This window comes from Arthrobacter sp. NamB2, from assembly GCF_005281365.1.
Lineage (GTDB): Bacteria > Actinomycetota > Actinomycetes > Actinomycetales > Micrococcaceae > Arthrobacter_D.
The window spans coordinates 1-54,886 of the sequence record NZ_SZWI01000009.1 but is presented as its reverse complement, the minus strand read 5'-3'; the positions used below and the strand labels follow the sequence as shown (position 1 = coordinate 54,886).

The window sequence follows — 54,886 nt, the reverse complement described above, 5'->3', positions numbered from 1 at the left end:
CCGATGCCCTGTGTGGCATCCATCAGGGCCTGCACGGGGTCCTCGCGGTTGAAGTCGATGATGTCCGCGTTCTGGTTCAGGGCCCGCACGAGGCGGGTTTCGACACCGTCGATCGCGAAGACGCGGGACGCGCCCTGGCGGAAGGCGGAGGCGATGGCAAACTGCCCGACGACGCCGACCCCGTACACGGCGACGGTGTCACCGCGCCGGACACCGGCGAGCTGCGCGCCGAACCAGGCGGTGGGGAAGATGTCCGAGAGCAGGATGGCCTGTTCGTCGCTGACAGTGTCGGGCAGGGCTGTGAGAGTGTTGGAGGCGTAGGGGATGCGGGCGTATTCGGCCTGCAGCCCGTTGACCGGGCCGGTGGTCTGCGGGCCGCCGAAAAAGCAAGTCCCGGCCTGGGGGCCGTTGGGGTTCGCGGTGTCGCACTGGGCGGTGTGGCCTGCGCGGCAGTGCCAGCAGACGCCGCAGGACATGGTCGAGGAGACGACGACACGGTCACCGGGGGCGAAGCGCCGCACTGCTGCGCCGACGGCGGTGACCTCTCCGACGGCTTCATGGCCGAGGATGGTGCCTTCCTTCATGCCGGACATGGTGCCGCGGATAAAGTGGAGGTCAGTGCCGCAGATCGCGCTGCGCGTGATGCGCACGATCGCATCGTTCGGGTCCAAGATGGTCGGATCATCAACGGTATCGAGGCGAATATCGCCTTCGCCGTGCCAGACGAGAGCTTTCATGGGGTTACTCCTTCTGCTACGTGTGGCCAGGGAGATTGCACGGGAGAGTGCACGAACGTCACCCACGCTAGAAACCGCCCGGCGGCCCGGACAAGGCGAACCTGCCTGCCACACACCCATTGACAACATTCCGGGGGTATCAGGGTTAACGGTTTGTGCGGATGAGTTCTGGTACCTCAGTGGTACAGGCTTCTGTGCTGTGGTCGGTCGTCAATCTCCTGCAAGGGGTGGGGTTTACCCGGCTCCTGGACCACCGTCGGCCGCCCCATCAGCGCCGGTCCATCAGGGGTTGTCCGTCATCAGCGCCTGTCACGGGTCGTTACTGGTCTTTCCTGGGATAATCGGCGACGCCGTTCATGGCGGACCCGTCACCCAGTTTGTAAAGGACGGTCGACACGAAAAGGAAAAACCTTATGGCGGAGATTGTTGCTCACTACGGTCTGTTCAAGGACACCGACCTACACGTGGACGACTGTCGAGGGAGGCGGTGACGAATCAGGTTCCCGCTCTGCAGGCTGCTGGGTACCGGGTGATCACCTATGACCGGCGCGGGTTCGGTCGCAGTGACAAACCGAGGACCGGGTACACGTACGACACGCTCACCGAGGATCTGCGGGCCCTGCTTGAGGAGCTCGGCCTGCATGATGTGACCTTGGCCGGGTTCTCCATGGGTGGGGAGAGGTTGTCCGCTACTTCTCCAAGTACAGCCCGGGGCGGATCCGCAGCGTCGTCTTCGCTTCCGCCGTCCCGCCGTTCATGATGCAGGGCGAGGACGCCCTGGAAGGCCCGCCCACCAAGGACGCGGAGGCCGGGATGACCGCGGACCTGACCAAGGACCAAGAGTCGTTCTACGACGGGTTCACCACTGACTTCTTCTCCGCGAACGAGGCGCTGAAGGTCGCCGAGGTGCAGCGGCAGGAAGCCCTCGAGCTGTGCCGGTAGGCCGACAAGAAGGCAGCCCTGGCCAGCATGGAAGCTTTCGGGAGCACCGACTTCCGCGATGATCTGATGAAGATCACCGTCCCGGCTCTGGTGCTGCATGGTGATGCAGACGCAACCGTGCCGTTCGAGGGTTCCGGGCAGCGCACCCACGCAACCTTGCCCGGTAGCGACCTGCACGTTATCGCGGAAGGCCCGCATGGCTGCAATGTCAGCTACCCCGAGGAGTGGAACCAGGCCCTCATCACTTCCCTCAACAAATAAGGCTTTCGCACCTGACTAGGGTAGGAGTGACATGGGCCGACCCTCGTGTGCCTGAACAAGCCAAGGCCGGCCCTAGGAGAGGTAACCGAGACCGCCGGTTTCCCACGCGCCGCAGAATAACAAGTCGTCTGTGCTGCTCGGACCTGCCAGCACAGCGCGACGTGCACGCACCTTTACGCACCCTTAGTCCGCCTATGGCATCAAAGGTCTGACGGCATGTGCCGCGCCCACCTCAACCCCACATGACCATGGCCGTTGCGCCCTCGTCTTGGGTAACGGGTCTTCAGCACCACCCTTTGCAGGGTTCCTCGTGATCTCACCGGTGAGGCTTTTGTAGTGTGTTTCGCGTCATGTCGCTCAGCCGCCCGGAGTGCAGGTGATATTTGGTGCTGGCTTAGACTCTGCGAATGGCGACAGAGTGGCGTTCTGAGGGTTTTGTTGGTGAGTTGCAGGACCTTGTGTTGAGGCATGAAGAGGTCCACGATTTTCTGCAGGATCTCGTGGGCTTGTCCGCCGGGGCACTGGCATTGGATGGTGTGATCGGATGCTCGGTGACGCTGCGTCACCTCGATGCCACGTTCACCGTTGCCTTCAGCGCCCCGGACATAGGTGTCATGGATGAGGTCCAGTACGAGGTTCGTGAGGGCCCGGGTCTGGAGGCCATCAACACTGGTTCCACGGTCCTGGTTGATGACATGCGGTCCGAGGACCGGTGGGTGGAGTACGGCCAGAGAGTCCGGAACTTCGATATCGGCGCCATCATGGCTGTCCCCATGGGCGTCGGTCCGGATGGTGGTGCGGTTCTGAACTTCTATGCCCGCGCCCCGCACGTTTTCGCCCGAGTCAGCAACGCGTGGCCGAGGCGTTCGCCGCTCACGCTGCGCGCGCCTTGGAAATGAGCCTGAGAATCACGTCAGGAACCCGGCGAGTCGGAGATCTTCGGGGAGCCTTGGAAAAAGGACGGCCCTGGATTTGGCTGTGGGCATCATGATGGCGAAGAACAGGTGCTTTCAGGAGCAGGCACTATCGATCCTCAAACGCTCCGCTGAAACTCAGGACGTCCCTGTCCGGCTGATCGCCGAACGGATCGTATCCACCGTCAACGGGGACGCTCCCGAAACACACTTCACCACCTGATCTCACCGAAGTACTGCGGTAGCTCGTCGTGCTCCCAGAAGTCTTGTGCGAGGATCGTCAACCCTTGTCACCCTCGACTTTGATCGGACGGACCCAAGGGGTGATCGGTACGCTCGTGAGCATCAAATCAAGGGCCCTACCCGTTCACGTGGCTGGGCCCGCGGAAGCGCGGTGACTGCGATGACACACGGTAGGAATGACGAGCATCTGCTCGTTCTCGTCCCCATAGCCGCCGCCGGGTTATCTCTGGCCGAGGTGTGGGTCCACTACTTCGCGTTGACCGGAGACATCGGAATGATCGAAGTAGATGCCTACCTGCACGGACTCATGGATCTTCCCGACGCAGACCGGTGGCTGCTCGCCTATGCCGTGGATGAACTCGTCCGCTTCCCCTCCCACGACAACGCCTCCTCGCCCTTCGGACAGGACACCTAACAGCCAGCCTTCCCCTCAGCAGCGACCGCTGCCGTGTGTTCCACTGCGCTGCTTAGTACATAGTCCCCTGTACTATTGGGGGCGTGGAGACGTTGACTCATTATTTTGTGCTCGCAAGGTTCGGGTACGCTCTGTCGGATCCGGTGCGCGCCCAGGTTTTGTTGGCATTGCGGGACGCGCCTTCGTATCCGGGCGAACTGGCTGAACTGACGGGCGTGAGCAAGCAACGCCTGTCGAACCATTTGAGTTGTCTGCGGGGCTGCGGGCTGGTCGTGGCAGCCTCTGAGGGACGGCGGGTCCGGTATGAACTTGCGGACCGGAAGCTTGGCGATGCTCTGGGCGCATTGCTCGATGTCGTGGCGGTCAGCGACGCCGAAAGCTGCTGCACGACTAAAGAGAACCATATCGACGGAAAGGTGTGCTGCTGATGAGCGCTCATGCATCACCGGCATCGGTGCAGTCCGCGCCCCCAGCGCCGACGGTTAAGCGGCGTGCGGTCCTGTCTCGGCGCATCCGATTCTTCGTGGCCGCAACTATCACCTACAACATCATCGAGGCGGTCGTCGCGATCAGCGCCGGCACGGTAGCGTCCTCGAGTGCTTTGATCGGGTTCGGCTTGGACTCCATTGTCGAGGTCCTTTCCGCGGCTGCCGTGGCCTGGCAGTTCGCCGCCCGCGATCCCGAAGCGCGTGAGAAGACCGCGTTGCGGCTGATTTCGGTCTCCTTTTTCGGCCTTGCAGCGTTCGTGACCGTCGACGCCGTCCGTGCCCTGCTCGGAGGGGCGGAAGCCGATCACTCTCTGGTCGGGATCATCCTGGCTGCGGTGAGTCTGGCGGTCATGCCGTTCCTGTCCTGGGCGCAGCGCCGGGCGGGACGTGAGCTTGGCTCCCGGTCCGCCGTTGCGGATTCCAAGCAGACCCTGCTTTGCACCTACCTGTCAGGGGTTCTGCTGATCGGGTTGCTGCTCAACAGCACCCTCGGTTGGTCCTGGGCCGATCCGATCGCCGCCCTAGTTATCGCGGCCGTCGCCATCAAAGAAGGCCTCGAGGCGTGGAGAGGTGACTCTTGCTGCGCACCCTCGTTCGGAAACCTGGACGCCGACGGAAGCGTTGATGCTTGCGGGGGCACTCAAAAGAGCATCACAAACTCGTGCTGCACTGACATGCCCAAGATCGCCGCTAGCACGACAGGCATGGCTGCAGCGCCCCTGAATAACGCTGCGCAGCTCGCGCCGCTGACGCTCACGTCCCGACCAAGCGGGGCCATCGCCAGCGCGGGCGTGCCGCAAAGCACCATGGCTGGTGCGGCCTGCGCCTGCTGCACGCACCACAAGGCACCTGCGAACTCATCTGTCCCACCTGCCGCATCACCGGGTTCCCCGTGCCCTGCCGGGCACCCAGTATGACCACGTACTTCTCATAACGAGGAGCACCGCAGTGCTGACCCCCGCCCCCGCCGCCATGCCCAGTGAAGCTCCTGAGGCGAAGAAGGGTCTGAGCTTGCAGAACCGGGTCACGATCGGTCTGCTCGCCGCAGCCGCCCTCGTCATCGGCCTCGTGATCTTGTTCAACACTCTCGGGGAGGACAAGGGGCAGGCCGCCGGCACGACCACTGCTGCCGAGGTCGTCCGCGAGGACATGGCGGATTCGAAGAGGGCATCGGCGTAGGAGGCATGCGTGCCGGTGGCGTACAGCAGTTGGCTCGAGGCGAGGATGACCACCGCGGTGACGGCGGCTAGCAGCCGATGCGGCTCGAGAGCAGCCGGCCGGCGGATTGTGAGCCGCGCACACTCGCAGAGACGATCCCGCCGAAGCGGGCGAAGCGTGCGAAGCGTGCGAGCCGTACGAAGCGCAGGGCCTGTAGTGCCCGGAAGAAGCGCAGGAAGGGCGCCAGGAGGAGGATGATTTGCCACCATTTCTTCTTGCAGAATGTCCAGCTGAAGCCCGTGATGTAGGCGCGAAGCAGGAATTCCGCGACGAACACCGCCCAGAACACCCAGTCCAGCACGGTGAAGGTGAGGATCATTTCGGGGCTGGTGGCTAGGAGTTGCCCGAGGACCACGAACAGGGCAATCACGCCCAGGACGCCCATCGGCTTGTCCAGGCGGGCCGCTACGGCTTCCGCGCGGAGCAGGCCCGTCTCCGGGGTCACCGCCGGGCGTTCCATCAGTGGCTCGCTTATCAGCGCTGGCCCATCAGTACAACTCCATCAGTGCTGGCTTATCAGTGCTGGTCACTGGGGTAGCCGGTAATCCCGTTCATGGCTGATGCGTCACCCAGCTTGCTGTGCGGGATTACGCTGAGTTTCCCGTTGGTTTCCAGGACGACGGCGGCTATGGAGGACAGGTCGCCGGTGCCGGTGTTGCGTACCGCTTGCAGGACTTCGGATTCAGCCAGCCGGTTGCGTCGTAATTCCTTATGCTGCAGCCGTCCGTCGACCACGAGGGCGGTGGGTTCGGCGGTGATGGTGCTGCGCGCACCGGACCAATGTGCTGACATCCAAGCGACGACGAACTGCAAGCCCGCCAGCAGTACCAGCGCCGTGAGTCCTTCGGCGTAGGCGACGTCGGAGCTGAGCAGGATCGTGGCGAGGGTCGAGCCGAGGGCCACGGTGACGGTGAAGTCGAAGGCGTTCAGCTGGCTCAGGGTCCTCTTGCCGGAAACCCGGAGGACTCCCACGAGCGTCGCATAGGACACTGCCCCGACAATGAGGACCCGGAGGATGTCCGCCCACGAGTCAAACCACATCGGCACTCCTAGCCCAGAGTATTGAGCCGCGAGTCGAACGCCTGCCCGCAGCGGCGACACGTCGTAACGCAGGTGGAGTAGGCCTGCGGACAATCAAAGTATCCCTGAACCCACTTAGTGAACGTGTCGGGATCAGAACCACTACGCTTCCGCGGATAGGTGGCAAACATGGTGCCAGCATGCGTCGTTCTCCTTCGTGGTGGTCATGGCATTTTCGGGTTGTTGATCGACAGTACGCATAGCAGTACGGCTCAAGCCACCAGCTCCACCAGCTCCACTGGCAGGTGCACAACAGTAACCTTCAGCAATCCCCTTCGTTGTCTGGCTGTGTCCACCGCTCGATGAAGAGTGACAGGGGAGGGCCGGGTGTTCAGTAGCTCTTGATCATGCCCTTCCGTCGGAGGGGTTACTTCGAAGGATGGTGCCCTTCTACCTCTCCGTCGGCATTTCCTGATCGTGTGCCGGTTTCCTGCGTGCGGTGGCGTCGGAGCCATGCGCTGAGAGGGGCGGTGGACAGGCCATGGATCAGCACTGACAGTGTGATGGCCATTGTCGTGCAGAGGAAGACATCATGGTTCCCGGTGTGCCGTTCAGCCAGGGTCGCGTAGAACAGGGCCGACACTCCAATGGGTCCGAGCCGGCTCAGAAACGCTATTTCTGGTGTGGTGTGCACTTTATGCAGCAGTGGTCGTAGCGCCCAGAGGGTGACCAGCCGGCGGATCAGGATAGCGCCGGCGAGGATGACAGGTGCTGCCTATCCAAGTGCCGCCCATCCAGAAAAGGGCAGGGCCAGACCGAGCAGGATGAAGATCGGGAGCAGGAAGAACCGGTTGACCGCGTCGTCGACCTTGTCTTCTCGCTGCTCGTCGCGTCGGGGGATGATCTGGCCGAAGACAGCGGCGGCGATGAATACCGCCAGTACCGCGTCGGTCCCCAGGAGTTTCGCCGCACCGAGTATCAGCAACCCGAAGGGGACAAGGAAGCCCAGGTACGAGCTTTCCTCCATCAAACCGGTGTTCTTGGCCCAGACGAACAGCTTCGCCAGGAGGTAGCCGGCCAGGGCCCGGAAGGTTGCAGCTCCGATGACCTCCCAGAGCAGGACCTTGGTCAGCAGTTCGTGCCACGCCGTATCGGGTTTAGTAGCAGCAGTATCGGGAGCATGACGAAGAGGTAGCCCAGACCGTCATTGAGGCCGCTCTCGGAGGAAAGGTTGTACCGCACGCGCCCGGGTATCCGTGTTTCGGCCATGGATCCGGTGACCACCGGCGTGGTGACGACCGGGTCGGTGGGAGTGTTGATTGCGCCCAGTAACAGGGCTAGCAGGAACGGCACCCCGAGCAGCGCCCACAACACTCCAGTGGCCACCATCAGCATCAGGGCCATGCCCAAGGCAATAACGACGCTGATCCAGCGCAGGTTCTGCCGCCAATACCCGTGCGGTAGCCGGAGGGCGACCCCCGCCAGGCCAACGGCGAGAGTGACCCGGGAGGCTTGCTCGAGCAGAGTGCCTGTGGGTACCCCGAAGTCCTCGATCCGTAGCAGGCCCGTCGCGTATGGGCCGATCAGCACACCCGACGCCAACGCCAGTACCGGGCCGGGCAGGCTGATGCGCTGCAGCAACGAGGAGAAAATCGACAGGATGACGATCACCCCGGCGAACAGAGTGAGAACGAGGTTCATGTCCATGCGAATTTGCTTCCATACTGAGCGTGGAACGAGCAATCCCGGATGAGATGAATCGTGCCGTCCGCCCATGAACAGGGCTGACCGGAAGGCTACGGGGGCTGACCGGCGCGTCTGGCAACACCGCCGGATCCCGTTGGGTGTTCAGATGCTCCGGTGGGTGCTGACAGCGGTTTCGAGGGCGGCGAGTTTCGGTGCAAGCAGCGCGTCCACGGCCAAGGGATCTGTCTTGTTCAGGTCCTGCATCTTCCGCCGGGTGGTAGCCGCCGTGTTGATCTCATGGTCCCCGGCTGTAAGACTCTCGAGGATTTCGGTGACTACGTCAGCGACGGGGCGGCGGCCGAAACCAAGATCCTCCCCGGCGCTGGAACTGGTCATCATGTCCGTGTCCGTGGCGCCGGGGAACGCGGTGGCCACATGGACTCCCGTGCCGTGGACTTCTCGTCTGAGGGCTTTACCGAAGTGGGCGATACCGGACTTCGTCGCCGCGTACACCGTGTAGAACGGCAGACCCGTGAGGGCTATGCCACTGGAAATGGCAAGGAGGATGCTCCCACGCTCGGCCGAGGCGCCCTTCAAGGACGGCAACAGGGCCCGGGTGAGCAGGATGGGGGCGGTGAGGTTGAGGTTGATCATTGCCAGCACGTCCTGCTCGGGCAGGTCTTCCAAATGATCGGCCCGCACATTGCCGGCGTTATTGACCAGCAGGTCCACAGGGCCGCGTGGTCGGGCAGTTCCGGTGACCCTGTCGATAACACCGGGCTCGGTTATGTCGGCAGCGAAGACTTCTGCCTGGCCGCCCGCGGCGCGCACCATGTCCGCTGTTTCCTCCAGCGGTTCAGTGCGCCGCCCCACCAATAGCAGGTTGCCGTTGTGGCGCCCGAAATCCACGGCGAGGGCACGGCCGATACCTGTGCCGGCACCGGTGATGACACCGGTCCTGTTTCCAACGTCCACTCGTCATCCTTCCCAGAAGACCGGCCTGCGTCCCACCACCGTAGCGACTTGCTGGATGGAGGTGCACGCAGCAGCAAGTCATGGCACAGTGAGCGATAGGCCATGCCTCGGGAGGTAGGAGCACCGGATCACGGCCGCGTTGGCCAGGTTGTTGATGTCATGTCGGTTAATTGATGTGTGAGGTGTTTGCGGATAGTGGCATCAAGCGCTGATGCTTCGATAGCTGTTCGGGCCCGCCTTAGCTGAACATCGAGGGCCCCCCAATGGAGGTGGAGCGCGTTGGTGTGGGCTGCGCTGGTCGCGATTTCTGAGAGCAAGTTCACCGTCCTGCTTGCTGTTCGGGGATCACCGAAGGCGTAGGTGATGAGCTGGTCCATGACGAGCTCGAGGAGTTCCGCGAAGGAGGGGAGGGCTAGAAGTGCCCTGACGGTCCCGTCCTCATCACGGAGTGTCATAGGCCCCGTCTGTCGGCCAGCGAGGGAGCTGAGGATCGCGGAGATGTGGCTGATCGCATGAACTGCCGTCGTGGGGTCGTTGACGCCGGGCGAGAGTGCTTTGTCGGTCACGTCCAGCAATTGCTGCAGGCCGAAGGACGGGTCCTGGGTGGAGGTTCGCTCAAACCCGGTCCTGAGAGCCCCGGACACCTTTTGTTCCAGCCCCGCGGATCGTTCGTCATCGAGCGGTGTCTTATTCACGCTCCACAGCCGGGCTACTGGCATGCCGGCCACGAGCGAGGCTCCAGGGGCCACATCGATGCAGACAAAAGCTTCGAAGCGTACCGCAGCAGTTATCAGAGCAGTCCTGTCGATGCGGGTGAGGAAACCCGAGGACGGTGCTCCAAGCAGCAGGACCGTATGAGGGCCAGGGCTTGAACTCTCCGGGCTTTTCAAGCCGTGCTCGGGGAAGACCCGGTCCAGGGTTTCATCGGTCTCACGGTGAACGTCGCGCAGCATGGTCTCAACGCGGATCTGACGTGCAAGGTGTGCCAGGAACAGAACCAATCCGATAACACTCGCGATGGTCAGCGCGAACGCAGTCGTCACTGCAACCTCCGGAACGAATGCGGCGCCGGCACTGGTTTCGACGCGGATGCTGCGAAGCACCGTCAGTGAGAAGACGAAGGTTGCCAGGAACAATGCGAGGGTGTTGTGCACGAAGCGGTCGCGGGTGAACGTACGCAGGAGGCGGGGAGAGAATTGGCTGCTGGCGAGTTGCAGGGTGACGACCGTCAGGGAGAAGGTCAAGGAGGTCACCGTGATGGTCGAACTGGCGATTGTTTCCAGAAAAGAGCGGGCTGCTTCAGGGCCTCCATCAAACAGAAGACCCGACACTGGCGCCGGCATATAGTCATCGAGCTGCCGATCGAGGGAAGGCAGAGCCTGCCCGAGCACGAGTGCGACAACCACGGCGGCCAGTGGAATAGGCCACAACTGAGAACGCAGGGACTCCCGCACGGACGCTCTATCCATATTCATGCTGCTCATCTCGTCGGGGCGCTTCGGGTACTCAGGTCGGGTCCGAGCTACCCCGAGGTTGCTTTCTGTCAGCCCTAGCTTCTGCCGGGGTGGTCACATATCGGTACTGGTTGATCGGTACTGGTTGATCGGTGCCGGCCGATCATTCGGGCAGGTACGGGCGGTACTGTTCGAGCGTCCCGTCGCGTACGGGAATGACGAGTTCCGTTTCGTCCTCGCTGGTCGCGGCGGTGATGGTGGTATTCGCACCAGGGGCGTCGCCGGTCGTGCTGAAAATTGCTTCGTTAGTGTCGAGGGGATACTGATCGTTCGCTGGAACGGTCACGACGACCTCCTCGTCGGAATCGCTGATGGTCACCTCAAGTGACTGATCGGACTCGTTATCGAGGGTGCCTAGAAGCCTTCCGGGCTCACCTTCACCGGAAGCGACGACCAGAAAGCTCAAGAGCTTGACTGAGCCCACCGACCCGTCTTCACCCACCGCGATGGCATCCTGGTCTTCTTCCGCAGGCGCGGAACAGGACACCAGCGCTGTTGCCAGGACCGCCAACGTCGCCAGGGCCGTTCCAGTCCGGGGCTTGATCGTTGCCTTGAGCGTCCTTCTCTCGGAGGTCATAATAACCTTTCGCTGGGTGAGGAACCAATGGTGACGAGCGTGCTGGTCTATAGACCATAGATAGTGCTTCCACAATGCGACACCCCGAAAGCCATACCTTGATCATGAATCGGCTGCTGGCGGTCACCGCGGTCACCGCGATCACTACCATCAGCGGTGTCACCGACGCCGAGCTGCTGGCCTTGACCGGTGCCGCGGAAGCCGACAGAGAGAAACCCGTCGCCCGAGCCAGAGTGACTGCAGCCCTCCCTACCCTGAAGCCGCAGACCGCGCCTTCCCTTCCCCGGTACCGGGTCCTCGTCGATGACCGGCCGCGGCGCCCGCGCCCCCGTCAACGGACACGAGGTAACCGCAGGTGGCCCAAACATGCTCAAGGAACTCGGGCTGAACACCGTAACCAGCATCCCGGTCGACATCACCGAATTGATTAGGAAGGGGTGGCCCGCGGCTCGTCCGTCCTGCATCTCATCCAGGACGGGGCCGTGACCGGCGCCGTCCGCCTCGAAAACGAGGTGTGAGACGAATTCCGAGCCGCGTAGGGTGGAAGAATGCAGGGCCAGCAAGGGAAGACGCACGATCAGGAAGGAGCGGACAAGCCGATGAATCCTGATAACGCGTCGCGGTATACGCTGATTGACGAAGGTGAATTTCTGCGGGTGCGGTGGGCTCCTGGCATCACAATAAGCGCCGGCGACGTCCGGACAAGGATCGCCGCAACTATGGCGGCTTCGTCACGTGGCAAGCGTCCATTGCTCGTGCACATCGGTTTGGCCAGCCGAATCACATCGGAAGCCAAGCAGCTACTTGTTGACGACACGTGGTCAACCCGGATCGCCATCGTTGGGTTGGACGAGGTAGGTCGGGTGCTCACTGCGTTCAATCACAGATCCGCAACGCCGAGCCGGTACTTCGACGACGAAGCTGACGCCATTGCCTGGCTTACCGAGAGTTTCGACGACGAAGTTGATGTGGGGTTGCCCGGAATCCATACGGCAGAGGTCCGGGGTGATGTGGTGTGGGTCCAATGGCATCCCAATATGAGTGTAATTGACAGCGAAGCGGCAGCACTTACCGAACGAGTGGCTCATGTGAATCCGGCGGGGCGGTTGCCGATGGTCGTCAATCTCAATCCGACGGTGGTCCTGTCCCAGTCCGCTTTGCGGTTGTTTGCCACAGCTCTTAACGTCACCGCTCTTGCCTTTATCGGCGCTGATAGCGACAAAACCATCGTCACCCACTTCAGACAGGTACATCGTCCTTCATACCCCGCCGCGTATTTCGAAGCAGTCGACGAGGCGCTGGACTGGTTGTCCCGTTACCGCCCATAAGAGGCTGTGCGGATCGGCAATCACCTTTCGGCCAACTGATGCTGCGCACCGTCCTAGCTCATCTCTTCGAAGCCTCGACTGGAAGCAAGCGATTTTTCAGGGAAATGTGCACCGCAAATCCGACAGCCACGAATGCACCTCCGATGGACCCGTTTGGCGAAGTTAGATTTAGGATGATGGTCTGCCCAGCCGGTGTGTGCATCTGGGGCGACTACGGCTGAGCCCTATTTGGCCTGTGAAGGTAGGGCATGACCGGACCGTGGAGGAAAGAACCGTGAATGACACTCCAGAAGGAAGCCCGGACGGAGGTCCGGAGAAAGCCTCGACTGGAACGTACAGGGCAGCGGCGGCTTTGCATGCCGCTGCAATCGAGCTCTCCCAATCCAGAACGAGCTTCGCGCAGCCGGCGGACTCCCACGCGACGGTAGGGGAGCTAATTGACGCTCAGCAGCACCTGATGAAGGTCTTGTACGGGTTGGGTCAGTGGTATCAGCACGCGCGTGTCGGGACGGACTATGCGGACGGCAAGCAAAGCGTCGACGGTGTGCTGGAAACCGCGTTTGAACTTCAGGCAGCACTGCAGCATGCCACCGCACTGCATCAGGCCCTCATCCGGGCCCATCACGCGGGAAGTCAGGTCCGCTGGTACAACCCGAGACCTGACACAAAAAGGTGAAGCCCCTCGCCGGCGGAGCGTGTCTAGGGATAGCAACAGTGGCCTGCCGGGAGCTTCTCGGGAAGCGTCGAGGTCAGCGCCACCGTGGCGCGAAGGCGGTGTATTGCGGGTTCTCGAACAGGAATGCGGCCGCTGCTGGGCAGTCGGGAACGATGCTGAGGCGGCGCTTGTGCGCATCGACCATGATACGGCGCAGCAGCACCCGGTCGAAGCCGCGACCTTCGAAACCGATCTTCTCGATGAGCTCGATCAGCCGCAGGCGGTCACCGCTCATGGAGTACTTCACGAAAGCGGCGAGCCACCCGTCGAGGAAGAGTTCGAATCGGGAGGAGAACCGGGAATCAGCGAACACGGGGCGCCCGGCACTTGGTGCGTCCTGCTCGGCGATGGCCGCGGATCTCTTATCGAGTTCCTCAGCGAAGCTGCTGTAGCGTTCCTTGGCGTACACCGGAGGGTGCTCGGTGTCCAGCAGCCGGTACATGTGATTGGTCAGGCCCGCAGATCCTGCAGTGACGCTGTTGCTGGGCTGGTGACAGCCAGTGCTTCGTCCATCCGCTGGGTGTCGCGCTCCCGCTTCATGGAAGGCGCGGCAGTCACGGGGATGACCGCTGTGAACAGGTCAGGCGCATCGTCATGTGCGTCAGGGGCGAACGAGGGATCCTGCTCTATGTTCGGTCGTGACAGGTGTGTCATCGGCGAAGCGTGTCCTGGAAGCCTAAGAGGCAACTGTCGGCCAACAAAGCGAGTACACGCCGGACAGAATCTGGTGGCTGGTCAGGGAACGCCCTAGGGTACGGGGGGCGGCGGTCACTACACTCGGCCTCCATGAACTGATCAGTCTCCATGGATTGACCGAGCGCCGTGGGTGGGGGAGTGGTGGCAGCTGAATGTATTGAGGTCGCAGGAGGCAAGGGGCGTCTGACGAAACTTGGTGGTGCGTTGCTTCGCCTCACTTGGCAGCCGGGGACAACGGTGGAAGTAAAGGACGCGGACGATGTGCTGGAAAGCAGCCTCCTGTTCGTTGGCAGCTTGCCCTACACGGACCTAGTCGATTTGGCCGAAACTTCCAGCATCAGCCCCGCATAGAACAACGGGTCGAAGTAGGAGAACGGTCTGACGTTGAGTCGTTCCTGACCGGGCCTCACGGAGTAATCGCACTGCAACTGCAACGGGAAACCCTGGATAGAACCCTCGACTGGGTTTTCCCCATACAAGACCGCTCCTTCAGGGGGCGGTCCAATCTGGGAGGACATGATGCAGACGTGATCGGGTCCTTGCCGGAGCGCCTGAGCTAGCTGAACAGATGGCGGGAGAAGCGCGATCAATCCCGCCAACAGGAGCACCACCGAAAGGACGGTCATCCAGATACTCGGATCTGGCTGGCCAGCGGCACGGTCCGAAATCGCAGGCCACGGACGAAGCTCTATGCCCATGCCGTGATCTTATGTCGGACATCCCACCCTTGGCTGTCCTACTGAAGGATCCCCTGACGGTTTTGAGCCCTGCAGTCAAGGCATGCCCGATTAAGGAGCGGATGAACTCCATGTCTCGAGGAATTCATCGAGTTGTAGCGTTGCCAGGTCTTGTTCAATGCGAGTGACGAGTACTGCTGTGTCATCGAGAGCCCCGCCGTTGATGCGCATGGCCTCCTCACCGGAAGATTTGTACTTCAAAACAACCTGGTGCAACGAGGCGCCAGCGGGATGCCCCCACAGAGAGGCGGCCACGGTGGCCGCGATCCACATGAGCCCGCGCGGCTGTTTCGTATGACTAACCCGGTGCAGTCTGTCCCGTTGGGTATCCCGCTCGAGGGTCTTTCAGGGGAACGCTCCGCGGGCACTGAGGTCCTTGAACGCGACTACCTCTCCAAAGAGTTCCTCTCCGGTGGGAACAAAACCGAGCTTGAGGTAGAAGCCTTCTGGACCATGATCGCCACGTTCCCACAGCACAGAGATCCTCTTTACGCCGCGAACACGCGCTTCCTCCTCTAACGCGCGGACGGCGAACCGTCCCACGCCGCGCCCCTGCGCGGATGCGGCTACATTGAGTCGCCAGATCCCGGCACGGAATGCTTCGACCTCGTGGCCGGGATCGAAGTTGCCCATGATGAAGGCCAGTACGTCGTCGCCGTCCACCACGAGTCGCGGCCAAGCCGTGGGGTTCACGTAGGCCTCGGCGATCGATTGCACGACTGGTGCAACGAACGCTTCCTGTTCGGGTCGAAGGGTGATGCTGACGGCCTTACCGAGGTTCTCCGGAGTCAGGGGCGCGAGTTCCATGCACCGACGATAAGCGCACTCGCGGTCACCCGCAGTCCTGATCGATAGCGGATCCGCCTCCGGGACGGTGGGTGTGAGTCCTCTAGGATCGAGGGATGATTACTGCATCGTGGACGGCGTACTACCGGGAAGACGACGGGGAGCTGCTCGGATATCTCGTGCCGGACGGCGAATTGTTCGTCCCAGTGACCGTGTTTGGGTACGAGCTCGGGGACGCTGTCGATGAATACTATGCGTCCCAGGTCTTGGAAAGCATCGGCCTGAGCTATTTGGCCGACACATGGGTGTTGTCCATCGCGGACCGTAATGAGCCAATCAACGTGCAGATTGTCGAGGCAAGCCCGGAGGCGTTGAAGGTGAAGAGCGTGGACTACGGGTGGGACCAGAACTACGGCACGATCATCGAGCTACCCGTACCGGAGCCAGGCAAGCTGCGCCGGCACTGAGGCTTGAAACGACACTCGATTTAATCCCGCAAAGGGATCCTTCTGCGGGCGGCAGCGGCTACTGATTGCGTGTTCTGGTCAGCCAGGTCAAGCCGAGGCCCCACAGGGCGGATACGCCGGCGCCGGATGCTTCGAGCGCAAGCCGGTACTCCGGAAGGACCGGCGGACGTCGCACTTGCCGCTCTAACCGGACTATTCGTCTCAGCTGTCATCCTCTGGATCAACCGGTGGAGGAATTCCAGGGATAGAAAGAATCCACCGGGCACCCCCACTGCGACCAACTTCGAAAGAGCAATGTCCACGGGTCGACTCCCACACGACGCAACAGCCGAGCAATGGATCCCAGAACTCCAAAGGGCGATTCGCGCGGATCGAGTCATGGCTTGGATTGGCCCTCTACTATTCGGGGCGTTCGGAAGCTTGGGCATCTACTTGATCATCGACAACGCGGAGCACCCCTGGTTCTGGGTGCTTGCCACCGTCTTCTTTTTCTCCGTTGCCGCTTGGTACCCGATCTGGACGCGCCGTCGCCGGCCGGAGCTACTAGGACTCATCGCTCAGTTTGTGAGTCAGAATGGCCGGATGAGGCATCTCGGGTATACCAGGGTCAGCACCTCGAGCCAGGACGCACAGCTGCAGCTTGACGCGCTAGTTGCTGCCGGCGTGCACAAGCGCGACGTCTTCGCGGATGTCACCTCAGGAACCAGGACTGCAGTCGAACGCCCCGGCATGAAGAAACTACTCGAGTACGCCGACGAAGGAGACACCGTCGTCGTCTGGCGCGTCGACCGACTCGGCCGCTCCCTCATCGACGTCCTCAACACCGTGAACATGCTCCGCGACCGCGGCATCCTCGTCCGGTCCCTATCCGACGGAATCGACCCGGCAACGTCGACAGGCAGGCTCATGCTGAACATGCTCGCCACCCTCGCCGAGTACGAACGCGAACTCATCGTCGAACGCATCAACGCCGGCATCGCCGCCTCAAAACAAAACGGCACTCGCTTCGGCCGACCCGCGGTGATCTCGAAGGTCATCGCGGACAAGCTCGCGATCGTTGCCGATGCACGAGCCAGAGGACGGACCGCGGAGGAAGCTGCCCGTCTAGTTGGGTGGAGTCGAGCCACTCTCTACCGGCACCAGCAGGCTCAGGCGATCAGCGATATTTCGCCCGTCTAACGAGGCACCAACACGCGCCAAGCGGTTGTACAGCAAAACCATAGGTGCACAATCGGTCGCTTAAGCCACACGCGGCTAGTGTCGCAGTGGAGGCCCCTAGGACCACCTAGAGGTGTCCCGGTTAGGGCACCCCGCATCGCCGGGCATTCTCTCGGACGGGTTTTACGGGAATTAGCACACCTAGCACTCGCATAAAAAGCCTCCACTCGGCAGGCTGTTTCTAACCCTCAAGCACCTCAAGTACTGAGAATCCCAGGAGCTCATCACCTTGCACCCTACGATGGGGAGCATGTCGGCCCCCTCGATCGCACCTGTTTCCCCCCTGCCCCGTCTGGGTCCAATTGTCGCCTCAGTCGTGATGCTGGTCGCCAGCGTGGTCCTTGGCGGCGCTACCTCATTCGCTCAGATGTTTCTGCCCGACGCCCTAAATTCCTTTGCGAACTCAGCAAGCGGATGGACTCTCCTGACAGCGCTGCTGGTGTGGCTCCTGCGTGGCAGCACCCTTCCATCAGCCGTACTGGGCGCAATCGGCTTCCTGGGCCTTGTCGCCGGCTACACACTCGTCTCGGAACTCAGGGGCTATTTCTACAGCCCGGTACTCTTTGGCATCATCGGACTGATCGTGGGCCCGTTCGTTGGCATCGCCGCCACCTGGCTCCACCGCCACGACTGGAAGGCAGCAACCGGGACGGCGTTACTCTCAGGGATCGCAGTCGGTGAGGGAATCTACGGGCTGACTTTCCTCTCGGGGACTACCTCGCCCTACTACTGGATCCTGATCGCAGCGCTCGGCGTTGCGCTCTTCGCTGTGATCCTGACCCGCAGGGTGAAGGCCTCACGGATCAGGCTAGGGGCGACAGCAATGACTGCTGTTACTGCCACCGCGTTCATTGCCGCGTACACAGCACTGGGCTCGTTTTACCTATAGCCCAGCTCCGGGTGCGGTACCACTGCCCTACGCCCCTCAGCGGTGAGCCTCAGGTATCGCGCCCGCGGGCGTCAACCGGCCAGGACGTAACGGCGCCATCGCTTGATTGAACCTAATATGTGTCGGTCAGGTTGACCGTGAAGCACACGTAATTCGGTGCAATACTCACCCGGCTTCCCACGGGTAGGCCTACTCCCGTGATCCCGGACTTGTTCGAGACCGGTGGTCTTGAGGGGGTCAGCTTCATCGATGATCAGCAATTCGGTGCGCCCGCTCGAGCGGGATTCGGTATGGGTGTAAGGGTCGATAGCGCCGTGCTCGGCGTAGTCGACCGCGAAGGAAATCTGTTGGCAGGCATTCGGGGTTCCCTGTCGGACAATGGCGGCGACGACGGGGGCGAAGAAGGCCGTGCGTGCTTCGAGGACTCGGGGCGGGACGGGGCCGCGCAGCAGGGCAGCCCCATGGCAATGCCCCTTGAGGAATACCTCGACGAGGTTATCGGACTGCTTAAGATTCAGCCTGATGCCGACGAGATCCTCGTCGAGCGGGTGAAGTGGCAGCGCAATGCCGAGGCCGAAGGCCGCTACCAGGATGTCCTGGGCGTGCTCAGCGCCCTCTTCCGCGACTAACCGAAAACAGGGTCGTGCGGTGCAACTGCCCGTGCCGCACGACCCTGTCACCGGCCTGACTGAGAACATCAGCCGCCCAAAATGCATGCTGATCAGCCCTTACGCCATAACCCCAAGTCGCTACTACCCGAACACTGTGGCGAAGAGTGCTGCTTTGGTTTTTTGCGCACGCTCGGGCGTATAGACCTCGGGTGCCCGTGGTCGATCAGTGCGGACACGGCCTATTTCGGGCAATCGTGTGCTGCTTTGCACCACGATTTATAGGGTCAGGGGGTCACAACGGGTGAGGTCGGCTGATTGCCCTTCACGAGTTCTGCGATAGCGGCCGCGACTTCAGCGGGCCGTTCTTCGGGCACGTAGTGGCCCGTGTTCTCGAGGACGATCGATGTCAGATGCTGCACGCGACTGGCGAGTGATTGCGGCAGATCCATTGATCCTGATCGTCCACCAGAGAGGGCGAGTACCGGCATGGGCAACGGGTCATTGAGCGATTTCGCGAGTGCGGCGTTAGCTGGCACTGCCCTGTAGTACCCGAGCATGCCGGTCAGTGACGTCGGTCGTGAGTATGCCCGCGCGTATTCGTCGAGGTCTGCACTCGTGTGGATGAGTTCGCTGCGGTGGCGGGTCATTCGTGTCGAGAACCATTCGATGACGCTCCGCTCGTGGCCGACGAGCAATACTTCCGGCAGATCGGGGACGCGTTGGAAGATGAAGTGCCAGCCGCCATAACCACCGTCATCGTCCAGGTCGAGGTTGATGCCTGCGATGTTGCCGTCGACGAGGGCGAGGGCATCGAGCCGGTCAGGGCTGCGATAGCCAAGCGCGAAACCGATCCATGCGCCGATGTCGTGGCCGACAAAGGTCACACGTTCCAAATTGAGCGCGTTGAGGAGCTCGGTGACGAGTCCGGCGATCTCCCACGACTCGTAGCCGACGGGCGATGGTCCCGAATCGCCCTGTCCCGGCAGATCGATTGCAACTACCGTATGGTGCTGCGCGAGCAGTGGAACAACGTGTCGCCATGCGTACCAGCTCTGTGGGTAGCCTGCGGAAAGGATCACCACGGGCCCTTCGCCAGCGGTGACGACGTGCCACCGCACACCACCTGCGTTGATGAAGTGGTGCTCGACGCCGGAGATTGTCGTGCCCTCAGGGGGCATGCGGCTGCTCATGTCCATGAGATGACGGTAGCTAACCCATCCACGCGCAGCCCCTCGTCCGAGGTGACCCTCATCGGGACGCATCGTAGCCCAGTCTCTGCGTTCTGATGACGGACAGCAGCTGAGTGCTGACCCTGGCATATCCGACACTCCCCATCCTCATACTCCAGACGCTCCTCAAAGGCTTCTTCTCGGGTTGATGAGAACACCCGGCGTGGGACACATTGCTGAGACAAAACGGGATCACAGAACTCCGCGCCGATGCTGGGAACGCTCTGACCGCTCAGGAGCTCACCAGCTCGTCCGGTCAAAGGATCGTTTTATGAGGAGTAATCACACCGGGCTGGCGGCATCATCTGCGTCCTTAGGTGTGAGTTGAACGCGTTTTCCTCGGTCGAGCTTGGCTGACAGCGCCTGATATAGACCGTTTCCTGCCAGGGCAGGGATGAGAATCGCAATCAGGCGTATCGCTGCGTCTCACCAGCAACGCGTGACTGAAGGACCTCGAGGTGGTGCGGGTTGTGCATGACTCCGAGGAGATTGCCAAACGGGTCGACGACCGAGGCAGTGATGAACCCGGCGTCTCGTTCAGTGATTGCCTCGTACTCGGTTGCACCCATCCCGAGCAGCCGCTCCACCGTGGCGGGTAGATCGTCGACGTGCCAGAACAATACCGCGCCGCCGGGTTGGTTTGACGCTCCGCTAGGGGCGTACCTGCGGTCGATGAAACCGAGCTCATCTTCGTCATCGCCTACCCTGAATTCGATGTATGCCGGTGGTGCGGGCGGCTCGGGAAAGACGTAGTACGCCTCAACGCCCAGCAGCTCGGTGTACCAGGCACGCGCTGCCCCGACGTCGTCGGCATAAAAGCTGATAGTCGCAAATCCTCGAAACACAGGTACTCCCTCACATTGGACGGTGCCGTCGCTCTTCTGAACATTCACATTCTCCGCTCGATAAGTACTCACCCAGTGACCACTTTTCCTGACAGCATGATCCTCATGCGCGCGGATCGTTTGGTGGCACTGCTCCTGTTCATGCAGGCTCGCGGTCGAGTGACTGCAACTGAGGTCGCGGCCGAACTAGAGGTGTCGATAGCCACAGCCCGCCGGGACCTGGACGCGCTGTCGACTGCCGGGATCCCTGTCTACTCCCAGCCTGGCCGCGGAGGTGGTTGGTCTCTGGTCGGCGGTGCTCGTACCGACCTCACCGGCCTCACCTCGACCGAAGCCAAGGCACTATTCCTGCTCGCGGGCCCTGCAGCCGCCGTGTCGCCTACGGTCCATTCGGCGCTACGCAAACTCGTCCACGCCCTACCCGACACCTTTCGCGCAGACGCAGTGGCCGCCTCTGACGCCGTACTGATCGACACCGCACCATGGGGTCAGCGTGCCAAGACGTCGACGCCGCTGGTCGAGGTGCTACAGGATGCTGTCATTTCTCGCCGCAAGGTCTCGTTGCAGTACAAGAACCGGGCTGGGGAACAGACACAGCGCCTCATCGACCCGTGGGGTCTGATTGCTAAGAATGACGTCTGGTATCTCATTGCAGGCACCGACACTGGTGAACGGACCTTCCGCGTCGACCGCATCATTGCAGCCACCTCCACCGACGCCGTCGCCGATCGGCCCGCCGACTTCGCACTGCCGCGTAGGTGGGAGCGTGTTGTTGACGAGGTAGAAGAGCGCCGTTCGCTCGTCTGGGCGACGGTGCTCATCCCGGCACGGTTCCTGCCCGTGCTACACATCCAATTCGGTCGGCACTGCGAGGTCTTGGAGACACTCGATGACGGTCGCAGCCGGGTCCGCGTCGCAGCGCACATACCCAGCTCGATTGCCGAGACAATCGCGGGATGGGGCTCAACCGTGGCGGTACTCGAACCGGAGTCGGTTAGGACCGAACTGGCCCGACTGGGTGCGGAACTGGTTGCACAATACGAGCAAGGATGACGACTGGCCGCCCCGGCTCCGACAGTCATGGGGTCCGCGTGAATGACGCGTTCTTCTTGGGCGGGGTTGAAAAGGCGAAAGTGCTACGCGTGCTCAAACCCCACATATTCTTCGACGATCGACTGGGACATCTTGAAGGTGCGGCGGATGAGATTCCGCGGTCAATGCGTGGAAGTTCGCTTTCGGAGTAGTGATCGAGGAGTACGAACGCGTCCGGTGAGCGATCCTTAGGCGGACATCTTTCCAAGCGGCACCTGTCGGCTAGCTGTACTGCTAGCCGGACAGGTGCCAGCTGGAAGGGTGTCCGCCTGAAATCGCTCTGCGGGGTTGCCCACGCGCTGCAGCGGCTACTGACCCCGCCAGTTATCCTGCACAAACACCGCCATCCTCGAAAAAGCTCACAGCTTAGAGCGGCTCGGCGATGGTCGCAGAACCCATGTGCGGAAGTGTCGCCCTCTTTCGCCTCACTCAGACGGGTTTTGCTACCGATCGGATCTGTGGCGTTGGGGTACACCCAGACGCAACAGCGCAGATCGGCTCCGATCACGTTGTATTAGGGTCCTTTCGAGGCTTTCGCGACAGAAGTGTTCAAGGGTCTAGCCGTCGTGCAACACAACGGAGGTGCATGGGACGGTCCTGAGCTACCAGGCGGGACAGTTTGCTTCGAAGGTCAGTGGGCGGTTGTAGAACTTGTTTACTAAGCGACGGGAAAGGGTTCGACATGCCAACGAAACGGAATCATCGAGGCGATCGGACTCCCTCGCAACCGCTTCTGTATCGGGGTCCAGTGGCACCCGGAGCAGGATCCGACGGAGACCTCCCTGTTCGACGCCTTCGTGCGCGCGGCCCGGGAACAGCAGCTGGCACGGGCGCTGCAGAATCCCGTCCCAAGCGGGTTCGAGGACGCGGGTCTCGAAGCCAGGTAGGAAGATCCGGCTCGGATCCGCTGTTCGGGCGTCGTTCACCGTGCGTTCACCGGCGCCCGGACGGCTGTTCAGGTGCCCTCGGCAGGGTGGTGTGGCGAACGCCGTCTCCCCGGAAGAGGTACCCCCATGACTGAAACCACGCGCCGCCTGCTGCCCATGCTCGGCCACACGAAGGGCAAGCGCAGTGCCGTCACCTGTGCGCTCAAGTGTGACAATGCGTGCTCCGACGCCGTCTGCAACACGACCAGCAACAACTACTTCCGCGACATCGTCTCGAGTGAGTTCTCCCGGCGTAGCGCACTCGGTGTGGGGGCCGCGGGTGCACTGACGCTGCTCGTCGGCACGCAGGTCGGAGCCGGCACCGCCCAGGCAGCACCGCCCCCCGGCAAGGGCTACCTGAAGAGCAACCTGCCCTTCGATGCCATCGCGCCTGTCGATGCCACGGTCGATGCCATGACCGTCCCCCAGGGCTACGCCTGGAACCCGGTCATCCGCTGGGGCGATCCGCTCTTCCGGAACTCACCGGCCTTCGACCCCAACAACCAGACGGCTGCTGCGCAGTCGCTGCAGTTCGGTTACAACTGCGACTACACGGACATCATCGAGATAGAGGGCAGCAAGGGCCGCCGCGCCGTCCTGTTCGCGAACCACGAGTACACGAACGAGACCATCATGGTTCCGCCGACCTTGGCAGCCGCCGAGGTGCGCGGCATCGGCAAGGCTGCGCACGGGCTGTCCGTCGTCGAACTCGAGCGCAAGAACAAGAACAAGCCGTGGTCCTACGTGCAGGGCGCTCCGCTGAACCGTCGCTACCTCACCACGACCCCCTACGAGGTGACGGGGCCCGCTGCCGGCTCGGACCTGCTGAAGACCAAGGACGATCCCGCGGGCCGTACCATCCTTGGAACACTGGGCAACTGCGCGGGCGGTACGACGCCCTGGGGCACCATCCTCTCCGGTGAGGAGAACTTCAACGGCTACTTCGTCGCCACCGGCACGAGTGACGGCGACCGCCGCTACGGCATCACGAACCGGCCGACCGCCCGCGGCTGGGAGATCGACGAGCCACGCTGGGACACCCGCAACGCCGGGTACGAGAACGAGAAGCACCGTTTCGGCTACATCGTGGAGGTCGACCCCTTCGATCCCACCTCCACGCCCAAGAAGCACTCCGCGCTCGGACGCTTCAAGCACGAGGGCGCCAACGTGACGATCGCATCAGACGGCCGCGTGGTCGCGTACATGGGCGACGACGAGCGCTTCGACTACCTCTACAAGTTCGTGTCCAGGAACAAGGTCCAGCCCGGCACGAGCGCCGCGGCGCGCAAGGCCAACATGACCCTGCTGAGCGAGGGTTCGCTCTACGTCGCACGGTTCCAGGGCAACTCCGTGGCCGAGATCGACGGCAGCGGCACCCTTCCCTCCGATGGTGCCTTCGACGGCGTCGGCGAGTGGCTGCCGCTGCTCATCGACAACAAGTCCGTGGTTCCGGGGATGACGGCGGATCAGGTCGCCGTCTTCACGCGCCTCGCCGCCGACACCGTGGCGCCGACGAAGATGGACCGCTGTGAGGACGTCGAGCCGAACCCCGCCACGGGCAAGGTCTATGTCGCCTGCACCAACAACACCAACCGTGGCGCCAATTCCAATGCCGCGGCGGACGAGGCGAACCCGCGGTCCGTGAACCGCGACGGCCACGTCGTCGAGTTGACGGAGGCCGGCGGCAACGCGACCGGTACGCGGTTCACCTGGAACCTGCTCCTCGTCTGCGGCGACCCCGCTCGCAACCAGGCAACGTACTTCGGTGGCTACCCGAAGGACAAGGTCTCACCGATCTCCTGCCCGGACAACGTCGCCTTCGACTCCCAGGGCAACCTGTGGATCTCGACGGACGGCCAGCCGAGCACCGTCGGTTTCAACGACGGCCTGTTCAAGGTGGGCCTCGAAGGACCCGAGCGGGGGCGTGTCCAGCAGTTCCTCGCGGTGCCCCGCGACGCGGAGACCTGCGGGCCCGTCATCCATGACCAGGACGGCACCGTCTTCGTCGCCGTCCAGCACCCGGGCGAGGACGGCTCCTGGGCGGCACAGCGCTCCTCCTTCCCCGACTACGTGGCCGCCGGTGCCACTCCGGCGCCGGGGCAGGCAGCTCTGCCACGGCCCTCGGTGGTACAGGTGTACCGGGCCTGACGGACGGATCCGCGCCCTACCGCAGCGATGATCGACCGCACCCCCTTTCGATGAAGGGGGTGCGTTCGTGTCCGGGGTGTGAGGATGGGACAGTGACTGAAACAGCTGCAGCCGATCCAGCTCCCCTCGACTCCGCCTCATCGGCCGCGCGCGCGGTCCAGGCTCTGGTGGCGGGCGGCATCACGGACGTCGTCATCGCTCCCGGTTCCCGCAGCGCGCCGCTCGCGTACGCGCTCGCGGATGCCGAAGCGGCCGGCCGCGTTCGGTTGCATGTGCGGATCGACGAGCGTGCGGGAGCCTTCACGGCGCTGGGCCTCGCCCTCGGTGCCGACCGCCCGGTCGCCGTGGTGACCACGTCGGGGACTGCGGTCGGAGAACTCCTGCCGGCCGTGATGGAGGCGAACCACGCCGCGGTGCCGCTCGTGGTGGTATCGGCCGATCGTCCGATCGAGCTGCGTGGCACCGGGGCCAACCAGACCACCGTGCAGCCGGACCTGTTCGGTGTGCATGTCCGCGCAGGGTTCGACGTCGCAGCGGGGGAGGACCCGTCCGTGCCCGTCGAGGAAGCCCTCCGAGCCGCCACGGGACATGCCGTCGCAGGCGTTACCCCTCAGCCGCCGGGGCCGGTCCACCTCAATCTGGCCTTCCGGGACCCCCTCGTGCCCGCCAGCGGAAGCACCGGAGCTGCAGCGTCGCGCAGCAGGCCCGTGCAGGAGCCGGTCATCGACAGGGAGGGCACTGGGCCGCGCACGGCGGCGGAGGAGCGTTCGCCCGAAAGCACCACCGTCGTCGTGGCGGGACACGGCGCGGGTGAGCTCGCAGCCGTCTTCGCCGCCCACCTCGACCTGCCGCTGTTCGCCGAACCGTCGTCGAACGCACGCTTCGGCAGCAGCGCGATCGCACCGTACCGGCTGCTGCTCGAGCACATCGCCCCCGTGATCACCCGCGTGGTGATCTTCGGGCGGCCCACGCTGTCCCGTCCCGTGACGGCACTGCTCTCACGCTCCGACGTCGAGCACGCGCTGTACCTGCCGGAGCCCGTGGCCTGGTTCGAGGAAGGCCGTCGGCGCGAGCGCGTCATCGACAACCTGCCCGACCTGCTCGCGTTCGCCGGCCGCGGCGCGCCCGGCTGGCTGCGGTCCTGGCGGGAGGCCGGCGCCACGGCGGAAGCTGCCATCCAGTCGCTCCTCGCCGACGAGGAGCGCATCACGGGCCTCCATGTGGCGGATGCGGTGTGGCAGCACACGGACGGGAACCTCGTGCTGGGGTCGTCGAATCCGATCCGGGACGTGGACCTCGTCGCAGCGACGGACTGGCACCCGCTGGAGGTCTTCGCGAACCGAGGCCTGGCGGGAATCGACGGCACCATCTCGACGGCGACCGGGGTTGCCCTCGCGGCCGGCATCCCGACACGCGTTCTGCTGGGCGACCTGACGTTCCTGCACGATGTCGGCGGGCTGCTGCTGGGTAGCGGCGAGCCGCAGCCGGACCTGCAGATCGTGGTGCTCAACGACGGCGGCGGCGGGATCTTCGGCCTGCTGGAGCACGGTGCGGAGACCACGACAGCCCGGTACGGCGCCGCGGTGGAGCGCCTGTTCGGGACACCGCACACAGTGGACCTCGCGGCGGTCGCGGCGGCGTACGGGCTGCACTACGAGCGGGCGACGACACTTCCGGACCTGGATACGGCGATGGAGCGGCCCATCAGGGGCCGCTCCATCCTCGAGGTCCGCGCGGACCGCAGTACGCTCCGGGACCTCCATGCGCGCATCCGGCAGGTCGTCGCGGATGTGACGGTTCTCTAGAGTCCCGTCAGAGCACCTTCGAGAGGAACAGCTTCGTCCGCTCGTGCTGCGGGTTCCCAAGAACGTCCTCGGGCTTTCCCTGCTCCACGACGACGCCGCCGTCCATGAAGACCACGCGATCGCCGACCTCCCGGGCGAAGCCCATCTCGTGCGTGACCACCATCATGGTCATGCCCTCCTTGGCCAACTGCTTCATGACTTCGAGCACGTCGCCGACGAGTTCGGGGTCGAGCGCGCTGGTCGGCTCGTCGAACAGCATCATGTCGGGATCCATGGACAGCGCACGGGCGATCGCGACACGCTGCTGCTGGCCGCCGGAGAGCTGCGCGGGGAAGGCATCGGCCTTCTCGGCGAGGCCCACCTTGGCGAGGTTCTTCCGTGCGATCTCCGTGGCCTCCGCCTTGCCGCGCTTCTTGGCCCGCTGCTGTGCGAGGGTCAGGTTCTTCAGCACGGTGAGATGAGGGAAGAGGTTGAATTGCTGGAACACCATGCCGATGCGCGTGCGGACGTCGTCGAGGTCCGTCTCGCTGTCGGTGATGTCGACGCCCTCGACCATGACGGTGCCCGTGGTGGGCTCCTCGAGGCGGTTCACGCACCGCAGCAGCGTGGACTTGCCGGAGCCCGACGGGCCGATCACGCAGACCACCTCGCCCTGGTCCACGTGGAAGTCGATGCCCTTGAGAACCTCATTGCTGCCGAAGCTCTTGCACAGTGCGCGGACCTCGATGGCGGGGACGGCCGCTGCTGGTGCCGTGGCACCCGATGCGGGATGCGACATCTGGATCACCGGCCTCTCTTGTTGTGTCGTTCGAGCTTCGCGACCAGCTGGGTCAGCGGAAGCGTGATCACCAGGTACATCAGCGCCGCCACGACGAGCGGCGTCGAGTTCGCCTGGCTGGTGAGCGCATCGCGCGCGAACGTCGTCAGCTCGCGGTCGGCGATCGCCATGCCCGCGATGAACAGGAGCGACGTGTCCTTGATGAGGATCACGAGCTCGTTCGTGAGCGGAGGCGTGATGATGCGGAAGGCCTGGGGCAGGACGACCGTCAGCATGGTCCACGCGGGATTCATGCCGAGCGATCGTGCCGCCTCGACCTGGCCTTTCGGCACCGCCTCGATGCCGGCGCGGATAGTCTCGGCGATGTAGGCGGCGGAGACGACGATGAGGCCGATCAGGCCGGCACCTGCATTGCCGCCCGGCGGGCGCCACTGGAAGGCGATGGGTACGGCGTAGGCGAATCCGAAGATCACCAGCAGTGCGGGAAGGCCGCGGAACAGTTCGATGTAACCGGTCGCCAGCCAGCGGTAGGGGAGGACGGGCGAGAGCTTCATCAGTGCCAGCACGAGACCGAGCACCATGCCGCCGACGAAGGCAATGGCGGTGTAGACGACGGTGTTCTTCGCCGCGATCGTGACGATCTCGGGGAAGGTCTGCGCCGCGACGTCCAGGTTGAAGAAGTTGGTCTGGATCCTGCCCCAGTCGGCGGCGAGGATGATCAGGAGGACTATGGCGGCGAACACCGCGTAGAGGACGCCCTGGATCAGGCGTCTGCGTGTCGATCGTTTCACGCGGAGGATTACCTTCCTTCGGGAGGTGGCAACCGCGCGGCCCCGGAGATTCCTTCCGAGGCCGCACGGATCGGGTGGGGCTACTCCGCGAAGTAGGAGTCGTAGATTTCCTGGTACGTGCCGTTGTCGCGCAGGGCGGCGAGCTGCTCGTTCACGGCGGCGACCAGCGCTTCGCTGCCGTCCTTCGCCATGATGAACCCGTACTGCTCGTCCGTCTTGAATTCCTCGGCGATCGTGAAGGCGCCGTCCTCCGTGTGGCCGATATTGACCGGGAGATCCTGCAGGAGGGCGTCGACGTTCCCGGCCTGGATGGCGGCGTACATCTCGGCGTCGGAGGGGAACTGGACCAGCTCGGCCTCGGGTGCGTTCTCCTGGGCGTAGGTCTCCCCGGTGGTGCCCTGCTGGACGCCGACCTGCTTGCCTGCGAGGTCGTCGATCGAGGCGATGTCCGAGTCGGTCGGTACCAGGAGGGACTGCAGCGAGTCGTAGTACGGGTCGGAGAACGCGAGGTTCGCCTGGCGCTCCTCCGTGATGGTGACCGCGCTGGCGCCGATGTCGCACTGGCCGGCAGCAAGAACGGCCCCACTCTGGAGGCCGTTGAAGTCGACGTCCTGAACGGCGAGCTCGAGGTCCATGCCCGAGGCGATCTCCCTCATGAGGTCCATGTCGAAGCCGGTGTACTCACCGTTCTCCTCGAACTCGAAGGGCGGGTAGGGGATGTCGGAGCAGACGGTCAACGACCCCTCCGACACGAGGTTCAGGCCGTTGTCCTCGGCGGAACCGGCGTCGTCGGAACCTCCGCCGCACGCGCTGAGCGCGAGGGCGCCGGCGGCCATGGCGGCCAGCATTGCAGTTTTCTTGGAGAGCATGGGGTACCTCACTTGGGCGGGCGGTGTTGAGCAGGAAAGGGTCCTGCTGATTCTAGCTAGGAAAGAGAGATGTGCATCACAGGCTACAGCTATTGCCTATTGGTAACCAAGGGGGTGGATCGATGAGGTAGGCCGAGGGCCTCGAGCATAGGGCGGAACTTGGTCCAGGTCTCGGCCAGCTCGGCTTCCGGCTGGGACCCCGCCACGATGCCGCACCCCGCATACAGCCGCACTCGCGTCGGTGTCTCGACGACGGCGCCGCGCAGGGCGATTCCCCACTCGCCGTTGCCGGCTGCGTCGATCCATCCGACGGGCCCCGCGTAGGGTCCGCGCTGGAGATGCTCGAGTTCACGGATGAGGGCGCCTGCGACCGTCGTCGGCGTACCGCAGACGGCCGCGGTGGGGTGGAGGGCCTGGACCAGGGCCAACGACGTCGGAACCCGGCCGTCGTCGTCCGGCGCCAGCTGCGCGGTGACGTCCGAGGCGAGATGCCACACGTTCGGCAGCTGGAGGACGAAGGGCTCACTGTGCGAGGTCATCGAGCTCGTGAACGGCTGCAGGGTCTCGGTGAGCGAGTCGATGGCGATCCGGTGCTCGTGGAGCTGCTTGTCCGAACCTGCGAGGACCCGGTTCGGGTACTCGGGATCACCCTCGGGCGCACCGGCCCTGTCCAGGGTGCCCGCGAGGACGCGCGCCTGGGCTGTGTTGTCCTCCACCTTGATGAGCATCTCCGGCGTGGAGCCGATCAGGCCGTCGACGGCGTAGGTCCAGCAGTCCTCGTAGCGCACGGCGAGCTCGCGCAGCACCTGCGCGGTGGCGACGGGCGTCTCCAGGTGCGCGACGACGTCGCGGGCGAGCACGAGCTTGCTCAGTTCCCCGGCCTGGACGTGCTTCACGCCCTCCGCGACGGCCACCTTGTACTCGTCCTCGCTGAGGACGCCGGGCCCGAGCCGGTCACCGGGCATGCTGGCTCGGTCGGCGTCGGGCTCGATCAGGTAGGCGGCCAGGGCCGCTTCCGCCGCTTCCGCGCTCAGCTCCGCCTCGGCGTCGTCCGTGATGAAGGTCAGCCAGCTCCGGCCCTCGCTGCTGCCGACGACCACCTCGGGCACGATCAGCCGCGACTCGTGCGGGGAGGTCTTGGAGAAGGCGAAGGAGCCGAAGGCGATGAGGCCGGAGCCGGGGACGCGCAGCTCGTCGACCACTTCGGCGCCTGCCAGTTCGCGTCGCCACCACTCCTGGGCCTGCGTGAAGCGGTCCGGGCCCGTGACGGAGAACCGTGCGGTCTCGCCGTACCCCACGAGGCCGCCACCGCGGCGGATCCAGGAGTGGGCGTCGTTCCGCACCACGTATTCGAGAAGGCCCGACTGCGGATCCATGTCCCCATATGCCACCGTGATGCTGCGGAGCCCGCGGGACTGTCCGGGCGCGGGTGTCAGCGCGGTGAGGGACGGAGTGCTCATGATTCCTCAAGCGTACTCGGCGGCACTGTGCGGAACTGTCCCGGAGCCGTGAGGTTGGGCACGTCCGGGTGATGACCGTCGTGACTCTGGCGTGGGAGGCGGCACCGGTCCTGTCGCAGGTCGGGTACGCCGTGTTTTGTTTGAGACAATGAGCAGGTGAATCGTGCATCGCTGGAGAAGCGCCCTGACGAAGTAGCAGCCATGTTCGACGACGTGGCGCCCAAGTACGACGTCGTCAACGACGTCCTGTCCATGGGGCAGACACGTCGCTGGCGTCGCATCGTGGTGGAGGCCGTCGGAGCGGAGCCGGGACAGCGCGTGCTGGACCTCGCGGCCGGCACCGGCACCTCGAGCGAGCCGTACGCGGACGCCGGGGTCGACGTCGTCGCGTGTGATTTCTCGCTCGGCATGCTGAAGGTGGGCAAGCGCAGGCGGCCGGACATCGACTTCGTCGCCGGAGACGCCACCAACCTCCCGTTCGCGGACAACTCCTTCGACGCGTCCACCATCTCCTTCGGGCTGCGCAACGTCAACGAGCCCAGGAAGGCGCTGGCCGAGATGCTGCGCGTGACGAGGCCGGGCGGGCGGCTGGTCATCGCCGAGTTCTCGCAGCCCACGGTCGCGCTGTGGCGCACCACCTACACCGAGTACCTCATGCGTGCCCTCCCGGCGATCGCCCGGAAGGTCAGCTCGAACCCCGACGCCTACGTGTACCTCGCAGAGTCCATCCGTGCCTGGCCGAACCAGGACGAACTGGCGGCGTGGATCAGCGACAGCGGCTGGAACGACGTCGCATACCGGAACCTCAACGGTGGGATCGTCGCCGTGCATCGTGCCGTCAAGGCCCCTGCGGCGCCCGGTGAGCAGCCGCTCCTCCCGGGGCAGATCCGCCTGCGGCGACGCACGTCGGCGGCGGACTAGATGTCCGTCCTGATCGTCGGCGCCGGCCCCGCCGGCTCCACCGCTGCGTACTACCTCGCGAGCGCGGGCATCGAGGTCACCGTCCTCGAGAAGACCTTCTTCCCACGCGAGAAGGTGTGCGGCGACGGGCTGACTCCCCGCGCGACGCGCGAACTCCAACTGCTCGGCCTTCCGCACGATGAGAGCGAGGGCTGGCGCCGGAACAAGGGGCTCCGACTCATCGCCGGGAAGCGCACGGTCGAGGTCCCCTGGCCCGAACTGAGCGACTTCCCGGACTACGGACTGGTCCGTACGCGCCTGGGCTTCGACGACGCCCTCGCGCAGCACGCCCGGTCGGCGGGCGCGACGATCCTCGAGGGTCATTCCGTGTCCTCCGCGCTGCGTGACGATGCGGGCCGCGTCACCGGGGTGACGGTGAACCTGCTCGACGCGGACGGCCGCAAGACGGGGGAGACGCGGACCTTCACGGCCGACGTCGTCCTCGCCGCCGACGGCAACTCGACCCGCACCGCCGTCAGCCTCGGCATGCAGAAGCGCGACGACCGGCCCCTCGGCGTCGCCGTCCGCACCTACTTCACCAGCCCGCGCACCGATGACGACTGGATGGAGGGCTGGCTCGAACTGCCGGATGCCACCGGCAAGCCACTGCCCGGCTACGGCTGGGTGTTCGGCGTCGGTGACGGCACGTCCAACGTCGGCCTCGGGATCCTCAATTCGTCGGCCGAGTTCGGCAAGCTGGACTACAAGCAGGTGCTGCGCGACTGGACGGCCGGCATGCCGCCCGAATGGGGCTTCACGCCGTCGAACCAGGTCGGCGAGATCCGCGGCGCCGCCCTGCCCATGGGCTTCAACCGGACGCCCCACTACAGCCCGGGCCTGCTGCTGCTGGGCGACGCGGGCGGCATGGTGTCGCCCTTCAACGGCGAGGGCATCTCCTACGCCATGGAGTCCGCACGCTACGCGGCCGAGTTCATCGTGCGGGCGCAGGGCATCGGTTCGCCGCTGGGACGCGACCAGGTCATGTCCGGGTACGCACCCTACGTCCGGGAGCAGTGGGGCAGCCACTTCACGCTGGGGCGCATCTTCGCGCAACTGATCGGCAAGCCCGCGATCCTCTCGCTGGCGCTCCGCACCGGCATGCCGGTACCGGTGCTCATGCGTTTCGTGGTGCGGATGCTGGCCAACCTGACCGACGCCGGAGGCCGGGGCTTCGAGGACCGCGTCATCCACCTGCTGGAGTCGCTCGTCCCGGCGACCTCCAACCAGCCGTCCCTGACGGGCCACCTGCGTGCGCAAAGCGCCGCCCCACTTGGTTAGTCTTAGACCGTGACACAATCCTTCAACTCCGGGTGGACCAGCGTGGGCGTAGACACCGCGCTGGACACGGCAGATATCGCGGACGGCGCCGATGCCCTGCGTCTGCCACCCGGTTTCGCCCTCATCGCCGAGGACCCGGACCTGGGACCCTCCGTCTCGTCGTGCCTCGCGGAGGTCGAGAAGCAGCTCCGCGGAGCCATCGCGAACTCGGATCCGCTCGCCGACGCCACGAGCCGGCACCTCGTGGAGGCCGGCGGCAAGCGCATCCGCCCCCTGCTCACGATCCTCGCGTCGCACCTCGGCAACCCGGCCCGCACCAAGGTCGTGCAGGCCGCCGTCGTCGTCGAGCTGACGCACCTCGCCACGCTGTACCACGACGACGTCATGGACTCCGCACCCTACCGCCGTGGCGCTCCTACCGCCCACGAGGTCTGGGGCAACTCCGTCGCGATCCTCACCGGCGACCTCATCTTCGCCCGCGCATCCATCCTCGTGTCCGAGCTCGGCGGGGAGGCCCTCGGTATCCAGGCCCGCACCTTCGAGCGGCTCTGCCTGGGCCAGCTGCACGAGACCGTCGGTCCCCGCGACGGCCAGGACGACCTCGAGCACTACCTCTCCGTCATCGCCGACAAGACGGGCTCCCTCGTGGCCGCCTCCGGTCAGCTCGGTGCGATCTTCGCGGACACGCCGCCTGAGGTCGTGGACATCATGGTCTCCTACGGCGAGAAGGTCGGCGTCGCCTTCCAGCTGGCCGACGACGTCATCGACGTCACCGGCCTGAAGGTGAAGTCGGGCAAGGCTCCCGGCACCGACCTGCGTGAGGGCGTGCCCACCCTGCCCGTCATCCTGCTGCGCCGTGCCGCGGCCGCGGGCGATGCCTCCGCAGCGGACGTCATAGCGCTCGTGGACGGGGACCTCTCCTCCGACGAGGCGCTTGCCGAGGCCGTCGCCGCCGTGCGGTCCCACCCCCAGACACAGGAGGCCTGGGCCGTCGCCCAGCAGTGGGCGGACGACGCTGTCGCCGCTCTGGATCCGCTGCCGGACAGTGTGGTCAAGCAGGCACTGGCGAGCTTCGCGCAGGCAGTGGTCAGCCGGGACGTGTAGTCCTCGTGCCGGTGGTCTACCGGCTGGGAAGGTGTGCCCGCAGCTCGTCCGCCTTGCGTGCCCTGATCTCCGGGTCCACGATGGGCCGCTTCGGGGTGAAGTAGAAGCCGTCGTCGTGCCATCGGGGCAGGACATGCTGGTGGTAGTGCCACACGTGCTGGCTGCCTGCGGGCTCGTTGTGCTGCCGGGTCGAGACGCCGTCGGGCTCCCATGCCCGCTTGATCGCGATGGCGACGTCCCGGGTCAACGTCATGATGCGGGCGGCGACGTCGTCGGGCAGTTCGTAGAGCAGTTCGACGTGCTCGCGGGGCGTGATCAGCACGTGGCCGGGGTTCGGTTCGAAGCCGTGGGAAGCGATGAACGCGAGCACGAGGTCGTCGGAGTAGATGAGGTCGCCCGGCCGGCACAGGTTCCCGGGGTTGCTGAAGTCGCCGCGCGCCAGGTCGCAGAACGGGCACCGGTAACCCTCGGGTGCATGGTGGACGAAATCCATCAGTCCTCCTCGTCCTCCTCGAACACCCACTCGAACAGGTCGAGCACGTACTCGCTGAAGGTGCCCTCCTCGCTCTGCCACTCCCCACGGGCATTGTTGCGCCGCCAGACGATGGGATCGGGAACGTTCAGCTGATCGGCGCGCATCCCCCAGGTGTACTGCTCCTCCTCGTCCTCGAGGAACAGGAGGAAGCCGTCCTCCATCTCGAGCTCGTCGGGGTCCCAGAAGAAGTGGAACGCCTCCATGATGTCCTCGGTGGCTCCGACGGCCCGGTAGAACTCGCGCAGGGCCAGCGGCAGCTCGAAGTCCTTGCCCTCGAGCATCTCGGCGAGTTCTTCCTCGGAGAGGCCGTCCTCCTCGACCCACTCGTCCTCGAAGTACTGGGGAACCAGGGCGCGGAATTTGTCGGAAAACAGCTCAGTCACAAGTACTCCAGGAGTGGTGGCGGGGATGCTCCCATCCTAGCCGCCGCACTGCGGGCCCGGGCTACCGTCGAGCGGTCCAGGTCCTCGCCGCAAGCGGCGCGTGCCACCCGTAGCGCCACGCGAGCACGCGCAGGGAGAACACGAGCGACGCCGCCAGCGTGCCCGTGATGAGCGTGAAGGTGCCCGTCAGGTAGAGGACGGTGACGACGACGGCTCCGAGCATCGCCGGCAGGGCGTAGATGTCGCGCGGGTCGAAGAGCTGCGGGATCTCGTTGGCGACGACGTCGCGCAGCAGGCCACCACCGACCGCTGTGGTGACCCCCAGCAGGGCGGCGGACACCGGGTTCAGCCCGACGTCGAGCGCCTTCACCGTGCCGGTGATGCAGAACAGGGCCAGTCCGGCCGCATCGAAGATCACCAGGACGCGCTTTACGCGTTCGACGCCGGAGAAGACGAAGTAAACCAGTACTGTCGCCAGGAGCGGAGGCAGGAGGTAGGCGGGATTCGTGAAGGCCGCCGGCGCGACGTCGATGATGAGGTCGCGCGCTACTCCGCCGCCCAGCGACGCGAGGGATGCCAGGAGCAGGGACCCCACGATGTCGAAGCCCTTGCGCGCCGCCAGCAGTGAGCCGGACACGGCGAAGAAGAACACGCCGAGGAGGTCGGCGGCGAGGGCGATGTGCGAAGCGGTATCCATCTCTTCCTTCGACGACAGGCTGGTGACGCGGGGCCACCAGCCGTCCGGCGGCCGGCGGCGTCAGGGCCCTGACCAGCATGACAGAGGCGGCACGGCCGCCGTGCCCGGCGTTAGGCTGGGCCCATGACGAGCGGGCACCCAGTGGGCAGTGGGACGGTAGAACCGAGTGCGAACGACGGCTCGCGCGCCATGCGCCTCGCGGCTCGGTTGATCGCACTCCTACCCACCAAGAGGAATCTGAGCGGCACCGACTGGGTGAACTCGAAGTACCCGGGACGTACGTACCCCGCGATGGCATCGATCCCGTGGACGTTCAGGCAGACCCACACGATCCAGGAGAGGCGGATCGATGGAGTGCGAACGATCACCGTCCGTCCCCTGCTCGGCGCCAGCCGCTCGCACATCGTCTATACGCACGGCGGAACCTACATCAACGAGCTCGGACGCCCGCACTGGTGGATCATCGCCGAGCTGACGAAGCGGACCGGAGCGGCCGTTACCGTGCCGCTCTACCGCCTGGCGCCGGAAAGCACCTACCGCGAGGCCTTCCCTTACCTGGTGTCCGTCTACCGCGATGTGCTCCGTACGGCCGACCCCGAGGACGTGACGCTCATGGGGGATTCCGCCGGGGGAGGGCTGGCCATCGCCCAGTCCTGGGCCTTCCGTGATGCGGGACTTCCTGCGCCGGGCCGCGTCGTCGCGTTCTCGCCCTGGCTCGACGTGACGGCGGCGAATCCCGCCATCCCGAAGTACGACGCCGTCGATCCGATGCTCTCCGTGGCGGGAGGGGTGCAGGCCGGGCTCTGGTGGGCCGGCGGCGACGACCCGAGGAATCCGTTGATGAGCCCCGCCTGCGCACCGGAGGAGATGCTGGCCACCGTGCCCCCCACGAGGATCTACCAGGGCACGCGCGACGTGTGCATGGCGGATGCCGTGGTGTTCCGGGACCGGGCCGTGGCGGCGGGCGCGGATGTGACCCTGGCTGTGTACCCCGGCGGGTTCCACGTGTTCCCGGCCTTTCCACGCCTGCCGGAGTCCAGGCGTGTCTACACGGACATCGCCGCATTCCTCGGCCGGCCGTCACTGCCCTGACAGGCCCGCTGTCCGGGAGGCCGAGCGGATACCGGCCGGGTCCGCCTCGGTAGCGGAACGACTCGGCGGCGGGCGCTCGCCGACCTGCCCGGCCCTGCGCGCGGGGGCGGACGTGACGTCAGTTCGCCGGGTCGGAGTCCCGGGAGAGCACCCACACGTTGGTGTCACCCTGCCGCTCGACCGTCACCGTGGTGACGAGGGCCCGGATCATCGAGAGCCCTCGGCCGGATTCGTCGTAGTCTTCGAGCAGTGCGTCCTCGTCGAGCGGCGCCGACGCTGCGGTTCCCTGGACATCCGGTGCCGGATCATGTGCCGCTGCCCCGATCTCGCTGATGACCGCGCGAAGGCGCCCGGTCTCCACTGTGAGCTCGACGCCGAGGAGCAGTTCCGCGCCTTCTGACGGCACACCGTGCTGGACGACATTGCTCGCGGCCTCGATCACCGCCGTCGTGAAGGCCATCTGGTCGAGCTCCGGCACGAAAGCCGCGTCGATCCACAGCTGATCGAGGAGGCCGTGCAGGTTCTCGATGGCCTGGTCGCTCGCCGGCTCTTCGAGAGTGCGCCTGGCGAGGATGTCAGTCATTGCGGAAGGCTTCCTCGGGTGTCGCGTGCGGCGTCAGCACCCGGTGCATGCTCGTGAGCTCGAGCACCATCTTGACCTGCGGCTGGACGGCCGCGATGCGGAGATCGCCGCCGGACTGCCGCGCCAGCTTCAGGCACCCGATGAGCGCTCCGAGCCCCGACGAATCCATGAAGCTCGTGTCCGCGAGGTTGACGACGATCCGCTTGCCGCCCGAGGCCACGACGCCGTTAATGACCTCGCGCAGCTTCGGCGCCGCCACCATGTTGAGGCGGCCGGTGGCCGCTACCTCGGTGTAGCGCCCCATGTCAGTTGTGGTGAATTCCATGTGTACTTCCCCTTAACGATTGCTGTGTGCCGGTGCCCGTCCAGGTGCCGCCGCTCATTCGTGCGAGCGCCGGAGGATGACCACGGTGACGTCGTCGGCCACCTCGGGAACGTCTGCGAGGTCGAGCAGGACCGCGCAGGCGTCCTCGGCGCTGGTGGCGGCGGTGACGACGGCGCCCACCGCCTCCGTGAACTGGTCGACCGTCTCGTAGATGTCCAGCAGGCCGTCGCTCACGATGGCGAGCGAATCGCCCGGTCCGAGATGCGTCGTCTCCGCCGACCACGCCTGGTCGGGCCAGGCCCCGACGGGTGGTCCGGCCGAGGGGAGCCGTGTGACGCTCCCGTCCGTTGCCACGTGCAGCGCCAGGCCGTGGCCGGCGTCGACATAGCCCACGGCGCCGGTAGCGGCATCGAGGCGGCCGTGGAAGAGCGTGACGAAGGAGCTGGTCTGCTCGAGGTCGGCTTCCGTGGCGCGCGCCGCCGTCGCGAAAGCGGTCTCGATACTCGGCTGCACTGCGACGGAGCGCATGATGGCGCGGACCGTGGCTGCGATCAGGGCGGCGCCCATTCCCTTGCCCATCGCGTCCGCGACCGTCAGGTGCAGCCCGTCCGGCGTGGCGTACCAGTCGTAGAAATCGCCTCCGACGCTCCGGGACGGGCGGAATCGCCCCGCCAGCTCGTAGTCCTGGATGCTCAATTTCTCCCGGGGCAGGAGGTTCCGCTGCACCTCGGCGGCTCGCTGTCGCTCGTCCGCGTTGGCGACGTCGACGGCGGCCTGACGGCTCTGCCGACGAAAGAGGGAGTTGATGCGGGCGACGAGCTCGCGTGGGCTGAAGGGCTTGCTGATGTAGTCGTCGGCGCCCGTCTCGAGGCCGGTCAGGCGCTCGATCTCGTCGGTACGTGCCGTGATCATCAGGATGTAGGCGTCGGAGAAGGTACGGACTTCCCTGCACACCTCGACGCCGTCGCCATCGGGCAGGTTGAGGTCGAGCGTGATGAGGTCAGCGCCCGCGCGGGCCTTGTCGAGTCCTTCTCGTGCGGTGGCGGCTTCGGTGACCTCGAAACCCTCGCGCTTCAGGATCTGCGCCAGCAAACCCCGAATGTCGACGTCGTCCTCGATAACCAGGGCACGGCGGATGTCCGGGGCGGCAGTCATGATCCTCATTAAACGCTACGGCGCACGACTCGTGGGCCGCGGAGCAAATCTTCGCCCCGGTCACCGGTTTGTTGCGGCGAACTTGATGAAGTCTTGAGCCAGCAGGACTGTCGTGACCGCTCAAATCGAGGGTTCGCCGCGCTAACCTGTGGGGGCCGGCGCGCGAGGCCCGTCTGCCTCGTCGTGCAGTGACGGGAGAGCTCGATGATGCAGAGGGGGAACGGCCGGCAATGGACAAGGTACTTTCCTACCTGACCCTCAATACGAGGCAGTTCCACGAGTTGAGCCTGCGGGCCCGGGTCGTGCTGAGTCAGCTGCCCCTCTCGATGACGGTCCTGCTGATCCTGGCGGGAGGGCTTCTCTTTCATCCCGACCTCTTCGAGAGTCAGGCCTTTCTGGTCGGAGTGGGGCTGCAGGCCCTTCTCCTCGCCGTCTGCGTGCTGGTCCCCTGGGATCGGCTTCCCTACGCGAGCTTCCTGGTCATTCCGCTGCTCGATTTCATTCCCATCGGGTTCATGCGCCACGGCGCCGGCACCATCATCACCGGGGTCGGCCTGCTCGCCGTCTTCCCCGTCATCTGGCTGGCTGCTTCCGGGCTCTTCCCCAGGGCCGCTCTCGCCGCGGGGTTCCTCGCATCCCTCGGCATCGTCTGGGTGCCGGTGTTCGTCACGGACGACGCGATCACCTCGCAGTCCCTGACCCAATCCGTCCTGCTGCCGTTCATCATGTTCGCGATCGGTATGACCATTCGCGTGATGACGGCCAGCATGATGGCCCAGCAGGAGGTCGTGGAGACGAAGGACCGCGCCCTGCAGGCTCTCCTCGAGGAGTCCGCGCGCCGTGAGCGCCTGCTGGATACCGTGGTGAACAGTGTCGACATCGGCTTGATCGCGCTGGACGAGACCGGCCGGCAGGTGCTCGCGAACCGGAAGCTCGAGCAGTTCAAGGCGATCGCCGGCGGAACCAGGGAGACGGCCGAGGCGGACCTGCAGGTCTTCCAGCAGGACGGCAGGTCCCCCCTTCCCGAGGTGCGCCGTCCGACGCGTCGGGCGGCGGAGGGGCAGGTGTTCTCCGACTACCTCCTGTGGTGGGGCGAGCGGCCGAACCAGCGGGTCCTGTCGACCTCGTCGCGGCTGCTGCTGAACCAGTCCGGCGCCCGCGAGGGGTCGGTCGTGACGTTCAATGACGTGACCGAGCTCGTGACAGCCCTCAACGCGAAGGACGAGTTCGTGGCCACGGTGTCGCACGAACTGAGGACGCCGCTCACCGCGATCCGGGGGTACCTGGAGTTGCTGACCAGCATGCCGGACCTCGAGCCGGACGTCGCCTCGGGCCTCGAGGTGGTCTCCCGCAACTCGGAGCGTCTGCACAAGCTCGTGGTGGACCTGCTGTCCACGGCTGAGGGGTCACCGGAGATATCGGTCAGACCCACGGACTTCTCCGCCCTTGTCACCGAGCGCGTCTCGGCTGCGCAGGAGCGCAATACCAATCCGCTGGTGCGTTTCGAGGTCCATGCCGAACCGGATCTCGTGGCGATGGCCGATGCTCCCCGTGTCAGTCAGGTGCTGGACAACCTGCTGTCGAACGCCGTCAAGTACTCCCCGGGCGGTGGCCGCGTGTCGGTGCATGCTGCGGAGGTCGACGGCGAGGTCGAGTGCAGCGTGACGGATGAAGGCAGCGGGATGTCGGCGGAGGAACTCCGCGGGGTCTTCTCCAAGTTCTTCCGCACTTCGGCGGCCCGTAATGCTGCCATCCCCGGCGTCGGGCTCGGACTCGCGCTCTCGAAAGCCATCGTGGAGCGCCACGGCGGAACGATCACGTGCCGCAGCGTCGAAGGGCAGGGGTCGACCTTCACCTTCCGGCTGCCGCTCGCCCACGCCGACCAGCAGCAGTTGCAGCCGCAGGAGCCTTAGGACCCTCCCGGGGCCGCACCGGGCTGGGGCGAAGCAGCACGACGCCGAGGCATGGGGTGGTCGTCCGAGCCGGACGTTGGGTGAAGCACGCGGCGGTCGATGCGACGGCCGGGCCGACACGTCAGGCTGCCGGCCCCAGGTCCACCGTCACCGTGGTGCCGCCACCCGGCGTCTCCGTGATGCTGATCGATCCCTCGTGTGCTGCCGCGATGCGCGCGCAGGTGGCGAGTCCGATTCCGCTGCCTGCCGGATCGCCGTCACGCTGCAGCCTGACCAGCGGCTCGAGGACACGGCGCCGGTCCGCAGGCGCGATCCCCTTGCCGTGGTCGATCACGCGGATCACCTGCCGGTCTCCGATGTCGGCGACGACCTCGATCCGCGGCGGTGTGCCGGGAGTCGAGTACTTGATGCCGTTGGACACGAGGTTCTGCAGGAGCGCGGTGACCTGCGCCTGGTCCACGTCCAGCTGCGCGTCCTGCAGGGTGACGAGGGCATCGTAGGCGCTGCTCAATGGCAGCACGTCCTGCAGGACCGCATTCATCATGGTGCTCAGGCGCACCTTCCGTCGGCTGATCGCCCCGCCGATGCGGGAGAACTCGAGGACTTCCTCGACCGTGGAGAGCATGCGGCTGGCGCTGCCCCGGATGATGCTGAAGTAGCGGGCGGCGGGACTCGAGGACTCGACGTCGCCGTCCTGTTCGCTGAGTTCGGTGTAGCCGAGGATCGCCGTCAGCGGGTTCTTCAGGTCGTGGCTGACCCGCGCGGCGAAGCTCGCCAGGTCCTCGTTGCTGCGGCGTACCACCTCGAGTGCCTCGACGAGTTGACGGGTCTTGAACTGCAGCTCCAGGACCTCGACCACCTGACGGGCGAGAATCTCGAGTCCCTCGCGCTGTTCGGGGCCGAACTCCAAACTCCGGGGGGAGAATACACAGAGGGATCCGAGGGCGTGGCCGTTCTCGGCGACGAGGGGCACGGAAGCGTAGGACCGCACGTCCGCGATCACACCGTTCACGAAGGGGTTGTCGGTGAAGCGCGGATCGACGGAGGCATCTGCCACCGCGGTGATGGACCCGGAGCGGAAGACCTTGGAGCACATCGAGTCATCCCGGGAGCAGACGGCTGCCTCCACTCCCACGGCGGCGATCTGATGCTGCTGGTCCGCCGTGATGATGTTGATGACTCCGGCGTCCATTCCGCTGACGCGGACGGCGAGCTTCACCAGGTTGAGGAGTTCCGGCGGTGTCTCGTAGTCGGGCTTCTCCACGGGCTTGCCGTCGGACTCGCCGTACGGCAGCCGGTATTCCTGCAGGACCGCCTGCCGTGCGAGTTCCTGCAGTTCCGGTTCGTCTGCCTGAAGCAGTGACATGCATACCCCTGAAGGACTGTGAGACCAGTGAGGATCCAACTATCCCATGCGCACCAGGTGCCCGCGGTGTTGCTGCCCATTCGTCACGGTCCGACGGCGGGATCGGTCACGGATGGCGGGAGGGACGTCAGCCGAGGGACCGGACCCGCAGCGCGAGGTACAGGTGCACCCGGTCGGCGGTCACCGCCGGATCGTACCCGGTCAGTGACACCACCTGCTGCAGCCGGTAGCGGACGGTGTTCCGGTGGAGGTCGAGGTCCGACGCGACGGCGGCGATCGACCCGTCGAGGTCGAGGTAACGGCGCAGTGTCGTCACGAGGCCGGCGCCGTGCGCCCGGTCGAAGGCCTCGAGCGGGGTGAGTGTCTCGGCGGCGAGGTCGGCGAGGGGCACGTCCGCGCCCGACATCAGCAGCGAGGTCAGGCTCAGCCTGTCGGCGAGGTTCAGGGCCTGGCCGCGCTGGAGCGCCTCGCGCGCCTCGAAATAGCTCCACCGTAGGCCGTTCGGCTGGGCGTAGGTGCCACCCACGCCGATGCGGGCCGTCAGGCCGGCACCGTGCAGGTAGCGGCTGAGATCAGCGGGTGCCGGGGCGGCGGCAGCCGGAAGAACCAGGACGAGCTGTTCATCGACGAGGGCTGCGGAGACCCCGTCCCACCCGTCGGGCAGCGGCAGTGTCCGCAGAGCCCTGCGCTGTCCGGACGCCACGTCCACGATCACCACGCCGTGCCGCAGCGTCGTGTCGATGCCAGAGCCGGCGAGTCTGGCGGCAGCCTCCGCTCCCGTGAGCGTGCCGCGCACCACGTCCTCGACCAGCTGTCCCGCTGCCCTCCGGGCTCCGGTCCTGTTGCGTGCCTGGTTGGTGAGCTCGACGGAGATCAGACTCTGCGCGTAGTCGACGATCGCGGCGTGCTCGTAGGGTTCGGCTATCGCGAGGGTGCAGCGGTCCTTGAGGCCGGTGGCGATGGGGAGACGGTGCCACGGTGCGGAGTCCGACGCCGGGGCCGCTCCGCGCGTGGACGCCGGGGCCGCTCCGCGCGTGGACGCGGCACCCGCGATGCGTGCTCCGTACTGGTACAGCGCGACGTCGGTGCCGAGCATCGAGGCGAGCTCCCCCAGGAGGGCCGGCAGTCCTCCTGCCCCGAGCAGCGCCGAAGCGAGGACGGCATGTCCCTCGAGAAGATTCTCGAGGCCCGCGTAGTGGTCCGCGGAGAGGGCGTCGGCGACCTTCTTGCCGATCGCGATGAAGGGGACCTCGTACGGCACGCGGAAGACCGGCAGCCCGACGTCGTCCGCCTCGGCCACCAGGCCGGCCGGGACCCTGGCGTGGGTGAGGCCCACGCCGAAACCGATGGCCATCGCTCCGGCTTCATGCACCCGGCGGACGAAGGCGCGCTGGGCCGCCCCGGCCTTGAGCCGCAGACCGGTGGTGAGGACGACCTCCGCTCCGTTGAGGAAGGGCCGGGGATCCTCCAGTTCCGTCACCGCGACCCATTGGATCGGTTGACCGGGAGGTTCGGCGGCGCCCTCGGCCGAGAGCCCGAGGGCCGGGTCGGACAACAGTTCGACGAGGGTCATGGCCATGGCTTCAGCCTAGACCAGTGCTGTGCTACTGCACCGTCGTCGCTTCCTCGTACTGTGCAGTTACATGTGGCACGGGTTACCTGCCCCCGGTACCGTCGGTTCGATACACGCGGCAGGGCCCCGTCTGCCGCGACGACATCCCATGAAAGGCACTGCAGCGTGGCTGAGACCCTTCAGAACTATATCGACGGCAAGTTCGTGACGCCGGCCGGACCAGAGCTCCTCGACATCGTGAACCCGACCAACGGGGAGGTCGTGGCGCAATCACCGGTGTCCTCACCGGCGGACGTCGACGACGCCATGCGCGTCGCCGCTCGCGCCTTCACGACCTGGAGGCGAACCACGCCGAGCCAGCGCCAACTCATGCTGCTCAAGCTTGCCGACGCCGTCGAGGGTGCGAGCGAGGAGATCGTCGAGGCACAGCACCGCAACACGGGACAGGTGCGCGAGATGATCGCCGCCGAGGAAGTAGCGGCCGGCGCGGACCAGTTGCGGTTCTTCGCTGGTGCGGCCCGGATTCTGGAGGGCAAGTCCGCCGGGGAGTATCTCGAGGGGCATACCTCCTACGTGCGCCGGGAACCGATCGGCGTCGTCGCGCAGGTGGCGCCGTGGAACTATCCGTTCCTGATGGCGATCTGGAAGATCGGCCCCGCACTCGCCGCCGGCAATACCGTCGTGCTAAAGCCGAGCGACACCACCCCGGAGTCGACCCTGGTGCTGGCGCGCCTCACGCAGGGCATCCTGCCGGACGGCGTCCTGAACGTGGTGCTCGGTACGGGCGAGACCGGTGCGGCCATGATCGAGCACCCGGTCCCGGGCCTCGTCTCCATCACGGGTTCCGTCCGCGCCGGCATCGCTGTCGCGACGAGCGCCGCGAAGGGCCTCAAGCGGGCACACCTCGAGCTCGGCGGCAAGGCTCCCGCCGTCGTCTTCGCCGACGCCGACCTCAAGCGCTCCGCGGCGGCCATCGCGGAGTTCGCCTTCTTCAACGCCGGCCAGGACTGCACCGCCATCACTCGCGTGCTGGTGCAGGAGGATGCACACGACGAGTTCGTCGCCGCGATGGTCGAGCACACCGCGACCCTGACCACGGGCAACGAGGACGACTCGAAGAACTTCTTCGGGCCCCTCAACAACATCAACCACTTCAACGCCGTCAACGCCGTCATCGACGCCCTTCCGGCCCACTGCAGCATCGCGACAGGCGGCAAACGCGCAGGCGACAAGGGCTACTTCTTCGAGCCGACGATCATCACGGGTGCACGCCAGGAGGATTCGGTGGTGCAGCAGGAGACCTTCGGTCCCATCGTCACGGTGCAGACGTTCGGCACCGAGGAGGAGGCCGTGGAGCTCGCCAACGGGGTGGACTACGCCCTGGCGTCCAGCGTCTGGACGACCGACCACGGAACCGCGATGCGTGTCTCCCGCGACCTCGATTTCGGTGCGGTGTGGATCAACACGCACATCATGCTCACCGCCGAGATGCCGCACGGCGGCTTCAAGAACTCCGGCTACGGCAAGGACCTCTCCATGTACGGCGTGGAGGACTACACCCGCATTAAGCACGTCATGAGCGTGCTGGACGCCTGAGCGTCCCGCTGACGAAAGGAACACTCCCATGACCACCTTCGCAACTACTCCCGGTGCCGTCGCACCGGGCTTCCGGCTCGAGCAGAAGCGCCGCATCAACGGCGATTTCCCCGGCCCCAAGTCCACCGAGCTGGCCGCTCGTCGGGCTGCCGTCGTGGCCAAGGGCGTCGCTTCGGGCGTCCCGGTGTACGCGGCGGACGCCGACGGCGGCATCATCCGCGACGTCGACGGGAACTCCTTCATCGACCTCGGTTCCGGCATCGCCGTCACGAGCGTCGGTGCGTCGGACCCCGCCGTCGTCAGTGCAGTCAAGGAGCAGGTGGAGCACTTCACCCACACGTGCTTCATGGTGACCCCCTACGAGGGGTACATCGCCGTCGCGGAGCAGCTCGCCGAGCTGACCCCCGGGGACTTCGAGAAGCGCACCGTCCTGTTCAACTCGGGCGCCGAAGCGGTGGAGAACGCCGTCAAGGTAGCGCGTCTGGCCACGGGCCGGAACGCCGTCGTCGCGTTCGACCACGCGTATCACGGCCGCACCAACCTCACGATGGCGCTGACGGCGAAGAGCATGCCGTACAAGACCAACTTCGGGCCGTTCGCGCCCGAGATCTACCGCGTGCCGATGAGCTACCCCTTCCGCGAGGAGAACCCCGCGATCACGGGGCCGGAAGCGGCACAGCGGGCCATCACGATGATCGAGAAGCAGATCGGGGCCGAGTCCGTCGCCGCGATCATCATCGAGCCCATCCAGGGCGAGGGCGGGTTCATCGTTCCTGCGGAGGGATTCCTGCCCGCGCTGGCGGAGTGGGCCACGGCGAACGGCGTCGTGTTCATCGCGGACGAAGTCCAGTCCGGCTTCTGCCGTACGGGCGAATGGTTCGCCGTGAACCACGAAGGTGTGGTGCCCGACATCATCACCATGGCGAAGGGGATCGCGGGAGGCATGCCGCTCTCGGCCATCACGGGCCGCGCGGATCTGCTCGACGCCGTGCATGCCGGTGGGCTGGGCGGCACCTATGGCGGCAATCCGGTGGCGTGCGCGGCGGCACTCGGAGCGATCTCGACCATGAGGGAGCAGGACCTCGCCGGCCGCGCGCGGAGCATCGAGGCTCAGGTCACCGAGCGCTTCGCGACGCTGCAGTCGGAGTTGGGCGAGCAGAGCATCATCGGCGAACTCCGCGGTCGCGGTGGGATGCTGGCGATCGAGTTCGTCGAGCCGGGTGGCAAGACGCCCAACGCCGACGCGACCAAGGCCATCGCCACCCAGTGCCTGCGCGAGGGTGTCATCATCCTGACATGTGGCACGTACGGCAACGTGATCCGGCTGTTGCCGCCGCTCGTCATCACCGACGAACTGCTGGCGGACGGGCTCGACGTGCTCGAGCGCGCGATCCGCTCGGCCGGCGTCGGCTCGTAGCCGACCACGTTCAGAAGACGAAGGAGGCCCCGCAGCACTGCTGCGGGGCCTCCTTCGTCCTGGTGCGATCAGCCGACCGGGATGAGTGCCCGGAACTGCGGGTGCTCGGTCAGGAAAGCCTGTACGTGCCGGCAGTAGGGGATCGGAGCCAGGCGACGGCGATGCGCGCTCAGGAGTGCCTGCCGCACCAGGACGGGCTCGAGGCCGGACTGGCGGTAGGCGGGACCGACGACGGTCTCCAGGAGACGGATTCGTCCGGCACGCATGTCGTACTTCACGTAGCCGACCATGGTGCCGTCATGGAAGAGCTCGAACCGCGAACTCACGGGGTTGTCCCGGAACTTCTCACGCAGGTTCTCGCTCTCGGTGCGCTCGGCGGCGCGGGCTTCCCGATGTGCGAGTAGCTCGACCACTGCTTCGTAGTCTTCCCGGGCGCCGAACGGCGGGAAATCGGCGTCCAGAACCCGGTAGAGCTGATTGGCCAGGATCCGGAGCTCTCGGGTGGTCGCCGTGGAGAGATCGCTCGGAACATCGGGCATCTCGGGGCTCGGGAGCGTCGATGCCTCCGGAGCTTCGGCGAAATGAAGGGCGGCCAGATCCGACCACGCACTGTGGGTTTCGGGCTCACCGTGCTGTGAGCTCGTGGCCAGGGTTATGGGGGCAACAGACATGGCAAACCTCGAAGAATGAGAGTGTGGCGGGCCACTGCTTGACCGTTCTCGAACATTAACACTTATCTCGCGTTCCGTAAAGCTAGGACAATTAGCAATCAGTAGGGTGACCGGAAGGCGGCGGCGTCGTTGTCAGGAGAATGAGCCGCGAGTTGCTGATGCAGTCCGGCGATCATGCCGTCCAGCCCTGCCCGGAAGGCGGCGTCCGCAGCGCTCTCCGCACCCGCGGAATCGGTGGCACTCCGGACCGCCGACGTGAAGATCGGGAACTGGGCCGCGAGGCTACCCGAGTCGAAGATGTCGCCCGGAGCGGCGACATCGAGCGCGGAGCCGTAGATGAAGGACTCGAGTGCCACGATCGCCGGAACGATCCGGTGCTCCGGCCAGCCGGCGCGGAGGAAGCCCGCGGCGACCTCCTCGTACATGCGCAGCGTCTCCGCGGCGTCGGTCACGGGCATCACGGCGATGACCGGGACGAGGGGTGCGTGCCGCGCGAAGACCTCTCGGTAGGACCAGGCCCACTGCCTGACCGCCTCGTCCCAGGGCTCCCGGTGGAAGGCGCTGAAATCGACCATCGTCATCACGTGGTCCTGGACCCACCCGAGCACCTCCTGCTTCGACGCGGCGTGGTTGTAGAGGGCCGAGGGGGCCACGCGGAGCCTCCGTGCGAGGGCCGACATCGTGAGTCCCTCGTAGCCCTCCGCATCGATCAGCTCCAGGGCGGCATACGTGATGCGGTCCCTGGACAGGATGCTGCGCGGAGGCCGTCCGGCGCGCCGCGGCTCCGGAAATGGCTCCGGGGATGCTGGGGTCATGGATCCTGCTTCCTGTTGCGGTGGCGTTAACCCTACGGTCGTTCCCTTCCCTCACGGGGTACGCATAGCTATAGTAGGGCGAAATAATGAACGCCATTCATTTTGTGGCCTGCGCCATGCGGGCCGGGAGGAACACGTGAACACCATCGAGCGCGACGTCGTCATCATCGGAGCGGGGCCCTCGGGCCTCACTGCCGCACGCGAACTCAGGAAGGCCGGCCATACCGTCGCCGTTCTCGAGGCGCGGGAGCGCGTCGGGGGAAGGACGCACACCGACGTCATCGACGGCGCGGTCCTGGAGGTCGGCGGGCAGTGGGTGTCACCGGACCAGACCGCGCTCATCGGGCTCCTTGACGAACTGGGACTCGACACGTTCTCCCGCTATCGCGAGGGGGACTCCGTCTACATCGGCCCGGACGGGGAACCCGTCCGGTACAGCGGCGAGATGTTCCCCGTCGACGACTACACGCGTGAGGAGATGGAACGGCTCGTCGCGATCCTCGACAGGCTGGCGGCGGAGGTGGGACCGGAAGCGCCCTGGAACCACCCGGACGCGCGTGCCCTCGATACCGTCTCCTTCCACCACTGGCTGCGGCAGCAGTCCGACGACGAGGAAGCCTGCAACAACATCGGCCTCTTCGTCGCCGGCGGAATGCTCACGAAGCCGGCCCACTCCTTCTCCGCGCTCCAGGCGATCCTCATGGCAGCCACCGCGGGTTCCTTCTCCAACCTCGTCGACGAGGACTTCATCCTCGACAAGCGTGTCGTCGGCGGCATGCAGTCCGTCTCGGAGCGGATGGCGGCCGAGCTGGGCGACGACGTCGTCCTCGGGACGCCCGTCCGGACCCTGCGCTGGAGCGGGATGGACGGGCGTGACACCGTCGAGGGCGTCACCGTGGTCTCGGACACGACGACGGTGCACGCGCGCTACGCCGTCGTCGCCGTTCCGCCCAACTTGTACTCGCGCATCAGTTACAAACCCCCGCTGCCGCGGCGCCAGCACCAGATGCACCAGCACCAGTCACTGGGGCTCGTGATCAAGGTCCACGCCGTCTACGCCACCCCGTTCTGGCGCGAGGAGGGGCTCTCGGGCACAGGGTTCAGCGCTGGGTCGATCGTCCAGGAGGTGTACGACAACTCGAACCACGAGGACCCGCGCGGCACGCTGGTCGGTTTCATCTCGGACGAGAAGGCCGACGCGATGTTCGAGTTGCCACCGCACGAGCGCCGGGAACGGATCCTGGCCTCGATCGCCGGGTTCCTCGGGCCGCAGGCGCTCGAGCCCGAGGTGTACTACGAGTCCGACTGGGCGTCGGAGGAGTGGACGCGCGGAGCCTACGCCTCCAGCTACGACCTCGGTGGGCTGCACCGGTACGGGCGCGACCAGCGCACCCCGGTCGGTCCCATTCACTGGTCCTGCTCGGATATAGCGGCGGAGGGGTACCAGCACGTCGACGGCGCGATCCGCATGGGGCAGCGCACCGCGGCGGCCGTCCACCGCGCACTGGCCACCGGCCTGCAGTCCGCCGGCACCGCGACGGAGGCATGATCGTGCGCTACATCGTCGGGTACACGGCAGATGAGCGCGGGCACGACGCCGTGTGCCTCGCCGTCGCCCTCGCGCGCCGCCAGGACGCGACGCTCGACCTCGTCCTCGTCATGCCGGAGCACTCGATGTATGCCGGCACCTACCCGCCGGACAAGGGCTTCGACACCCTCCTCACGCAGCAGATGCGGGAGTGGATGGACCAGGGTCTCGCCCTCGTGCCCGACGACGTCGCGGCACGCGGCGTCGTCGTGCGCGCCGAGTCCAACGCGGAGGGCCTCATCCAGGCAGCGGAGGACACCGAGGCGTCACTCATCGTGATCGGAGCCAGCTCCCGCGGGATCGGTAGCCGCTTCAGTATCGGCAACGTCGCGCGGAGCCTGCTGCACGCCTCCCCCGTACCGGTGGCGCTCGCTCCGAGGTCCTACCGCCGCACGGATCCCGTCACGCGGCTCACCTGCGCCGTCGGGCGCCGTGCCGGGGCCGACGACGTCGTCTCCGTCGCGGTGTCGTCGGCCCAGCGGCGCGGCCTGCCGTTGCGGCTCGTGTCCCTGGTCGCGCTCGACGCGGGCCAGCCCGACGCCGGAGGAGCCGAGGACGAAGCGAACCGCCGGCTCGCGGAGGCGGCGTCGTCCCTCGCCGCGGGAGGCCGGGTAAGTGTCGAGACGGCCCGGGGCGCCTCGATCGAGGAAGCCATCGAGGCCATGGCCTGGGACGAAGGGGAAGTGCTGCTGGTCGGATCCAGCCGCCTCGCGCAGCACATGCGGATCTTCCTCGGTTCCACGGCCAACAAGATCCTGCGTACGCTGACCATCCCCATGGTCGTCGTCCCGCGTACGTACGCAACGCCCGGCACCACTTCCGGCCCGGGCTCCTTACCTCCAGAGGCGGACGCATGAGTATCGACGAGACAACACAAAGGGGAACAGGGCTCAGCAGGAAGGGCCTGGATTCCGGAACGGTCGGACTGCTCGGCGCCGTCGTGATCGGGGTGTCCTGCGTAGCCCCCGCCTACACCCTCACCGCGGCCCTCGGGCCCACCGTCGCAGAGGTCGGGGTCAACCTCCCGGCGATCTTCCTGGTGGGCTTCATCCCCATGCTGCTCGTGGCCCTCGGCTACCGCGAGTTGAACAGTGCGATGCCGGACTCCGGAACCTCCTTCACCTGGGCCACTCGTGCCTTCGGGCCCTGGGTGGGCTGGATGGGCGGGTGGGGGCTCATCGCCGCCACCGTGATCGTGCTGTCCAACCTCGCCGCGGTTGCCGTGGACTTCTTCTACCTCATGCTGTCGCAGGTCCTGAACGACCCCGCCATCGCGGACCTCACCCTGAACCTCCCGGTGAACATCGCGACGACGCTCGTGTTCATCGCGCTCGCCTGCTACGTCTCGTACCGCGGCATGGAAGCCACCAAGACGGTCCAGTACGTCCTCGTCACCTTCCAGCTCGTCGTGCTCGCGTGGTTCGCCATCGCGGCCTTCGTGCATGTCGCCAACGGCACGGCGTTCGACGCGACGGCCATCAGCGCCGACTGGTTCAATCCCTTCGCCGTCGGTTCGTTCTCCGCCTTCGCAGCCGGCGTCTCGCTGTCCATCTTCATCTACTGGGGTTGGGACGTCACCCTCACCATGAACGAGGAGACCACCAACCCCCGGAAGACGCCGGGCCGGGCGGGCGCACTGACCGTCGTCGTGATCGTGGTCATCTACCTGACCGTGGCGCTCGCGACCCTCGCCTTCGCGGGAGTGGGTGACGGCGAGCTCGGCGCGGGCAACCCGGACAACCAGGAGAGCATCTTCGCGACCCTCGCCGGTCCCGTCATGGGCCCGTTCGCCATCCTCATGTCCATGGCCGTCCTGAGCTCCTCCGCCGCGTCCCTGCAGTCCACGTTCGTGTCTCCGGCCCGTACGCTCCTCGCGATGGGCCACTACCGGGCGCTGCCGAAGGGCTACGGTCGCATCAGCCCGCAGCACAAGTCCCCGAGCTTCGCCACGTTCGCCGCGGCGATAGCCGCCGCCGGGTTCTACGTGTTCACCCGCCTGGTCTCTGAGAACGCACTCTGGGACACCATCACGGCGCTCGGCCTGATGATCTGCTTTTACTACGGCATCACTGCGCTCGCCTGCGTCTGGTACTTCCGTGCACAAGCGTTCTCGGGCGTCCGGACCATGGTCCTCCGCTTCCTCGCCCCGTTGCTGGGAGGGGTCATCCTGCTGGTCATGTTCGTCAAGACGGCCATCGACTCGATGGATCCTGCGTACGGCTCCGGGTCGGAGCTGTTCGGCGTCGGGATGGTGTTCATCCTCGGGATCGGGGTGATCCTGCTCGGGGTCGTCCTGATGCTGGTGTGGTCCCGCACCAATCCGGCGTTCTTCCGGCAGGAGGTCCTGACGCAGGGCTCTGCGGCGCCGCAGGACTGACCATTTGGTCGGGGGTGCTGCGCTAGAGTGAACCGACTGTGCGGCACCCCCGCCGTCCGCAGCCGAGAGGAGTCCGTCGTGCGCTACGTCGTTGGCTATACCGAAAATGACCGCGGGCAGGACGCCCTCGAGCTGGCCACGTCGCTGGCCCTCACGCAGTCGGCCGCCATCGATCTCGTCACGGTCCTCGACTGGCCGCAGGACGGCAGTGTCGCGCCCGGCACTCGACGCGCCCAGGAGGCGCTCGATCGAGCCAGGGAGAGCGTGCCCGACGGCGTCGAGGTCAGCACGCACCTTCGCCTCGCCGATTCCTTCGCCCAGGGGCTGCTGGAGATGGCCGACGACGTCGAGGCGGGCCTGATCGTGATCGGCGCGTCCAGCAACGGATTGCTGCGCCGCTACACGGTGGGAAGCGTCGCCAACGCCGTCCTGCACAGTTCCACCGTTCCGGTGGCTCTCGCCCCGAGGGGTTACCGCCACCGAGCCACCTTCACCCGCCTGACCTGCGCGGTCGGTACGCGCGCCGGCGCGGAGGGAGTGCTTGACGTCGCGGTCGAATCGGCTGCCCGGCGCGGCCTTCCGCTGCGCCTGATCTCGCTCGTCGCGCTCGACGTTCAGGAGGCCCCGGAGTCCGGCGAGGCCATCAACAAGGCGCACCAGCACGCGCACTCGGTGCTGGCACGCGCCGTCGAACAGCTGCCCGAGGGCCATGAGGCCTCGATCACGGTGGCACACGGCCGCACCATCGAGCAGGCCATCGACGACATCGAGTGGGACGCAGGGGAACTCGTCATCGTGGGCTCGAGCCGACTGGCCCAGCACCGCCAGATCTTCCTCGGAACGACGGCGAACAAGATGCTGCGCGCCCTGCCCGTCCCCATGGTCGTCGTCCCGAGGGACTGGGTTCGCACCCCCCGCTGATCCTCATGCTGCGGCGCTCGGATGGCCGTCGTCCCGTCATGCTGAGTAATGCTGCGGATTCCGAGTCCGCGGCGCCGCGCCCGTGCCTACTATTCGGCCATGGAAGGACACGACGGAGCCGCGGGAGGAGCTGAACGCCGGGCCGTGCTCGATCTGGTCGAGGAGGCGGCCGGCGCGATGTGCCGCAGCGAGCAGCGCGTCTGCTGGGCTCTCGCCCGCGGCATCGAATCGGACATGGAACCTGCCGCGTACAGCGTGCTGTCAGCGGTTCGCCTGGCCGGGTCCTGCCGGGTCACCGACCTGAGCGCGACTCTCGGCATGAGCAGGTCCGCCGTCAGTGGCCACGTGGCCGCCCTGCAGCGGCTCGGGCTCGTTGAGCGCGGCACCACGAGCGGCGACGAGCGGTCCCAGCCGGTCGCCCTGACGGAGGAAGGAAGGCGCCGCGTGGATCACGCGCGCGGGGCCAGGCGCAGCTACTTCCGCAGGCAATTGGAGGGGTGGAACCAGGCGGACGTCCTCGACCTCGCCGAGTTGCTCTCCCGGTTCAACGCCTCGTACCTGGGTGCCGAGGTCGCCGACGGTGCGGCACCCCCGGTTCCGGGAAACGTCAGGCGGCCGTGACCGCCGGCTCCGGTGCCTGTGCCGGCCGCGGCTGACGGCGCACGGTCCGCAGCATGTCCACGGTGAGCAGGATGAGCCCCACCCAGACGAGACTGAACCCGATCCACCGCTCGAAGGGCATCTCCTCGCCGAGGACAAGGAGCGCGAGCAGGAACTGGAGGACGGGGGCCAGGTACTGCAGGAGTCCGATAGTGGTCAGCGGAAGGCGCCGGGCGGCAGCACCGAAGAAGATCAGTGGAACGGCCGTGATGACCCCCGAGGCCGCCATGATCCAGAAGTGGCCTGCGCCCTCGGTCAGCAGGGTTGCTGCGCCTGTCGAGCCGAGCCAGAGCATGACGCCGGCTGCGATCGGAGTCAGGACCGCGGTCTCGATGCTCAGACTCGATACGGCGTCCACGCGGGAGCCGACCTTCTTCTTGACGAAGCCGTACAACCCGAAGGAGAAGGCCAGGGTGAGGGCGATCCATGGGACGGAGCCGTAGCCGACGGCCAGGACGATCACGGCGATGATCCCCATGCCGATCGCGGCCCACTGCAGGGGCCTGAGCTTCTCGCGTAGGACGATCACGCCCAGCAGCACGGAGACGATGGGATTGATGAAGTACCCCAGGGAGGCCTCGATCGCCTGTCCCGAGGTGACTCCGTAGGTGTAGACGAGCCAGTTCACGGCGATCAGCAGCCCGGCAACGGTCAGGGTTCCGACGATCTGCGGGGTGCGAAGAGCCGTGAGCACGGGCTTCCAGGACCGCAGTGCGGTCAGCAGCAGTGCGCAGAAGAGAAGCGACCAGACGACGCGGTTGGCGACGATCTCGATGGGGCTGGCAGGAACGAGGACCAGGAAGTAGAGCGGCAACAATCCCCAAAGCCCGTACGCTCCGACGCCGAAAAGGATGCCGACCGAGTTCTCGCTCCGCGCCGGACGCTTGGTCTTCCCGCCTGTTCCACTCACGACGGCGGCAACGGGGACTCGAGGCGCTTTTATTCCCGTGCCCTGATCCGCACTGCGTAACCCGCCGCTCCGCCCGCTCCCGGGCAGGAGCGTGGCTGCGGGGGAGGAGATCCCTACCACTGTTTTCGGCGGTGCCAGCCGACGGCATTTAGAATAGTAAAGCGTGCGCTTATTCCGCGCCATGCTATCCACCAGGGAGCAATTCCACCGGGAAGAGGGCTAATCAGTGTCTACCTCAGCTGCGGCACGGCCGCTGCGGGTCGCGATCATCGGGGCCGGACCGGCGGGTGTCTATGCCGCCGACATCCTGACGAAGTCGAACGAAGTACAGGGCGGCGATCTCGGCGTCAGTATCGACCTGTTCGACCAGTACCCCGCACCGTACGGGCTGATCCGCTACGGGGTCGCTCCTGACCATCCCCGGATCAAGGGCATCGTGAACGCGTTGCACAAGGTACTGGACCGTGGCGACATCCGATTCCTCGGGAACGTCAACTACGGCATGGATCTCACGCTGTCCGACTTCCGTCGTTTCTACGACGCGGTGATCTTCGCGACCGGGGCGATCAGGGACGCGGACCTGAACA

At 65.7% G+C, this 54,886-nt stretch carries 59 protein-coding genes and 3 pseudogenes (1 of these 62 cut by a window edge); 33 read left to right on the top strand and 29 right to left on the bottom strand.

The annotated features are described in order from the left end of the window. Positions 1–737, bottom strand: partial view of an alcohol dehydrogenase catalytic domain-containing protein gene (locus FDK12_RS14385; protein ID WP_137370188.1) — the 5' portion only. It extends 475 nt beyond the left edge of the window; only the first 737 of its 1,212 coding nucleotides appear in the window; the start codon lies at positions 735–737; the stop codon falls past the left edge of the window. Here FDK12_RS14385 and FDK12_RS15290 point away from each other — a divergent pair. From FDK12_RS15290 to FDK12_RS15105, 9 genes and pseudogenes are all read left to right on the top strand, one after another. After that, complete coding sequence (locus FDK12_RS15290) at positions 643–1,497, top strand: alpha/beta fold hydrolase (protein WP_317616744.1); 855 nt, start codon at positions 643–645, stop codon at positions 1,495–1,497. The genes FDK12_RS14385 and FDK12_RS15290 overlap by 95 nt on opposite strands. After that, on the top strand, positions 1,494–1,679 hold the full coding sequence (locus FDK12_RS15285; RefSeq protein WP_223263307.1) for a hypothetical protein: 186 nt from the start codon (positions 1,494–1,496) through the stop codon (positions 1,677–1,679). The genes FDK12_RS15290 and FDK12_RS15285 overlap by 4 nt, the downstream gene beginning before the upstream one ends. 27 nt (positions 1,680–1,706) lie before the next feature. Next, positions 1,707–1,940: an alpha/beta fold hydrolase gene (locus FDK12_RS15280; RefSeq protein WP_223263306.1), complete on the top strand. Its 234-nt coding sequence runs from the start codon at positions 1,707–1,709 to the stop codon at positions 1,938–1,940. Positions 1,941–2,347: 407 nt separating this feature from the next. Beyond that, positions 2,348–2,839: a GAF domain-containing protein gene (locus FDK12_RS14375; RefSeq protein WP_137370187.1), complete on the top strand. Its 492-nt coding sequence runs from the start codon at positions 2,348–2,350 to the stop codon at positions 2,837–2,839. Beyond that, the gene (locus FDK12_RS15495; RefSeq protein ID WP_137370186.1) at positions 2,754–3,077 is read left to right on the top strand and encodes an ANTAR domain-containing protein; all 324 of its coding nucleotides are present in this window, start codon (positions 2,754–2,756) and stop codon (positions 3,075–3,077) included. Before FDK12_RS14375 ends, FDK12_RS15495 begins: the two co-directional genes overlap by 86 nt. Before the next feature lie 180 nt (positions 3,078–3,257). Then, positions 3,258–3,512 carry a hypothetical protein gene (locus tag FDK12_RS14365; protein WP_137370185.1) on the top strand — a complete coding sequence of 85 codons (255 nt, stop codon included), beginning with the start codon at positions 3,258–3,260 and terminating at the stop codon, positions 3,510–3,512. 83 nt (positions 3,513–3,595) lie between these two features. Continuing rightward, complete coding sequence (locus FDK12_RS14360) at positions 3,596–3,940, top strand: ArsR/SmtB family transcription factor (protein ID WP_137370184.1); 345 nt, start codon at positions 3,596–3,598, stop codon at positions 3,938–3,940. After that, positions 3,940–4,635: pseudogene (locus tag FDK12_RS14355) on the top strand (cation transporter); the annotation flags it as partial. The gene FDK12_RS14360 and the pseudogene FDK12_RS14355, both read left to right, overlap by 1 nt. 313 nt (positions 4,636–4,948) lie before the next feature. Continuing rightward, complete coding sequence (locus FDK12_RS15105) at positions 4,949–5,179, top strand: hypothetical protein (protein WP_189636364.1); 231 nt, start codon at positions 4,949–4,951, stop codon at positions 5,177–5,179. Between the two features lie 67 nt (positions 5,180–5,246). Here the strand turns inward: FDK12_RS15105 and FDK12_RS14350 are convergent, their stop codons facing one another. From FDK12_RS14350 to FDK12_RS14325, 7 genes are all read right to left on the bottom strand, one after another. Then, positions 5,247–5,678, bottom strand: a complete 432-nt coding sequence (locus FDK12_RS14350; protein ID WP_223263305.1) for a hypothetical protein — start codon at positions 5,676–5,678, stop codon at positions 5,247–5,249. 56 nt (positions 5,679–5,734) lie between these two features. Further along, positions 5,735–6,259, bottom strand: coding sequence for a DUF421 domain-containing protein (locus FDK12_RS14345; RefSeq protein ID WP_137370183.1), 525 nt, complete (start codon positions 6,257–6,259; stop codon positions 5,735–5,737). A gap of 754 nt (positions 6,260–7,013) precedes the next feature. Continuing rightward, complete coding sequence (locus FDK12_RS15380) at positions 7,014–7,304, bottom strand: cation:proton antiporter (protein WP_411266177.1); 291 nt, start codon at positions 7,302–7,304, stop codon at positions 7,014–7,016. Positions 7,305–7,366: 62 nt separating this feature from the next. Then, the gene (locus FDK12_RS15375) at positions 7,367–7,945 is read right to left on the bottom strand and encodes a cation:proton antiporter (protein ID WP_262983392.1); all 579 of its coding nucleotides are present in this window, start codon (positions 7,943–7,945) and stop codon (positions 7,367–7,369) included. A gap of 141 nt (positions 7,946–8,086) precedes the next feature. Further along, a complete protein-coding gene (locus FDK12_RS14335) occupies positions 8,087–8,899 on the bottom strand; it encodes an SDR family NAD(P)-dependent oxidoreductase (RefSeq protein ID WP_137370182.1) in 813 nt (270 codons plus the stop codon). 128 nt (positions 8,900–9,027) lie between these two features. After that, a complete protein-coding gene (locus tag FDK12_RS14330) occupies positions 9,028–10,368 on the bottom strand; it encodes a DUF2254 domain-containing protein (protein ID WP_223263312.1) in 1,341 nt (446 codons plus the stop codon). Positions 10,369–10,516: 148 nt separating this feature from the next. Next, on the bottom strand, positions 10,517–10,990 hold the full coding sequence (locus FDK12_RS14325; protein ID WP_137370180.1) for a hypothetical protein: 474 nt from the start codon (positions 10,988–10,990) through the stop codon (positions 10,517–10,519). A 548-nt stretch (positions 10,991–11,538) separates the two neighbouring features. On the opposite strand from FDK12_RS14325, the gene FDK12_RS14320 reads away from it, so the two are divergent. Both FDK12_RS14320 and FDK12_RS14315 read left to right on the top strand, forming a co-directional pair. Next, on the top strand, positions 11,539–12,318 hold the full coding sequence (locus FDK12_RS14320) for a hypothetical protein (RefSeq protein ID WP_137370179.1): 780 nt from the start codon (positions 11,539–11,541) through the stop codon (positions 12,316–12,318). 274 nt (positions 12,319–12,592) lie between these two features. Then, positions 12,593–12,994 carry a hypothetical protein gene (locus FDK12_RS14315; protein WP_137370178.1) on the top strand — a complete coding sequence of 134 codons (402 nt, stop codon included), beginning with the start codon at positions 12,593–12,595 and terminating at the stop codon, positions 12,992–12,994. A gap of 73 nt (positions 12,995–13,067) precedes the next feature. Here FDK12_RS14315 and FDK12_RS14310 read toward each other — a convergent pair whose 3' ends face one another. The 3 genes from FDK12_RS14310 to FDK12_RS14300 form a co-directional block, all read right to left on the bottom strand. Continuing rightward, entirely contained in the window at positions 13,068–13,475 is a 408-nt protein-coding gene (locus tag FDK12_RS14310) for a GNAT family N-acetyltransferase (RefSeq protein ID WP_137370177.1), read from the bottom strand. A gap of 8 nt (positions 13,476–13,483) precedes the next feature. Next, entirely contained in the window at positions 13,484–13,687 is a 204-nt protein-coding gene (locus FDK12_RS14305) for a hypothetical protein (protein ID WP_137370176.1), read from the bottom strand. A 1,124-nt stretch (positions 13,688–14,811) separates the two neighbouring features. Beyond that, positions 14,812–15,273, bottom strand: coding sequence for a GNAT family N-acetyltransferase (locus FDK12_RS14300; protein WP_137370175.1), 462 nt, complete (start codon positions 15,271–15,273; stop codon positions 14,812–14,814). 95 nt (positions 15,274–15,368) lie between these two features. Here FDK12_RS14300 and FDK12_RS14295 point away from each other — a divergent pair, with 95 nt between their 5' ends. From FDK12_RS14295 to FDK12_RS14285, 3 genes are all read left to right on the top strand, one after another. Beyond that, a complete protein-coding gene (locus FDK12_RS14295) occupies positions 15,369–15,719 on the top strand; it encodes a hypothetical protein (protein WP_137370174.1) in 351 nt (116 codons plus the stop codon). 582 nt (positions 15,720–16,301) lie between these two features. Next, entirely contained in the window at positions 16,302–16,898 is a 597-nt protein-coding gene (locus FDK12_RS14290; protein ID WP_137370210.1) for a recombinase family protein, read from the top strand. A 280-nt stretch (positions 16,899–17,178) separates the two neighbouring features. Beyond that, positions 17,179–17,826 carry a DUF6518 family protein gene (locus FDK12_RS14285; protein ID WP_317616743.1) on the top strand — a complete coding sequence of 216 codons (648 nt, stop codon included), beginning with the start codon at positions 17,179–17,181 and terminating at the stop codon, positions 17,824–17,826. 112 nt (positions 17,827–17,938) lie between these two features. Here the strand turns inward: FDK12_RS14285 and FDK12_RS15490 are convergent, their stop codons facing one another. Next, positions 17,939–18,073, bottom strand: a complete 135-nt coding sequence (locus tag FDK12_RS15490) for a hypothetical protein (protein WP_411266176.1) — start codon at positions 18,071–18,073, stop codon at positions 17,939–17,941. On the opposite strand from FDK12_RS15490, the gene FDK12_RS15100 reads away from it, so the two are divergent. Further along, positions 18,024–18,455, top strand: coding sequence for a hypothetical protein (locus tag FDK12_RS15100; protein ID WP_189636358.1), 432 nt, complete (start codon positions 18,024–18,026; stop codon positions 18,453–18,455). The genes FDK12_RS15490 and FDK12_RS15100 overlap by 50 nt on opposite strands. A gap of 266 nt (positions 18,456–18,721) precedes the next feature. Here FDK12_RS15100 and FDK12_RS14270 read toward each other — a convergent pair whose 3' ends face one another. Together FDK12_RS14270 and FDK12_RS14265 are read right to left on the bottom strand one after the other, a co-directional pair. Beyond that, positions 18,722–19,633, bottom strand: a complete 912-nt coding sequence (locus FDK12_RS14270; protein WP_189636357.1) for an alpha/beta fold hydrolase — start codon at positions 19,631–19,633, stop codon at positions 18,722–18,724. 440 nt (positions 19,634–20,073) lie between these two features. Beyond that, positions 20,074–20,559 (bottom strand): VOC family protein, encoded by a 486-nt coding sequence (locus tag FDK12_RS14265; RefSeq protein WP_223263303.1) that lies wholly within the window; start codon positions 20,557–20,559, stop codon positions 20,074–20,076. Positions 20,560–20,607: 48 nt separating this feature from the next. Here FDK12_RS14265 and FDK12_RS14260 point away from each other — a divergent pair, with 48 nt between their 5' ends. The 5 genes and pseudogenes from FDK12_RS14260 (at position 20,608) to menD (ending at position 26,482) form a co-directional block, all read left to right on the top strand. Further along, the gene (locus FDK12_RS14260) at positions 20,608–21,564 is read left to right on the top strand and encodes a helix-turn-helix transcriptional regulator (RefSeq protein WP_223263302.1); all 957 of its coding nucleotides are present in this window, start codon (positions 20,608–20,610) and stop codon (positions 21,562–21,564) included. Beyond that, entirely contained in the window at positions 21,561–21,755 is a 195-nt protein-coding gene (locus FDK12_RS14255) for a 5'-nucleotidase (protein WP_223263301.1), read from the top strand. Before FDK12_RS14260 ends, FDK12_RS14255 begins: the two co-directional genes overlap by 4 nt. Positions 21,756–22,298: 543 nt before the next feature. Then, a pseudogene (locus tag FDK12_RS15485) lies at positions 22,299–22,490 on the top strand (gamma-glutamyl-gamma-aminobutyrate hydrolase family protein); the annotation flags it as partial. Between the two features lie 126 nt (positions 22,491–22,616). After that, on the top strand, positions 22,617–24,677 hold the full coding sequence (locus FDK12_RS14245; protein WP_137370171.1) for a PhoX family protein: 2,061 nt from the start codon (positions 22,617–22,619) through the stop codon (positions 24,675–24,677). A gap of 50 nt (positions 24,678–24,727) precedes the next feature. Then, positions 24,728–26,482 carry a 2-succinyl-5-enolpyruvyl-6-hydroxy-3-cyclohexene-1-carboxylic-acid synthase gene (gene menD, locus FDK12_RS14240; protein WP_137370170.1) on the top strand — a complete coding sequence of 585 codons (1,755 nt, stop codon included), beginning with the start codon at positions 24,728–24,730 and terminating at the stop codon, positions 26,480–26,482. A gap of 7 nt (positions 26,483–26,489) precedes the next feature. Here menD and FDK12_RS14235 read toward each other — a convergent pair whose 3' ends face one another. From FDK12_RS14235 to FDK12_RS14220, 4 genes are all read right to left on the bottom strand, one after another. Continuing rightward, entirely contained in the window at positions 26,490–27,260 is a 771-nt protein-coding gene (locus FDK12_RS14235; protein ID WP_137370206.1) for an amino acid ABC transporter ATP-binding protein, read from the bottom strand. A 5-nt stretch (positions 27,261–27,265) separates the two neighbouring features. Continuing rightward, on the bottom strand, positions 27,266–28,051 hold the full coding sequence (locus FDK12_RS14230) for an amino acid ABC transporter permease (RefSeq protein WP_104119010.1): 786 nt from the start codon (positions 28,049–28,051) through the stop codon (positions 27,266–27,268). 80 nt (positions 28,052–28,131) lie between these two features. Further along, entirely contained in the window at positions 28,132–28,920 is a 789-nt protein-coding gene (locus FDK12_RS14225) for a transporter substrate-binding domain-containing protein (protein ID WP_137370169.1), read from the bottom strand. Between the two features lie 89 nt (positions 28,921–29,009). After that, entirely contained in the window at positions 29,010–30,380 is a 1,371-nt protein-coding gene (locus FDK12_RS14220; RefSeq protein WP_137370168.1) for an isochorismate synthase MenF, read from the bottom strand. A gap of 156 nt (positions 30,381–30,536) precedes the next feature. On the opposite strand from FDK12_RS14220, the gene FDK12_RS14215 reads away from it, so the two are divergent. Genes FDK12_RS14215 through FDK12_RS14205 form a run of 3 tightly spaced genes read left to right on the top strand, consistent with a single transcriptional unit; the run spans position 30,537 to position 33,722 of the window. After that, positions 30,537–31,301 (top strand): demethylmenaquinone methyltransferase, encoded by a 765-nt coding sequence (locus tag FDK12_RS14215; RefSeq protein WP_137370167.1) that lies wholly within the window; start codon positions 30,537–30,539, stop codon positions 31,299–31,301. After that, positions 31,302–32,618, top strand: a complete 1,317-nt coding sequence (locus tag FDK12_RS14210; protein ID WP_137370166.1) for a geranylgeranyl reductase family protein — start codon at positions 31,302–31,304, stop codon at positions 32,616–32,618. Between the two features lie 9 nt (positions 32,619–32,627). After that, positions 32,628–33,722 carry a polyprenyl synthetase family protein gene (locus FDK12_RS14205; RefSeq protein WP_104119015.1) on the top strand — a complete coding sequence of 365 codons (1,095 nt, stop codon included), beginning with the start codon at positions 32,628–32,630 and terminating at the stop codon, positions 33,720–33,722. Between the two features lie 16 nt (positions 33,723–33,738). On the opposite strand, the gene FDK12_RS14200 is transcribed toward FDK12_RS14205, so the two are convergent. From FDK12_RS14200 to FDK12_RS14190, 3 genes are all read right to left on the bottom strand, one after another. Further along, positions 33,739–34,215, bottom strand: coding sequence for an HIT family protein (locus tag FDK12_RS14200; RefSeq protein ID WP_137370165.1), 477 nt, complete (start codon positions 34,213–34,215; stop codon positions 33,739–33,741). Further along, a complete protein-coding gene (locus FDK12_RS14195) occupies positions 34,215–34,640 on the bottom strand; it encodes a hypothetical protein (RefSeq protein ID WP_137370164.1) in 426 nt (141 codons plus the stop codon). Before FDK12_RS14195 ends, FDK12_RS14200 begins: the two co-directional genes overlap by 1 nt. 61 nt (positions 34,641–34,701) lie before the next feature. Continuing rightward, positions 34,702–35,337, bottom strand: coding sequence for a trimeric intracellular cation channel family protein (locus FDK12_RS14190; protein ID WP_137370163.1), 636 nt, complete (start codon positions 35,335–35,337; stop codon positions 34,702–34,704). Between the two features lie 123 nt (positions 35,338–35,460). Here FDK12_RS14190 and FDK12_RS14185 point away from each other — a divergent pair, with 123 nt between their 5' ends. Then, a complete protein-coding gene (locus tag FDK12_RS14185; RefSeq protein ID WP_137370162.1) occupies positions 35,461–36,429 on the top strand; it encodes an alpha/beta hydrolase in 969 nt (322 codons plus the stop codon). A 118-nt stretch (positions 36,430–36,547) separates the two neighbouring features. Here FDK12_RS14185 and FDK12_RS14180 read toward each other — a convergent pair whose 3' ends face one another. The 3 genes from FDK12_RS14180 to FDK12_RS14170 are packed head-to-tail and all read right to left on the bottom strand — an operon-like array spanning position 36,548 to position 38,492. Beyond that, positions 36,548–37,012, bottom strand: a complete 465-nt coding sequence (locus tag FDK12_RS14180) for an ATP-binding protein (RefSeq protein WP_104119021.1) — start codon at positions 37,010–37,012, stop codon at positions 36,548–36,550. After that, a complete protein-coding gene (locus tag FDK12_RS14175) occupies positions 37,005–37,337 on the bottom strand; it encodes an STAS domain-containing protein (RefSeq protein ID WP_137370161.1) in 333 nt (110 codons plus the stop codon). Before FDK12_RS14175 ends, FDK12_RS14180 begins: the two co-directional genes overlap by 8 nt. Positions 37,338–37,391: 54 nt before the next feature. Next, complete coding sequence (locus FDK12_RS14170; RefSeq protein ID WP_137370160.1) at positions 37,392–38,492, bottom strand: SpoIIE family protein phosphatase; 1,101 nt, start codon at positions 38,490–38,492, stop codon at positions 37,392–37,394. Positions 38,493–38,722: 230 nt separating this feature from the next. Here FDK12_RS14170 and FDK12_RS14165 point away from each other — a divergent pair, with 230 nt between their 5' ends. Further along, positions 38,723–40,405, top strand: coding sequence for a sensor histidine kinase (locus FDK12_RS14165; RefSeq protein ID WP_137370159.1), 1,683 nt, complete (start codon positions 38,723–38,725; stop codon positions 40,403–40,405). A gap of 121 nt (positions 40,406–40,526) precedes the next feature. Here FDK12_RS14165 and FDK12_RS14160 read toward each other — a convergent pair whose 3' ends face one another. Next, positions 40,527–41,771: a GAF domain-containing sensor histidine kinase gene (locus FDK12_RS14160; RefSeq protein WP_137370158.1), complete on the bottom strand. Its 1,245-nt coding sequence runs from the start codon at positions 41,769–41,771 to the stop codon at positions 40,527–40,529. Positions 41,772–41,898: 127 nt separating this feature from the next. Continuing rightward, positions 41,899–43,350 (bottom strand): PucR family transcriptional regulator, encoded by a 1,452-nt coding sequence (locus FDK12_RS14155; protein WP_137370157.1) that lies wholly within the window; start codon positions 43,348–43,350, stop codon positions 41,899–41,901. A gap of 159 nt (positions 43,351–43,509) precedes the next feature. Here FDK12_RS14155 and FDK12_RS14150 point away from each other — a divergent pair, with 159 nt between their 5' ends. Further along, on the top strand, positions 43,510–44,940 hold the full coding sequence (locus FDK12_RS14150) for a gamma-aminobutyraldehyde dehydrogenase (RefSeq protein ID WP_137370156.1): 1,431 nt from the start codon (positions 43,510–43,512) through the stop codon (positions 44,938–44,940). A gap of 28 nt (positions 44,941–44,968) precedes the next feature. Beyond that, complete coding sequence (gene gabT, locus FDK12_RS14145) at positions 44,969–46,357, top strand: 4-aminobutyrate--2-oxoglutarate transaminase (protein ID WP_137370155.1); 1,389 nt, start codon at positions 44,969–44,971, stop codon at positions 46,355–46,357. 68 nt (positions 46,358–46,425) lie between these two features. Here gabT and FDK12_RS14140 read toward each other — a convergent pair whose 3' ends face one another. Both FDK12_RS14140 and FDK12_RS14135 read right to left on the bottom strand, forming a co-directional pair. Then, a complete protein-coding gene (locus tag FDK12_RS14140; RefSeq protein WP_137370154.1) occupies positions 46,426–47,028 on the bottom strand; it encodes a GNAT family N-acetyltransferase in 603 nt (200 codons plus the stop codon). Positions 47,029–47,126: 98 nt separating this feature from the next. Next, positions 47,127–47,843, bottom strand: a complete 717-nt coding sequence (locus tag FDK12_RS14135) for a TetR/AcrR family transcriptional regulator (RefSeq protein ID WP_137370153.1) — start codon at positions 47,841–47,843, stop codon at positions 47,127–47,129. Positions 47,844–47,979: 136 nt separating this feature from the next. Here FDK12_RS14135 and FDK12_RS14130 point away from each other — a divergent pair, with 136 nt between their 5' ends. The 5 genes from FDK12_RS14130 (at position 47,980) to FDK12_RS14110 (ending at position 53,350) form a co-directional block, all read left to right on the top strand. Further along, positions 47,980–49,392, top strand: coding sequence for a flavin monoamine oxidase family protein (locus tag FDK12_RS14130; protein ID WP_137370152.1), 1,413 nt, complete (start codon positions 47,980–47,982; stop codon positions 49,390–49,392). Next, positions 49,389–50,288 carry a universal stress protein gene (locus tag FDK12_RS14125; protein ID WP_317616742.1) on the top strand — a complete coding sequence of 300 codons (900 nt, stop codon included), beginning with the start codon at positions 49,389–49,391 and terminating at the stop codon, positions 50,286–50,288. Before FDK12_RS14130 ends, FDK12_RS14125 begins: the two co-directional genes overlap by 4 nt. Then, positions 50,285–51,808 (top strand): APC family permease, encoded by a 1,524-nt coding sequence (locus FDK12_RS14120; RefSeq protein ID WP_137370151.1) that lies wholly within the window; start codon positions 50,285–50,287, stop codon positions 51,806–51,808. The genes FDK12_RS14125 and FDK12_RS14120 overlap by 4 nt, the downstream gene beginning before the upstream one ends. Positions 51,809–51,886: 78 nt before the next feature. Then, positions 51,887–52,729 carry a universal stress protein gene (locus tag FDK12_RS14115; RefSeq protein ID WP_137370150.1) on the top strand — a complete coding sequence of 281 codons (843 nt, stop codon included), beginning with the start codon at positions 51,887–51,889 and terminating at the stop codon, positions 52,727–52,729. Between the two features lie 99 nt (positions 52,730–52,828). Continuing rightward, the gene (locus tag FDK12_RS14110; RefSeq protein WP_189636356.1) at positions 52,829–53,350 is read left to right on the top strand and encodes a MarR family winged helix-turn-helix transcriptional regulator; all 522 of its coding nucleotides are present in this window, start codon (positions 52,829–52,831) and stop codon (positions 53,348–53,350) included. On the opposite strand, the gene rarD is transcribed toward FDK12_RS14110, so the two are convergent. Next, positions 53,337–54,299: an EamA family transporter RarD gene (gene rarD / locus FDK12_RS14105; RefSeq protein ID WP_223263299.1), complete on the bottom strand. Its 963-nt coding sequence runs from the start codon at positions 54,297–54,299 to the stop codon at positions 53,337–53,339. The genes FDK12_RS14110 and rarD overlap by 14 nt on opposite strands. A gap of 226 nt (positions 54,300–54,525) precedes the next feature. On the opposite strand from rarD, the pseudogene FDK12_RS14100 reads away from it, so the two are divergent. After that, positions 54,526–54,886: pseudogene (locus FDK12_RS14100) on the top strand (pyridine nucleotide-disulfide oxidoreductase); the annotation flags it as partial.

Excerpts from the sequence above, each read along its gene's own strand:
- FDK12_RS15290 (WP_317616744.1), top strand. The coding sequence starts at position 643 with ATGCGCACGATCGCATCGTTCGGGTCCAAGATGGTCGGATCATCAACG.
- FDK12_RS15285 (WP_223263307.1), top strand. The coding sequence starts at position 1,494 with ATGATGCAGGGCGAGGACGCCCTGGAAGGCCCGCCCACCAAGGACGCG.
- FDK12_RS15280 (WP_223263306.1), top strand. The coding sequence starts at position 1,707 with ATGGAAGCTTTCGGGAGCACCGACTTCCGCGATGATCTGATGAAGATC.
- FDK12_RS14375 (WP_137370187.1), top strand. The coding sequence starts at position 2,348 with ATGGCGACAGAGTGGCGTTCTGAGGGTTTTGTTGGTGAGTTGCAGGAC.
- FDK12_RS15495 (WP_137370186.1), top strand. The coding sequence starts at position 2,754 with ATGCCCGCGCCCCGCACGTTTTCGCCCGAGTCAGCAACGCGTGGCCGA.
- FDK12_RS14365 (WP_137370185.1), top strand. The coding sequence starts at position 3,258 with ATGACACACGGTAGGAATGACGAGCATCTGCTCGTTCTCGTCCCCATA.
- FDK12_RS14350 (WP_223263305.1), bottom strand. The coding sequence starts at position 5,678 with ATGGAACGCCCGGCGGTGACCCCGGAGACGGGCCTGCTCCGCGCGGAA.
- FDK12_RS14345 (WP_137370183.1), bottom strand. The coding sequence starts at position 6,259 with ATGTGGTTTGACTCGTGGGCGGACATCCTCCGGGTCCTCATTGTCGGG.
- FDK12_RS15375 (WP_262983392.1), bottom strand. The coding sequence starts at position 7,945 with ATGGACATGAACCTCGTTCTCACTCTGTTCGCCGGGGTGATCGTCATC.
- FDK12_RS14330 (WP_223263312.1), bottom strand. The coding sequence starts at position 10,368 with ATGGATAGAGCGTCCGTGCGGGAGTCCCTGCGTTCTCAGTTGTGGCCT.
- FDK12_RS14325 (WP_137370180.1), bottom strand. The coding sequence starts at position 10,990 with ATGACCTCCGAGAGAAGGACGCTCAAGGCAACGATCAAGCCCCGGACT.
- FDK12_RS14320 (WP_137370179.1), top strand. The coding sequence starts at position 11,539 with ATGCAGGGCCAGCAAGGGAAGACGCACGATCAGGAAGGAGCGGACAAG.
- FDK12_RS14310 (WP_137370177.1), bottom strand. The coding sequence starts at position 13,475 with ATGTACCGGCTGCTGGACACCGAGCACCCTCCGGTGTACGCCAAGGAA.
- FDK12_RS14305 (WP_137370176.1), bottom strand. The coding sequence starts at position 13,687 with ATGACACACCTGTCACGACCGAACATAGAGCAGGATCCCTCGTTCGCC.
- FDK12_RS14300 (WP_137370175.1), bottom strand. The coding sequence starts at position 15,273 with ATGGAACTCGCGCCCCTGACTCCGGAGAACCTCGGTAAGGCCGTCAGC.
- FDK12_RS14295 (WP_137370174.1), top strand. The coding sequence starts at position 15,369 with ATGATTACTGCATCGTGGACGGCGTACTACCGGGAAGACGACGGGGAG.
- FDK12_RS14290 (WP_137370210.1), top strand. The coding sequence starts at position 16,302 with ATGAGGCATCTCGGGTATACCAGGGTCAGCACCTCGAGCCAGGACGCA.
- FDK12_RS14285 (WP_317616743.1), top strand. The coding sequence starts at position 17,179 with ATGGGGAGCATGTCGGCCCCCTCGATCGCACCTGTTTCCCCCCTGCCC.
- FDK12_RS15490 (WP_411266176.1), bottom strand. The coding sequence starts at position 18,073 with ATGAAGCTGACCCCCTCAAGACCACCGGTCTCGAACAAGTCCGGGATC.
- FDK12_RS14270 (WP_189636357.1), bottom strand. The coding sequence starts at position 19,633 with ATGGACATGAGCAGCCGCATGCCCCCTGAGGGCACGACAATCTCCGGC.
- FDK12_RS14260 (WP_223263302.1), top strand. The coding sequence starts at position 20,608 with ATGATCCTCATGCGCGCGGATCGTTTGGTGGCACTGCTCCTGTTCATG.
- FDK12_RS14255 (WP_223263301.1), top strand. The coding sequence starts at position 21,561 with ATGACGACTGGCCGCCCCGGCTCCGACAGTCATGGGGTCCGCGTGAAT.
- FDK12_RS14245 (WP_137370171.1), top strand. The coding sequence starts at position 22,617 with ATGACTGAAACCACGCGCCGCCTGCTGCCCATGCTCGGCCACACGAAG.
- menD (WP_137370170.1), top strand. The coding sequence starts at position 24,728 with ATGAAGGGGGTGCGTTCGTGTCCGGGGTGTGAGGATGGGACAGTGACT.
- FDK12_RS14235 (WP_137370206.1), bottom strand. The coding sequence starts at position 27,260 with ATGTCGCATCCCGCATCGGGTGCCACGGCACCAGCAGCGGCCGTCCCC.
- FDK12_RS14225 (WP_137370169.1), bottom strand. The coding sequence starts at position 28,920 with ATGCTCTCCAAGAAAACTGCAATGCTGGCCGCCATGGCCGCCGGCGCC.
- FDK12_RS14220 (WP_137370168.1), bottom strand. The coding sequence starts at position 30,380 with ATGAGCACTCCGTCCCTCACCGCGCTGACACCCGCGCCCGGACAGTCC.
- FDK12_RS14210 (WP_137370166.1), top strand. The coding sequence starts at position 31,302 with ATGTCCGTCCTGATCGTCGGCGCCGGCCCCGCCGGCTCCACCGCTGCG.
- FDK12_RS14200 (WP_137370165.1), bottom strand. The coding sequence starts at position 34,215 with ATGGATTTCGTCCACCATGCACCCGAGGGTTACCGGTGCCCGTTCTGC.
- FDK12_RS14190 (WP_137370163.1), bottom strand. The coding sequence starts at position 35,337 with ATGGATACCGCTTCGCACATCGCCCTCGCCGCCGACCTCCTCGGCGTG.
- FDK12_RS14185 (WP_137370162.1), top strand. The coding sequence starts at position 35,461 with ATGACGAGCGGGCACCCAGTGGGCAGTGGGACGGTAGAACCGAGTGCG.
- FDK12_RS14180 (WP_104119021.1), bottom strand. The coding sequence starts at position 37,012 with ATGACTGACATCCTCGCCAGGCGCACTCTCGAAGAGCCGGCGAGCGAC.
- FDK12_RS14175 (WP_137370161.1), bottom strand. The coding sequence starts at position 37,337 with ATGGAATTCACCACAACTGACATGGGGCGCTACACCGAGGTAGCGGCC.
- FDK12_RS14170 (WP_137370160.1), bottom strand. The coding sequence starts at position 38,492 with ATGACTGCCGCCCCGGACATCCGCCGTGCCCTGGTTATCGAGGACGAC.
- FDK12_RS14165 (WP_137370159.1), top strand. The coding sequence starts at position 38,723 with ATGGACAAGGTACTTTCCTACCTGACCCTCAATACGAGGCAGTTCCAC.
- FDK12_RS14160 (WP_137370158.1), bottom strand. The coding sequence starts at position 41,771 with ATGTCACTGCTTCAGGCAGACGAACCGGAACTGCAGGAACTCGCACGG.
- FDK12_RS14155 (WP_137370157.1), bottom strand. The coding sequence starts at position 43,350 with ATGGCCATGACCCTCGTCGAACTGTTGTCCGACCCGGCCCTCGGGCTC.
- gabT (WP_137370155.1), top strand. The coding sequence starts at position 44,969 with ATGACCACCTTCGCAACTACTCCCGGTGCCGTCGCACCGGGCTTCCGG.
- FDK12_RS14140 (WP_137370154.1), bottom strand. The coding sequence starts at position 47,028 with ATGTCTGTTGCCCCCATAACCCTGGCCACGAGCTCACAGCACGGTGAG.
- FDK12_RS14135 (WP_137370153.1), bottom strand. The coding sequence starts at position 47,843 with ATGACCCCAGCATCCCCGGAGCCATTTCCGGAGCCGCGGCGCGCCGGA.
- FDK12_RS14125 (WP_317616742.1), top strand. The coding sequence starts at position 49,389 with ATGATCGTGCGCTACATCGTCGGGTACACGGCAGATGAGCGCGGGCAC.
- FDK12_RS14120 (WP_137370151.1), top strand. The coding sequence starts at position 50,285 with ATGAGTATCGACGAGACAACACAAAGGGGAACAGGGCTCAGCAGGAAG.
- FDK12_RS14110 (WP_189636356.1), top strand. The coding sequence starts at position 52,829 with ATGGAAGGACACGACGGAGCCGCGGGAGGAGCTGAACGCCGGGCCGTG.